The following is a 57671-nucleotide window of genomic DNA, read 5'->3' on the forward strand; positions in this document are numbered from 1 at the left end:
ATCTGGTGTGGGCAAAGCCCACAAATATTTTCCTGTTTGGCTACTTGAACACAATGGCGAAAGTCTATTAAAAAGTTTTGCAGCTTAAATTTTTCAAACTATTTACTTTTAGGCACAAACAGCTTAGACATATCGACATTTTCAAATTTTAAAAGTTTTTCTTTAATATCAACACCGCCCGCATAGCCTGTCAAACTTCCGTCCGTACCTACTACCCTGTGGCACGGAACAATGATTGAAATAGGATTATGTCCCACTGCGCCACCCACAGACTGTGCAGACATCTTCTCTACTCCCCTGTTTTCAGCCATAAGTTTAGCTATTTCACCGTATGTCATTATTTTACCGTACGGTATAGTCAAAAGTATTTTCCAAACTTCATTACGAAACGAAGTTGACGATAAAAACAAAGGCGGCGTAAAATCGGGATTTTTGCCGCTAAAATAAATATCAAGCCATTTAGCTGTCTGCTCAAAAACAGGCAGGCTTTTTTGTTTATATTCTCCGTTAAGTGTAGAACCAAAATATTTTTGTCCTTCAAACCACAAGCCTATCAGCTCGTTACCGTTACTCGCCAAAGTGATTTTGCCGAGCGGTGAACTGTAATAATTTATGTACTGCATAATTTCTCCCCAAGCCGACAAGTAGGATTTTATTCCCTATTTGTCGGCTATTTGCTTATTTTTTCTATAAATGTAAGTATTCGCCTTTCGTAGCCTTTTTTATCAATATAATGCGACTCGGCGTGTTCTGACTCTCTTACTATAAAAAGCTCCTTATATGCCTTACAGTGGGAATAATTTTTCATAGTCATCCAAAGCGGTACAAATTCGTCATTTTCTCCGTGGATAAATAAAACAGGAATATCCGATTTTGCAATTTCCGCAGCGGTATTAACATCTTTATATCCGTATCCGGCACGAATTTTTGACATAATATTTGTAAGATAAATGATAGGGAATCTCGGAAGATGATAATCTCTTTTCAGTACATACTCAAAAATTTCGTCTACGCTTGTAAATCCGCAGTCTGCAATAATGCCACGCACATTTTTTGGCATAATACTGCTCGCCATAAGTACAGTTGCTCCGCCCATTGATATACCGTGCAAAAATATTTTTATATTACTGCCGAAACGATTTACAGTATATTTCACCCAATTGCGCAGATCTAATCTGTCAAGCACTCCAAAGCCTACATATTTGCCCTCACTTTGCCCGTGTGCCCTGTTATCCACAAGAAGTACATTATACCCGTTTAAATAATAAGTACGAGCAAGGCTTGCGAAATCCTTTTTACCACTGCCTGTAAAGCCGTGAACACAAATAATAATTTTATCGGAAAATTTTTCGTTTTCAAGCAAAGCGCCGTATAATCGCAGTCCGTCAAAAGACTTTATATAAACATTAATATATGGCATATTTTCAAGCCATAATCTGCCTGTTTTTGCAATCGGATAATGCCTGTACCAGCTTGCTACGGCATCAATGTCCTTTTGACAACTGCTCTTTTTTTGCCTGTAAATAATCATTTTAAACAGATATTCAGACACAAGCACACTGCAAACCACGAGAAGTACAACAAACAACAATATTCCCACTAAAATCTCAAACACGGCTATTCCCCATTTCATAAGGCAAGGTTTTTACTGCTCTTAATAGTATATCCGTACCTGAAAGATTTTAGTATAAAATTAAAAGGATGTACCGAAAAAGTACATCCTTTATTGTTATCAAAGTGCGCTGTTGAAGATTTCTTCTGCGTTGCTCATCATTTTTCTTACTGTGCTTTGTCCGCATTTTGCAGAAATAAAGTCCAAAGCCTCTGTAAATGTGCGTGGGTCATTATGGGTCAATGAATGTGCATCACTGCCGATAACATCAATATATCCGCCTTTTATAAGCTTTATAAGCTTAAGTTTTGAGAAAAACGACGCTTTTTTGGTATAAGAATTTGTGTTGGTCTGGATAATTACACCCATATCCTTAAGCTCACCGATAATAGACGGATCGTTGATTAAAGCAGGGTATCTTTCAACATGAGTAAGAACAGGAATCATATTGTAATTCTCTGTAAGTTTTACAAAATACTCCATAGTGTGACTTGAAAACTGCGATGTGTAAGCAAACTCGGTAAGTATGTAATTGGAGTTGCCGTAACAAGCGCAGGAAAAGTCATCTCCGTTAAACATATATCGAGTGACATAAACTTCCGCACCAACAACAACTTTCATACCGTCAGGAATATGCGGCATAAGGTTATCAATCGCATGCTGTCTTTGTGCGGCAAAATCCTCTGCACTGATTTCATTTGTATAAAAATGAGGAGTAAGACAAACATTTGTTACGCCTTGTTTTTTTAGTTCATTTAATATAACAAGGCTTTTTTCTACGCTTGGCGCTCCGTCATCAATTCCAGGAAGTATATGCGAGTGCATATCGTACAACTGCATTTTACTCCTCCATTCTGTTAGATATTAAAGTGCCTCACATACGAGGTCGCCCATCTGCTCACAAGTAACCTTGTTTGTACCCTCTTCATAAATATCCGGTGTACGGTTATTCTCAAGAACTTTGGTAACTGCTGCCTCAATAGCGTCTGCTGCCTTTGGCTGATCAAGTGAATAACGGAGCATCATTGCAACAGAAAGAATTGTTGCAAGCGGGTTTGCGATACCAAGACCTGCAATGTCAGGAGCCGAACCGTGGATTGGCTCGTAAAGACCGCTCTTGCTCTCTGAAAGGCTTGCAGATGCGAGCATACCGATTGAACCGCTGATCATTGACGCCTCATCAGAAAGAATATCGCCAAAGATATTTGAAGTAACAATAACATCAAACTGACCAGGATTTCTTACAAGCTGCATAGCACAGTTGTCAACATACATATAGTTAAGCTCAACTTCGGGATATTCCTTAGAAATTCTTGTTACTGTTTCTCTCCAAAGTCTTGATGACTCAAGTACATTTGCCTTGTCTACACTTGTGAGCTTTTTGTTTCTCTTCATAGCAAGGTCAAAAGCTACTCTTGCAATTCTCTCTACTTCCGGTACGGAATACTGTTCTGTATCCCATGCGGCAGGCTGACCGTCAACCTCTGTTCTGCCTCTCTTACCAAAGTAAATACCGCCGGTGAGTTCACGAACAATCATAATATCGAGCGAACCGCCGATAATTTCATCTTTAATCGGTGATGCTTTCTTAAGAGGTTCAAAAATAACAGCAGGACGAAGGTTTGCAAAAAGTCCGAGTGCTCCTCTGATTCCGAGAAGACCTGCTTCGGGACGATTATTACCCGGCTGATTATCCCACTTAGGACCGCCTACTGCGCCTAAAAGCACACTGTCTGCTGCCTTACATTTAGCAACTGTTTCATCAGGGAGCGGAACTCCTGTTGCATCAATAGCACAACCGCCGAGGAGTGCCTCGTCATATTCTACTGTAAAATTAAACTTTTCGCTTGCTTTGTCGAGTACCTTAACAGCCTGGTTTACGATTTCAGGACCGATACCGTCACCTTTTAACAAAACGATTTTGTAGTCTGCCATATTAATATCTCCTTTGAGTTAATATATTTGTCAGTATAGGCATAAATAAATGATTTTATTACACCTTTATATTACATTATTGCACAATCTTTCACAAAAGATTGTAAACTGCGCTACAATTCGTACTATTTTAAAAATTAATCTTCAATATCCTTTTTTTCGGGAATTACCGAGAATACCTCCATAATCTTATCTCTCTGCCAAAGCTGCGGTGTAATTCTTACGGAGTAGCCGAAACCGTTGTCCATAACCCATTCAAAAGGCTTTGCCTGTGGCATTCCGTACACTGCAAGCAAGGTCATTATAACGCCGCCGTGTGTGACAATAACGCTTTCTGTTGTGCCTGTTTTGATAAGTCCCTCAACAATGCTTTCAAACATTTTGCAGATTCTGCGTGTGAAATCGGCATTGCTCTCACCTCTCGGAGGTTTTACCGAGGGGTCACCCGCAAGCCATTTTTGGAAATCTTCATCTTCGTTTAAATCATTTGCGGTTTTTCCCTCCCATTCGCCAAAATTACATTCCGAAAGATTGGCGATGACAAGCGGATTTTGCTCCGGATAAAGAATTTTGCAAGTCTGTGTACAACGCTTTAACGGACTTGTAAACACTGCCTGTGCACCCGGATAACGATATTCGTAATCAAGTTTTCTAAGTTCTGTTTTTCCTTTATCCGAAAGCGGAACATCAGTAGTGCCTATGTACTTGCCCGATAAAGTTTCGTCTATACTTCCGTGGCGAAGAAAGTGAATAATATAAGATTTCATAATTGTAACTCCTATGGTATTTACAAATTGTAATTAATATATTATACTGTTCGTATAAAAGAGGTGCTTTCAATGAACAGTGATTTTCCTATGATAATTTCAATGCTGCGAAGAGAACGCAGATTAAGCCAAAAGCAGGTAGCGGCGGACTTGGGTATTTCCCAGGCGCTGCTCTCTCATTACGAAAAAGGAATAAGAGAATGTGGACTTGATTTTCTCGTAAAAACCGCCGAATATTACGATGTGTCTTGTGATTATTTGCTTGGCAGAACACCGAACAGAAACGGTCAGCAGGCACAGCCTGTCAATATACCCGATGCGGAGATTCCGACAGTTGAGCCGGGCAGCAATATGGTCGCTATGATTAACAAAAAAGTTGTAATGAATACAAGTGCCGTTATTTTCGATATACTCGATAAACTCGGAAACAAAAAGCTGACAAACGCTGTAAGCAACTATCTTATGAATGCCCAGTATCAGGCATTTCGTTCGGTATATTCGTGTGAAGAAAGCAACCCGCAGGATTTATTTACGCTGAACAAAAGCAAGTACAGAAGTCTTTGCAGCGCAGCTATGACGCTCGACCTTGCTATGATTGACGCTATAATCGAAAGTAAGACCGAAAATACATCAATTGCTCTTTCACCCGATTTGCTTTCAAGATATTTTGAAAAAGGTACTGCTTCACTTTTTACATTGGTAAGGAATGCGGAAAAAAGCGTAAAAAGCAAGTTTAAATAAACGGATCTTAGTAAAAAGTCGGATAATTATGGTTTAGCAAATTGATTTGTAATATAAATTTTAAATTCTTAAATCAAAATGGCTGAGTCAATATACAATTGATTCAGCCATTATTTTTAGCTTTAATATCAGGAAGTTGCTTGAGTTGTAGTCTGCTGTCTGCCCTTACTTACAATAATTATAATGTTAGAACCGCTTTCAAGAGTATCGCCTGCAACATGATTTTTGTAGCCGATAACTCTGTTTTCCGCTACTGTATCACTGTACTGATATTCAGCTGTAGCAAGAAGTCCCGCATCTGCAAGCGACTGCGCAGCCTCATCAATTTTATTACCCTGAATTGCAGGAAGTTCACGCATCTGAGCACCAAGACTGACTGTTACAGAAACTGTAATACCGTCTTCCTGCTCTACTTTTGAACCTGCCGGAGGATACTGTTCCATTACAACACCGTCGGCATATTTATCGCTGTAAGCATCATTGTAATTTCTGTAAACCACAACGCTGTCATCGGAAGCCGCAGCCTTTACAACATCTTCGTACTTCATTCCGACATAGTTAGGAACAACAGGACCTGTCCATTCCGTGCTTGATGTAGACGCTGCAGTGGCATCAGTATTACCCGAGAATAATCCTGCAAGCGGATTCTGCATAAGCCAAAATACACCGGCAATACCAAGTACAAGAACTGTAATTGCAACAGAAATAGTAACAATGGAAGTATGCGACATACCGTTATTACGGCGTGACTGCTCCTTTGTAATATTCATACTTGCTGTTCTCGAAATTTCGTCCTGAATAGCCTTTGCGGTATGTGCAACGGAAAGTTGAGAACGAAGCTCGTCAAAATCTGTAATTCTGTTCTCACGCTGAACCTGTAAACCGTTTGCAAGAGCAGATACAACATGAGGAGGCAAACTCTTTACAGTAGATGTGCTCATAAGAAGTCTGCTGTCTTTTAAACGCTCAACCGCACTCTTTGGAAGATGACCTGTAAGTGCATAGAAAAGTGTAGAACAAAGTCCGTAAATATCCGTAATATCATCAAGCGGAAAATTATCTTCATACTGTTCGGGTGCTGCTGCGCCTGAAAACAATTGAGATTTAAGCGCTGTACCACGCTTACGCTCATTTTCCGTAGCATAGCCTGACATTCTGATTTTACCCGAAGCAGTAATAAACAGATTTTTAGGTGCTACCGCATAATGACCGACACCACGCTTATGAAGAGCCTCAAGTGCCGAAATTACGGGCATAAAGAGCGGTCTTGCAATATCCCAGTCAAGATGACCGTTGCTACGCTCAATATATTCTTCAAAAGGAATAAGGTCCTCTTTTTCTTCAATAGCATATGCTGTATTGTTTTCTTCAAAAACATCAACAATATTTGTAAGTGCCGAAAGATCCTTTAATTCTGAAATAATGCGAAAATATGAAATAAACTCATCTCTAAGTTTATTAAAAGCAAGTCTGTCATCGTAATTAACTTTTAATTCAGTCTGTCCTTCATCTCTTGAAAAAAGACCGATCGGTAAAAATTCAGATACAATTACAACATCGCCCGTCTGTTTGTCAAAAGCAATATAGCGTGTTGATTCACCGTTAGTTTCAAGTCCGGTACCTGTTACATATCTGCCTGCAAGCTCTGTGCCGAAAGGCAGAAAAGGTGCCGACTGAACTTCTGAATTATCAAAATGGCAGTTCGGGCAGATTACACTACCGTTAAGTTCCTGCATACAACCCATACATAATGACATAAAAATTCAACTCCAAATAGAATAACACAAAACGAAATGATACAAATATATTATATCATAAGGTTATAATTCTTTTCAAGACTAATGAGTGTCATTATAGTTACAATTTTGTTATTACAACCGTTTATATAACAATGACATCTCTTTATAAAACTAAGTGGTGGAGATAATGGGGCTTGAACCCATGACCTTCTGACTGCCAGTCAGACACTCTCCCAACTGAGCTATACCCCCATATTGGTGTTTAAAAATTACCGCATACTATATAATGTTTTTGTAAATTAAATTTAATTTATGAACTGATTAATAATAATTATTGCATTTCCGTAATTTATTTTTACATTTGCTCTGTCAGAAATAAAAATATTTGAAATGCCCATTGCTTCTTCCGCAGTTAAAATAAGATTCTCCGCCGAATACTCGGCACCTATGTAAGATACATTCACACTGTCACAGGCAAAAGGAAAGACTGAAAAAGTTTTTCCTTTATTTCCGTCAAAATTATATTCGCCCATTTTCAAAAAGCGAATAATCTCTTTGTCGGAAACGATTATTCCGCTTGCACCCTTTTTATCAAGATACATAAGAACAGAAATATTTGCAAAGGTATGATCAAATCTTCCGCCTGTTGCGGCAAGGATAACAAAATCATCATATCCACGGGACAGTGCAACCTCTATGCAATGCAAAAGGTCTGTATCATCTTTATGTGAATTGAGTTTGATTACTTCGCAATCATCGGGTAAATTACCGCTGTACGAATCAAAATCACCGACTATAAGGTTAGGCTTTGCACCTGCTTTTTTTGCATATTCATAGCCCTTATCGGCACAAATAAGATAATTGCAGTCCTTAACCTGTTCCGATATAAAATCTATATCCGCTTCAGGCGAGCCCGCAATTATCGTACAACGCATTTTAATTCCCCTTTACTTTTTTAACTGCCACTTTTTAATATCTTTTACCTCATTGTACATAGCGACATAACTGTTGTGACGGGTTTTCTCAATATCTCCGTCAGCAAGTGCCTGCAAAACTCTGCAGCCTTTTTCGCAAGTATGAGAACACGAAGTAAACATACATTCTCCGAGATACTCTTTAAATTCGGGAAAGCAATATTGAAGTTCGTCTTTATCAATAATTTCGTATCTCTGCAAATCAACGGTTGAAAATCCGGGTGTGTCTGCGATATAACAGCCGTCAAGATTAAACAGTTCAACTGCTCTTGTAGTATGTCTGCCTCGTCCGAGTTTATCGCTTATTTCACCTGTTGCAAGGCTTAGGTTAGGAAAAAGCATATTTAACAAGGTTGACTTACCCACACCGCTGTTGCCTGTAAAAGCAGAAGTTTTGCCCATAAGTAAGGCCTTTAATCTCTCTGCTTCATCTGATTTTAGCGGAGAAGTACAAAAAACTTCAAATCCCGCATTTTTGTAAATATCGGCAACCTTTTCACCGCTTTCAATATCATCTTTTGAAATAACAATTACAGGCTGCATATTGCTGTTAATCGCAGCGGCGGTCATTTTATCTATAACCGCATAATTCGGACTTGGCGAAACTGTCGAACAAACGATTACGAGAATATCAATATTAGCAAGCGGCGGTCGCTTTAATTTATTTTTTCTCGGCAGGATTTCGTCAAGAGAGGCAAAGCCCTCTTTCTGAACAGAAATTTTCACCCTGTCGCCAACAAGAGGAGAATTTCCGCTCTTGCGGAAACTTCCTCTTGCTTTACATTCATATATTTGATTGTCGCACTCGACATAGTAAAAACCGCCGAGCACTTTCATCAATAATCCTTCGTTACTGCTCATATCAATTAATGCAATGCCTCAGAAGGTTCGGTTGCATCTGTTGGCTGAACCGGTGTGTATGGCGGCTCTGTAACAGGCGGCTCTGTATATGCAGGCTGTGTTTCAACAGGTGCGGTTGTAGGTACAGCATACTCGTGAGTAGCTGTTTGTGTTACAACAAGTGTTGAATAATCAATTGAATATTCACGGTAAACCTGACCGTCAAGCTGTACCACAATGTTTGAAGTACCGGAACCAGTAAATTCAAGAGTACAGGTCTTATTGTACTGCGGCACAAGTGTTTTTGAATACTTAGTATCAACAACACCGTCTACAATTACAGTCATCTCAACCGATTCAGTAGCATTTGTAGGTAAATCTACATATACATTTACTGTAGCCACATCACCCTTGCCCGAACTTACAGTAAGGGTTACAACAGTACCTTTATCTACCTTACCGTACTGCAACGGTGACTGTGAAAGAACTGTGTCTTTTGCCTCTTTACTTTCATCATCGTAAACTGTTTCTACAGTAAGACCTGCATCAACAAGTTTTGTTTTAGCCTCTGAAAGTAAAAGTCCGGATACAGACGGAATAGTTACCTTTTCATCTCTCTCGCCGTTTGCAATGTAAATATAAACGGTAGAACCGATATTTGTCTGAACACCTGCCTTAGGGAATACTTCTGCAACATATCCCTTAGGAGTTTTAGTGTTTTCAACATAGATTATCTTTGGAACAAGGCTCTTTTCCTCAATAATTGCAGATGCGTCTTTTTCGGAATAATTAAGAACATAAGGAACCGAAGCATTTGTATCTGTTCCGTTTACTTTAAGAGTAATCTGTGAGCCTGATTTTACAAGTTTTGAATCAGCGGCAGGCTCCTGTTCAAGAATTACACCAAGCTCTTTTGAAGCGTCATACTTGCTCTCCACAACAAAGTTAAAATTGTCTTTGTTGTCGGCATTGGCCTCTGCCAAAGTTTTACCGACAAAATTCGGTATTTCAACATCTTTAGCCTGTGAAGTCGAACATCCTCTGAAAATTGCAAGACCTACAAATACGGCAACCACAACTACGGCAGAAATTACAATACCCTTGATTGCGTAATAAGACGGCTTGTGTTCAATCTTCTTTTCCTCATCTGCGGTTTCGATTTCAGGTTCGGGAGTTTCCTCCGGTTTTGCAACAGCCTTATCAAACTTTGTACTGTTTGTTTTTGTATCTTTAAGTGAAGTAACAAACTTTGTAGGCTGATTATCAACAAATTTTGAATAATCAAATACAATAGACGGATTAAGTCTGAAACGCTCCATATCGTTGAGCATTTCAGCGGCAGAATTATATCTGTCGGCAGGATTCTTTTCCATAGCCTTCATTGTAATCTGCTCAAGTCCGATAGGAATAGTGGGATTAAGCTCTCTCGGGCGCTTAGGAGTTGACTGTAACTGCATAAGAGCTACTGAAACTGCACTGTCTGCGTCAAAAGGAAGTTTACCTGTGAGCATTTCATAAAGCATAACACCGACCGAGTATATGTCAGACTTGCCGTCTGTTGCCTCACCTCTCGCCTGCTCCGGTGAAATGTAATGAACCGAACCAATTGCGTGTTCTGTCATTGTGCGTGTAGCTTTGTCGGAAAAACGGGCAATACCAAAGTCTGTAACCTTGATTGTGCCGTCTTGTAAAAGCATAATATTCTGCGGCTTTATGTCACGGTGGACAATGCCGTGCTCGTGCGCATGCTGTAAAGCCTTAAGAACCTGACTTGTGAGATACAAAGCCTCTTTCCACTCAATGATACCCTGCTGATCAAAGTATTCTTTAAGTGTAATGCCGTCAATGTATTCCATTACAATATACTGAATCATATCACCGAAGCTGACATCATACACCTTAACAATATTAGGGTGTGAAAGTGTTGCGATAGCCTTTGATTCATTTTTAAAACGACGGATAAATTCCTCGTTATTGAGGTATTCATCTTTTAAAATCTTAATGGCAACTTCACGGTCATCAAGAGTATCGGTACAGCGATATACATTAGCCATACCGCCAACGCCGATAAGCTCATGAATTTCATAACGGCCATCAAGTCTTTTGCCGATATATTTATCCAATTTATTTCACTCTCCGTTTCTCAATAAATAACCGTGGCGGTAATATTATCGGTTCCGCCGCCTTCCTTTGCCTTGTCAACAAGCTTATTAATAAGATCCTCGCCCCTGTTTTCGTGGCAAATTTTAACCATATCGCCTGTTGTAATGCAATTGGAAAGTCCGTCTGTGCATATTAAAAGAACATCACCGTAAATAAAGTTTGCCTCTATATAGTCAAGCCTTACGGACGGTTTTATTCCGAGTGCTCTTGTTATAAAATTCTTATTGGGATGATTCTGTGCCTGTTCATAGGTAAGCTCACCTCTGCGCACCATTTCCTGTACAACAGAGTGATCCTCAGTAAGCTGTTTGATTTTGCCGCCCCTTATTGCATAGGTACGGCTGTCGCCAACATGGACAATATGAACCGTGGTATCCTTTACAAAAACAAACTCGCAGGTTGTACCCATTCCCGTAAGTTCGGGATCTTTCAAAGAAAGTTCATATATTTTCATATTTGCGTTTACAACAATTTCAGCTATAAGCTCGCCGATTTGTTCTTTGGTCATATCGTCCTTGTATAAATCGGTTATTTTGGAGCTTATGTATTCCACAGCTGTTGCACTCGCTATGTTGCCGCCGTTGGCACCTCCCATTCCGTCACAGACTACTGCCCAAGCACAGCTGGGAGAAATAACTCCGAAGCGGCAATCGTCCTGATTTTGTGAACGAACTAAGCCAATGTCACTTTTGCTAAAGACTTCCAAGTTATTTTCCTCCTTCGTTAGTATGATTTCGTCTGAGCTGACCGCAGGAAGCGTTAATGTCACTTCCAAGGGTTCTCCTGACTGTCGCCGCAATATGTTTTCGACCAAGTATATTTACAAAGGCCTGTTGCCTTTCCATACTGCTCTTTTTGTATCCTGTTCCGTCAACGGTGTTTACCGGAATGAGATTTACATGACAGTTCATATCGGCAAGTCTGTCCGCAAGCTCGTAAGCGTCTCTGTCAAAATCATTTACACCGCTTATCATAGAGTATTCAAAAGTAACCCGTCTGCCTGTAATATCAAAATAATCTTTACAAGCCTTTAAGAGTTCATCCATAGAATATCGCTTAGCAATAGGCATAGTCTTTTGCCTTACGGTATCGTTAGGAGCGTGTAATGACACGGAAAGCGTAATGCCGAAGTGCAGCTTTGCAAGCTCATAAATTTTAGGTACAATACCGCAAGTGGAAATTGTGATGTGGCGCATACCGATATTAAGACCGTTGTCATCGGATACAAGTCTTAAGAACTTTACCACATTATCAAAATTGTCGAGCGGTTCGCCCATTCCCATAAGGACAATATTCGATATTCTGATATTCAAATCTTTTTGTGCGGATTCAATCTGATTGAGCATTTCGGACGGAGTCAAACTCCTCGAAAAACCGCTTTTGCCGGTTGCACAAAAAGTACAGCCCATTTTGCAGCCCACTTGTGTGGAAATGCAAATTGAGTATCCGTGTTTATAATTCATAACAACGGACTCTACACATTCACCGTCATTGAACGAAAAAAGATACTTTACTGTCTTATCATACCTTGAAATTAGTTTTTTTTCAATATTTGCAACAGAAATGTAACAACTTCTTTTTAAAAAGTCCTTGATTTTCAAAGGAATATTCAGCATTTCATCAAAAGAAGTGACATTTTTGTTAAGCCATTGATATATTTGCTTTGCTCTGAACTTTTCAAAACCGTTCTCGGTTACAAAGTCGGTAAGCTCATTTAGGTCAAGAGATTTAATATCAATTAAGCTCAAAAGATTACCTCCTTGTAAGTACGGCTATGTAAAAACCGTCGCCGTCAAAAGTGTGCGGCATAAGTGTTATTTCATACGGTTTTTCGTCAAATGCTCTTTTAAGTTCAGGAGGCAGTTCAAGTTCAACTCCCTCAAAATCATTGTGTTCGGCAAGAAATTTTGCTGTATTTTTATTGTTTTCCTGCGGATTCAGCGTACAGGTCGAATATACAAGTTTTCCGCCTTTTTTTAGATATTTTGCGCTTTCGCAAAGTATTTTATACTGAATATCAGCAAGGTCTGTATCTATAAGGTCATCTTTATAGCGAATTTCGGGCTTTCTTGAAAGCACTCCGAGTCCGCTGCACGGCACATCGCAAAGTATTCTGTCAGCCATAGGCAACGGATTTTCGTCTGACGAACCATCACGCAGGCAGGTTTCTACAATATCTATGCCAAGCCTTTTTGCACCTTTTTCAATAAGTTTCAGCTTATGCTCGTACATATCGCAGGCAATAATTTTGCCGCTGTTGTGCATATATTCGGCTGTGGTAAAGGTTTTTCCTCCAGGGGCAGAGCAAATGTCAAGCACGGTCTGTCCTTTTTCGGCAGAAAGAAAGTATGCGCAAAGCTGGGACGACAAATCTTGAATATGCAGTAAACCGCCTTTGTAGGCTTTCAATCTTTCGATTGAACCCGTATCGGCTATTTTTACCGCATTACTCGGAAAATCAACTTTTTCAGCCTTTACCTTATCATCGGCAAGCGCACTTATAAGTTCGTCTGTATTTGTTTTCAGCGTATTAACTCTTGCGTAAATATTCGGTCTGCCGCTAAGATTTTCTAAAATCCCCCTTGCGTTATCCTCGCCGTAGGAATTTATCCATAATTTAACAAGCATTTGCGGGCAGGAATATTTTACCGAGTAATACTCCGCCTTATTTTTTATATCGGGATATTTTACTTTGCAGTTATCCCTTGCAAAACTGCGCAAAATTGCATTTATAAAACCGGAGGATTTTTGCAGTTTTTGCTGTTTGGCAAGTTTTACACTTTCGTTAACAGCGGCACTTTCGGGAATTTTATCCATAAAAGCCATTTGCAAAAGTCCGAGGCGGAGAATAATTTTTGTCTTTAACTCAATTTTCCTTAGCGGAATTTTAGAGTATTGTTTAATGATGTAATCAAGAGTGATTTTACGCTCAAGCACACCGTAAACAAGCGCAGATGTAAAAGCCGCATCAAGCGGCGAAAGCTCACTTTCCTTTACTGCGTTATTGAGTGCTATATTGGAATATGCTCCGTCCTGTTCAATTTTTAATAATACTTTAAATGCAGTTTTGCGTGAATTAGCCATTTAAAAATCTCTTTTCTTATCTTCTTCTGTTATTCGCTATTATAAGCAATCTTAAAAGCTGTAAAATTGCCGTAAGAGCAGATGCAACATAGGTCATAGCGGCTGCCTGCAAAGTGCGTTTCGCACCCGTGTATTCTTCACCGTAAAGCAAATTTCCGTTTTTGATAGTTTCAAGCGCTCTTTTAGAAGCGTTAAACTCAACAGGAAGAGTTGCAATTGTAAAAAGTACGGAAAATCCGAATAAAACTATACCGATATACAACATAACAAAACCGATTTTTGCGGAAAAACAAAGTCCCAATATAATCAAAAACCAACTTAATTTTGAACCGATATTCGCCATCGGAAGGATTGCCGAACGAATTTTATTCGGTAAATAATTCTGTGCGTGCTGAACAGCGTGACCTGCCTCATGACAAGCAACGCCTACGGCTGCTACGGTATTTGCATTATAAACACTGTCTGAAAGTCTGATTACATTAGTTCTCGGGTCAAAGTGGTCAGTAAGATTTCCCGCTACCCTTTCAATACGCACTCCGTAGACGCCGTTTTGTCTTAAAACAAATTCGGCAGCTTGTGCGCCTGTCATATTTCTAGAATTTCTCATTTGAGAATATTTTGAAAAAGTTGATGAAACATTAATTTGACATATAAGTGAAATAATTACGCAAGGAAGAATAAACACAACATATGTCCAGTCAAAGCCATAAAACATAAAAATTCTCCTTTATATACCTATATCAGTTAAAGCTGTCACCGATATTTAATTTATGACCTGCAAGAAAAGCCGCTGACGGCATACGCTTTTTGCCCTCAGGCTGCAACTCTATAATTTCGACCGAACCGCTGCCGCAAGCAACAATCAACGGCTTTATGCTGATTATCGTGCCCGCTTTTCCGCTTTTTTCGCATACTTTTGTAGAATAAATTTTCAGTTTTTTTCCGTTAAGTTCGGCAGTCGCAATCGGCCAGGGATTAAGTCCACGGACTTTATTGTGCACTTCGTTGGCTGATTTTGTAAAATCAATCGGGCAAAACGACTTATCAATCTTTGATGTATGCGTAGCCTTGCTTTCATCCTGTTTTACAGGCTTAATTTCTCCGTTCTCAAGCATTTCAAGAGTTTTAATAATTAACTCTCCGCCGAGTATACTAAGTCTGTCAAAAAGCTCTCCGGATGTTTCATTTTCGCCGATTTTTGTTTCAATTACTGTCAATATATCGCCTGTGTCAAGTCCCTCTGCCATTTGCATAGCTGTCACACCTGTTACTTTGTCGCCGTTAAGAACCGACTGCTGAATAGGTGCCGCGCCTCTGTATTTCGGCAAAAGGGAGCCGTGGATATTGATACAGCCGTACTTTGCGCTTTCAAGCACTGCCTTCGGTAAAAGTTTACCGTAGGCCGCAACTACGATTACATCGGGATTATATTTTTTTATTATTTCAAGAGGTTCTTCCGATTTAAAGGTTGTCGGCTGATATACGGGAATGTTAAGTTCCTGCGCACATACCTTTACATCAGGAGGAGTAAGCACCATTTTTCTGCCCTTTGGCTTGTCAGGTTGTGTAAACACAGCCTGCACCGTATGCTTGCTTTCGTATAATTTTTTGAGTGCAGGCACCGCAAAATCAGGAGTGCCCATATAAATTATATTCATAATTAACCCTCAAATCAGCCAAACATTTCTTCGTATTCTTCAGGAGTAAGCATCTTGCTTGCTTTCTGTTTAAAAAGAATACCGTCAAGATGGTCAAGCTCATGACAAAAAGCTCTTGCAAGCAATTCTTCACCGTCAATCGTAAATTCATTGCCGTGTCTGTCAAAAGCCTTTACTTTAACATAGTTAGGACGCTTTGTAATACCCCATTCGCCCGGACAAGAAAGACAGCCCTCAAGGCCCTCCTGCTCGCCGCTTGATTCAATTATAACAGGGTTTACAAGCTCGATAACCTGATTTTGTTCTTTACTTACATCAATAACAACAACTCTGCGGATAATGCCAACCTGCGGTGCGGCAAGACCTACTCCGCCAGAGTCGTGCAAGGTTTCTGTCATATCATCTATAAGCTGTGCGAGTCTGTCATCAAATTTAACAACCTCACGGCAGTGCTTTGTGAGAACGCTGTCGCCCTCTTTTACAATTTGCCTAATAGCCATATTCACACTTCCTTAACATACAAGAGCGTTCATATCGGCATAAGCCGTAACGCCCGAAAATTCCTTACTCTTGCCAAACTCACAAAGAATCTTTGAAAGCAGGGCACGAAACTCGGAATTGTTTTTACATTTTATAATAATTTTAAATCTGTATTTATTACTTATTTTTACCACCAATGCAGGTGTAGGCCCTAATATTCGCAACGGCATATTCGGATAATTTTTCTTTGCCTCTTCTGTAAAGAGTTCAAGGAACTTTACCGCACCTTTAAAGGCAGCTTCTCTGTTCTGCGATACAAAACCTACAAGGCATATATCGGCAAACGGCGGATACAGCATTGCCTTGCGTACCTTTATTTCGTTCGAATAAAAGGTATCGTAATCCTGTCTTGATGCCATTGAAATTATCAGATTTTCAGGTGTGAATGTCTGAATAACAGCCATACCCTTGTCATTGCCTCTGCCGCTTCTTCCGACTACCTGTGTGAGCAGTGAAAAAGAACGCTCATAACTGCGGTAATCATCGGCATAAAGCATATGGTCGGCATTAAGCACACCAACCAAAGTCACATTTGGAAAATCAAGTCCCTTTGCAACCATCTGTGTACCCACAAGAATATCATATTCACCGTCAGCAAAAGCTGAAATCATTTTTTCATACGAAGATTTCGATGAAGTGGCATCGGTATCCATTCTTAAAATCCTTGCCTCGGGAAAAATATCGGAAATATCTTTTTCCGCTCTCTGTGTGCCCGTTCCGCCAAAAGTAAGTCTGTGACTGTGACATACGGGACATTCATCTGTGTAAGGCACAGAATAGCCGCAATAATGGCACATTAATCGGTTATTTGCACTGTGGTAAGTAAGAGAAATTGAGCAATTCGGGCAAGTCACAGCCTCTCCGCACGCTCTGCAAGTAACAAAAGTATTGTAACCACGGCGGTTAAGCAAAAGTATCGACTGCTTTTTATGCTCAATATTATACGCAATATTTTGCAGGAGAACATCAGAAAAGCCGCTTGTGTTGCCGTTTTTCAGTTCTTCCCCCATATCCGCAACAACAACCTCCGGCAGCACGGCTTTACCGTATCGTGCAGAAAGCGTATTAAGCGAATATCTACCTGTCTGTGCATAGTAATAGGTTTCTATACTCGGTGTAGCCGAGCTAAGTACAAGCAAAGCATTGTTGTATGAGCAACGGAACTTAGCAATCTCTCTTGCATGGTAGCGTGGAGAGCTTTCGGACTTGTAGCTGTATTCCTGCTCTTCGTCCATAATAATCAGTCCGACCTTATCAAAAGGCGCAAACACAGCACTGCGTGTACCTATTACAATTTGTGCAAGACCTTGTTTTACTCTTTTGTACTCATCAAGTCTTTCACCGAGTGAAAGTGCACTGTGAAAAACCGCAATCTTATCGCCAAACCTTTTGGCAAACTGCGATACAAACTGCGGAGTAAGCGAGATTTCAGGTACCATAACAATAATGCCCTTACCGTCATCAATTACTTTTTCAATCAGTTTGATAAATACACTTGTCTTTCCCGAACCCGTAACTCCGTAAAGCAAACTTACGCTCGGAAAAGGCGAATCATATTCATTGTAAAGAGAATCGCAAGCAGACTGCTGTTCTTCGGAAAGCACAATTTCTTTTAAAGAGCTGTCTTTTTGTCGATTTTCAATTCTGAATACTTCTTCATCAAAAAAGTATATCAGTCCTTTTTTACAAAGCGCATCCACAACGGCGGCGGTAACTCCTGTAAAATAGCAAACCTCTTTTACCGAAATTGCACCTGCCATTTCAATAAGTTCAAACACATTTTTCTGCTTTTCGGTAAGTTTTACTCCCGATATATCAACTTCGGGAGTAACCGCCGCCATTTTCATTACGGCGTCATTAACCTTGCGAAAAATCTCGTCCGACTTATACAACACCCCTTTTTGAACAAGGAGTTCAAAAGGTTCTGTTGTACTGTAACCGAAAGCATCAAGTAATACTTCGCTTTTTACTGCTTTTCGCTTAGAAAAAAGGTAATTATAAACTCGTTTTTCCTCGTCCGTAAGTTCGTCAAAGGAAAACTCGCTTTCATCTTTTGCACCGTACATAGTAGTAACTTTGTAGTTAATACCTGCCGGCAACATTGTTTTTACAGCCTCATAAAAGGTGCAAAAGTAATGAGATTTCATAAAAGCGGCTGTTTTAAGCATTTCATCGTTTAAAACAGGCTCATCATCAAGTACGGAAATAACAGACTTCAAGCCTTTGCTTTCACCCTGATGAACAGCGGTTATTATCCCCTGCCTTTTACGATTTCCTCTACCGAAAGGCACAAGAACCCGTGTTCCCGCTACCGCCTTGTCAAGCATAGAATCGGGAATCACATAGTCAAATGCCTTGTCAAAGGAATACGCTGCTTTTTCAACAGCAATCTCAGCTATTTGGGAGCTCATCATCGTCAGGCTCTAAAATGCCTATTTCGTGATTTTTGATTTCATCAATAGCAATGAGAACAGGCTTGTCGTCTGTAACCTCACCGCTTTTTTCCTGCTCTGCTGTAATCTCTCTTGCTCTCTTTGCAACACCTACAACGAGTGCATACTTACTTTGCTTACCTGCGAATAATTCGTCAACATTAACCTTATGCATAATTAATCTCCTATCATTATCATAATATATTTTCCGAAAAAATCGGTTATTTACTCTCTTTTTCTAAAATATCAAGAACTTCGTTTACCGCTGTGTCGAGGTCATCGTTCACAACATTGTACTTATATCTGTTCTTAAATGACATCTCATGCTCCGCCTCTGCAAGTCGCTTAGCGATGGTTTTTTCATCTTCGGTTCCTCTGCGGTGAAGTCTGCGTGAAAGCGAATCTATAGAAGTAGGAAGAATAAAAATACTTAACACATCAGGATATTTTTCAAGAATTTGAAGTCCTCCCTGAACCTCAATTTCAAGGAATACATCATAGCCCTGATTGAGTAAATCTTCTACCTGTTTTTTAGGTGTGCCGTAGTAATTGTCACAATACTTTGCGTACTCAAGAAAACCGTTTTCTTCTATAAGTTTTTCAAACTGTTCCTTAGTAACAAAATTATAATGCACTCCGTCAATTTCACCTTTTCGAGGTTTTCTTGTGGTATTTGATACCGAAAGGCGAATATTGGGATTGCGCTTTAAAAGCTCTGCCATAATTGTGCCCTTGCCTACACCGGAAGAACCTGTGTAAAGCACGAGCTTACCCTTAGACTTACTGTTCATCCTTTTGTTCCTCGCTTTCAACTGTTCTGTTATGAATAGCCTCTGCGGAGATGGCGGACAACACAATGTGGTCGTCTTCCGTTACAAGTACCGCCTTGCACTTTCTTCCGCAAGTGGCGTCAACAAGCATTCCTTTTGATTTTGCATCCTGCACAATTCTCTTTACGGGTGCCGCATCGGGTGCAACAACGGCAATAAGTTTATCAGAATTTACAAGATTACCAAATCCGATATTGATAAGTTTCATAATTTCTCCTTACTCAATATTCTGAATCTGCTCACGCATTTTTTCAATTTCGCTCTTGATTTTTACAACCTTATGGGCAATTTCGGCGTCCTGAACCTTTGAACCGATTGTGTTCGCCTCTCGGTTCATTTCCTGAATAATAAAGTCTATTTCTCTGCCGATCGGAGTCTGTGATTCCATTATCTTTGAAAGCTGTGCAAAGTGACTTCTAAGTCTTACGGTTTCTTCGGCAACAGCTACTTTATCGGCAAAAACAGCTACTTCGGTAAGCACTCTCTGCTCGTCAATATTGATATTGTAATCCTGCAAAGTGCGGTTAATTCTGTCAAGCAAACGCTCTTCGTATTCTTTTACCGTTTGCGGTGAACGCTCGTCAATCTCATCAACGGTAGCAAGTATAACTTCCGCTCTGCCAAGAATATCGGCTTTCATTTTTTCGCCCTCTGCCTCACGCATTGCAATAAATCCGTCTATCGCAGTATTAGCCGCCTCAAGAACATCTGCCGTAATCTCTTCTTCGTCCTCCTGCGCCTTTGACACTGTGTAAACATCGGGGAATCTTGAAATTGCCGTAACTGTAACATCGTTTTCAATTCCATAGGTTTCGGCAATTTCTTTCATTGCATTAATATAACCCGAAACAAGAGAATGATTAATTTTTACCTCGGCAGGTGTGTCTTCTGCAGCGCCTACTGTAACAAACATATCAATCTTACCGCGGGATACTCTTGAATTTACAAGAGCCTTGAGTTTATCGTCAAGAAAACCGTAGCCCTTTGGAGTTCTGCAGGAAAATTCAAAAAAACGATGATTTACGCTTTTTATCTCAACACTGATTTCTCTGCCGTGCAAAACAGTGCGACATCTGCCAAAGCCTGTCATTGATTTTATCATTGGTAAACTTCCTTTCATATTATAAATTCTTATATTTCTTATAAATTCTTATAAATTCTTATATTTCAAAACTTAATTTATAAAATCTGTTTTTATTTAAATACATTATACCACACTATAATTCATATAGCAAAGAGATTGTTACAAAACTGTAATAACTTTTTTAGTTTACATCAGATATAAGTATATGATATACTAATAAGGATGTAGTATTTTATTAAAAAGGAATGATTTTATGTCAGGACATAACAAATGGAGTACCATTAAACAGAAAAAAGGTAAAAACGATGCTGCAAGAGCTAAGGTTTTTACCAAGATAGGCAGAGAGCTTATCGTTGCTATCCGTGAGGGCGGCAGTGCTGATCCGAGCGTAAACTCAAAGCTTAAGGATTGTATTGCTAAAGCAAAGGCTAACAATGTTCCTAACGACAACATTGAGCGTATTATCAAAAAGGCTGCCAGCGGCGGCGACGGTGCAAACTATGAGGCAGTTACATACGAAGGATACGGTCCTAACGGTGTTGCGGTAATCGTTGAGGCTCTTACAGACAACCGTAACAGAACAGCAGGTGAAGTAAGACATTACTTTGATAAGTTCGGCGGTAATATGGGTACTCAGGGTTGCGTAAGCTTTATGTTTACAAAGAAAGGCGTACTTGTAATTGAGCGTGAAGACCTTGATAAGGACGAAGACACTGTTATGAGCGACGCACTTGAGTACGGCGCATCTGATTTTGAGGCTGACGAAGATGTATTTACAATTTACACCGAGCCTGAAGATTTCAGCGCAGTAAGAGATGACCTTGAAAAAGCAGGTTATACATTCGTTTCTGCCGAACTCGAAATGGTACCGAGCACATACACAAAGATTGATGACGAGGATGCTAAAACAAAGATGCAGAAAATGCTTGATATGTTTGAGGACAACGATGACATTCAGAATGTTTGGCACAACTGGGAAATGGAAGACTGATTTATCTTCCCTGTGCTATCAAAACTAAATCCTTATTATCAACAGAGCCGTCGAGGTTATAATCGGCGGCTTTTTTGTATGCTCCAAAAATCTCTTTCTCACCTGTCAATGTTTTCATAAGCAATTTATAATCATTTGAGCTAACCGTTCCCGTACCTGTTACATCACCGAGTACAACAACAGTGTAGCTTGTTTCTTTTGTGGCTACAACTGCACCTGTTCTCAATTTACCGCTCAAATTATTTCCGTTTTTATCGGTTACAGAAGTTATCGGCGGACAATTCTTTTTAAGCTGTGCTGCTGTTGTTCCGCTTTTTATATTGCAAATAAAGCCGTCATCAGTAAAAATATAATCGGAGAAATTCGCATTTGAATTACCGTCATTTTTATCTGTGGAATTATTTGATTGCGGTTTGGTATCTGAATTTGTATTAAAATCAATATTTTTAAAATCGGAATTACCGATAATCGTTGCAGTAGAATAATCATCTGTAATTGCAACGACTTTTCCGCACGCATATAGAATTTTTCCGGTATTTCGGTTTATTTCATACTTTGTAATGCTGCTGTTATTAAGAGAAGTGCGATATACAGAACCCGATCTGTAGTAATAAATACTCTCATTACTTACAGAAAACGGATTTGTACAATTATACATATTTGTATATTCTTTATTTTCGTTTAACGAATAAATATATCCTCTGCTGTCAGACAAAAATCCCGCACCGCTGTTATAAAAATCCGAGCAATCACGCACTCTCGTGCAATATTCGGCTTTGTTTTCATCAAGTCTGTATACGGAACCGTCATAAAGAAAAACATATGCACTGCCGTTATTAGTTGTAATGGCATTCACATTCTTCTCGCTGAATCTGTAATCAGACAAATGCTTTCCGTTAAAATCATATGCCGAAACATAACAATACACTTCGTCCGTTTTCATAACATAAAGCCTGTTATTGCAAATTGAAATATCGGTATAATTAAAGTCATCTAAAACATCGGAATTTACATAACTTACTCTGCCGTCAAAACAATTAATACGCACTATACGGTACTTAAAATCATTTGTCATATATACTGCACAAACGGTATCTTTATCAATGAAAGGTACTCCTACAAATCCACCATCAACGGTAAAGCTGTATGACTTTATTGTAGGTACAAAACTTTGAGTATAAACAGTTTTTCCGTTGCACGCAAAAGCAAACGCACCGTTATCATCGGCATCAAAATAAACTTCTTCACAATTTGAAAAGATATTAAAATTGTATTTTTCAACCGCAATTGCAGACATATTTGCGACAAAAAACATTATAACAATAGTCAAAACAGCATAAATAAACTTTTTAATACCCTTTCCCTCCTTGTGAAATAAAATAACTTATCCCTAAAACAACGATAGGCAACACCGCAAAAAGCAGTGTTGCCTATTATATTTGTTATTTAATTTTAAGCCTGATCCGGTGTAGCTACAAGCGAGCCGTCATCGTTCATTCTGTAATATCCCATACCGTTCATAACAAGCGTATTGTTTCCGTCAAACGCATACGGAATATCAATTGTTGCTTCTGAATCTGCATAGTATGTTACTGTTATTTTTTCATTATCGTAGGTATAAACACCCTCATATGTGATTGAACCGTACATATCGGCGATAAAAGTACCGTCAGCATTAAATGTATAAGTAATATCATAAGAAGGAATGTTCCAATTACCTGTTAATTTATCGCTCTTTTTAAATGTGTCAGGAACTTTAAGTTCAGGTTTTTTAACAGTTGCGCTCTTGAAAATATAAGGTTTTTCAACACCGTCTACTGTAAGCTTAAATGTTCTTCCGGTGAAGATATTACCTGAAATTGTGTATGAACCCGAGAAAACATTAGTTGAGTTTACATAATCAGTACCGTTTTCGCTTGTTGTTGTATAAGTTGATTTTTGAGTAATTGTACCGACAGAAACTGTAATGTTGCCATCTTTATCAAGTGTGTAATATGTAATACCGTCGCCAGCCTCATCATAAGTAGCGCCGTTACTGTCCTCTACAAGTACCCATGTACCAACAATACTTGAATTGAAGAATGAAGTAAATACGAAAAATGCAGCAATAAAAGCTAAAACTATTACGCCCGCAATAATAATCGGGGTCTGAATTGTTTTCTTTTTCGCAGGAGTTGAATCGGCTGTAAATACCGCTGTAGGACCGTCCTCTCCGGCAATTACATTTATTGTGCCTTTAACTTTAGCAGGGGTTTCTGCAGCATCATTATTTGTTTCTGCCGAAGTCTGAGTGTTCTCTGTTTCGGCAAAAAAATCTTTATTCTCTTCCAAAAGAATGCCTCCTAAAATAATATATCTAAATTATCATACTACATTTTTAAAAATAAATCAACAACTTCACTTAGGTTTCACTTAAAATACATATAAAGTTGGCATTTTAAAGTGCCGTTATACAATTTTCTGCGCTTATCGGCTTTTCTTCCAAAGATTTTTTCAAAGTCATCGTCAGGAGTAATTATTGTGTAACTTTTACCTTGTGTTCTTTTAAATTTTTCACCCATTACCTTGTAAAGTTCTTCTGCTGATTTTACATCAAGCAATCTTTCTCCGTAAGGCGGATTAGTTATCACTGTCATAAAACCTTCGTTAAGCTCAAAATCCTTTATATCACGCTTAGCAAATGTAATTCTGTCAGCAACACCTGCAAGTTTTGCGTTCTTTTTTGCTACTTCAAGTGCAAGTTCGTCAATGTCATATCCCTCGGCACGGAAATCGCAATCACGCTTTTCATTTGCTTTTGCAATTTCTCTTTGCTCTTTCCATACATCTGACGGAACGCAATTCCATTTTTCAGCTGCAAAATAACGATTGATTCCCGGTGCTATTTTCATTGCTTTTAAAGCCGCCTCTATAAGAATAGTACCGCTGCCGCACATAGGGTCAACAACAAAATGATTACCTCTTACCCTTGACAAATCAGCCATTGCAGCGGCAAGAGTTTCTTTTATCGGTGCTTCGTTTGATTCGGCACGGTATCCACGCTTGTGAAGTCCTGCGCCCGAAGTATCAAGCATAACGCTGACCTTATCATTCATAATAAGGAACTGAATTTGGTGCAGCGGGCCGCTTTCCTCAAGCCAAGGCAGCATATATTTTTCGGAAAGTCTTGTTACAACAGCCTTTTTGATAATTTTCTGACAATCAGGAACACTCATCAGTTTTGAGCTAAGGCATCTTCCTTTTACAGGAAAAGCGTCATTAACACCTATAAAATCTTCCCAAGCGACTGATTTGACACCTTCAAACAATTCTTCAAAACTTACCGCCTCAAACTCTGCAAGCAAAATCTGTATTCTTTCGGCATATCTTGAATTGATATTTGCCTTTGCCATATCTGAAAAATCGCCCTCAAAGGTTACCTTTCCGTTATGAGCCTCAACATTTTTTAAACCTAAAAATTTAAATTCATTTGCACACAGTCCCTCAAGACCGAAAATACAAGGTGCGGAAAACTTAAGCACCGAATTCACTCCTTATTCCTTAAAAAAGGGTATCGGAATAACCGATACCCTTATCAGTATTTTTAATTTATATTAGCATACAAAATCAATTAAAATCCTGCACGCTTAATTACAGGCCTTAGACAGTTGGCTCCAAAAGACCGTAATCACCGTTTTCACGCTTATAAACCACATTGATTTCATCAGTGTCGGCATTCTTGAACATAAAGAAGTTATGGTTTACCATATTCATCTCAAGAATAGCCTCGTCAACGGTAATAGGTTTAATAATAATATGCTTTTTACGCATGATCTTGTAGTCATCGTCTTCAGCCTCGTTAATTTCCGGACTTAGACTTACGAAATCATCAATGCTACCGCTCTTAATCTTCTTTTCGAGCTTAGTCTTGTTTTTACGAATCTGACGGCCGAGAATGTCAACAACTTTATCAAGTGCGTCATTCATTTCAGGCATTGTGCTCTCAGCACGAAGAACAAGACCGTTATCTCTGATTGTAACTTCAACAGTCTGACGGTTCTTTTCGAGGGTGACAACTATGTTTACTGTGGCATTCTCAGAAAAAAGTTTTCCGAATTTATCAAGCTTTTTTTCTGCTCTTTCTTTAAAGTTATCTCTGAGTGTTACCTTTCTTGCTGTGTAAGTATATTTCATAATTGTGCCTCCCTTTTCAGGTAATTTATTTTCTGCCGTTGCCGTTGCCTCTGCGGCTGTAGCTGCGGCTTTCACCACCACGCTTGAGGTCAGAAATTTTGTCTTCGCTTGTCTGTTTAAACTTAGACATCATATCCTCAAAGCTTGTGGGGGTATTCTTTTTTGAAGCCTGCCACTCATAATTTCCCGGTGACTTAACGGGTGGTGCAGGTTTGTACGGCTGTCTTGGTGTACCCTGGCGGCGGTTGTTTCTGTCGCCTCTTTCAGGTCTGTCACCTCTGTCGTTATTTCTTGGCTTACGCTCCTGCGGAACTGCCTGTTTCATAGAAAGGCTGATTTTGCCGTTATTGAGGGCAAGAACCTTTACCTTTACAGTCTGTCCTACCTTAACATAATCACCAATTTCATTAATATAGGTATGTGCTACCTCTGAAATATGTACCATACCTGTCTGTGAATCGGGTAAATCGACAAATGCACCAAACTTTGTTATACCCGAAACCTTACCTTCTAAAATCATACCGACTTCAATTGCCATAAAAATTATTTACCCCTTAATTTATATTCTACCCTTTGACTTTACAAGAGCTATTCGCCCGAAACATTATAGAAAATTCTTTCGCCTTCGCTAACATAACCCATTTCGTTTTTGGCTATTTTCTCAATGTATTCTTTAAGCTGGTCGCCTGTGTAGCCTTTAACTTTATCCAAATATCTGGTCTGGATTTCAACCACATTAATCTGCTTATTAATCTCATCAAGTTCAGCTCTTTTGTCGGCTATCTGAATATTTTGATTAACTATAGTGATAACTGCGTAAAAAGCAAATCCGATAATTGCGAGATATAAAAGTACATATCTTCCTCGTTTTTTCTTTTTAGGTTCAATTTCCTTTATAGTTGTATTTTCGGCTTTACTTTCAGGATTAATCTGCGGTTTTTTCTTTTCCTTTTTCATTACTCGCCTTAACCTTTTTTCTTACCGATAAACCTATTCGTTTATTTCTAAATGTATCTATTTTCTTACTCATATTATACAATATATTGTTGCTGCTTTTCAATAGTTTTTTTGTAATTTTTTTAAATTTTGTTTTAATTTTTTGGATTATAACATTAATCGCATTTATTATTGGGCAATATATCCTTGAAATGAGTTTTCCGAGTGAAAACCTGTATGCCAAAAAGCCGCACAAAGCACCGAATACAATATAAATTCTGACATATCCGTACAGCATTGCAAGTGAATATAAAAACAGCGCAACACTTGCGATAAGCATAAAAATTATATCGGCAATAATAACTGCGGTTTTGGTACTTAAAAACGCTACTCTTATAAACTTAAATATGCCGTACAACATTCCAAGCCCTACACCGAATAAAAGCGAATATAAAAAAGCTTGAGATTGAATATAAAAATCAATTTCCATAGCTCACCTATTTAAAAAGTTTAGAAAGTCTTGAGCGGGAATTATCATTGCCTATATACTGCATAGCATTTATTTTTCCGTCAATTGACACTTCACCCGATTCAAGATTCAATTTGTCAATATGCAGTCGTTCTCCCTTAATAATCAATCTGCCGCACGAGGTAAGTACAGACACCGTTTCTTCGTTAAAACCGCTTACATCTTCCGCACCCGTAAGCATAAGTTTACCTCGTGCATCAAGCATAAGAGTATGATTTTTTCCTTTTGGAATTTCACTCATAAAAATACCTCCGTATAAATGCTACTTAATTTATACGGAGATTAAAGCAAAAATATTACATTTTCAATTAAACTACAGCCTCATACATTGTATCGGCTTCCTCTTTACGGACAACTTCCTTTACGGCTGTAACCTTTACTTTGACACTTCTTGAACCGAGAGTAATTTCGATTACATCTCCGACTTTTACATCGTATGACGCTCTCGCTTCTTTACCGTTCACGCTTACTTTACCTGCGTCGCAAGCCTCGTTAGCAATAGTTCTGCGTTTAATAAGTCTTGAAACTTTTAAATATTTATCAAGTCGCATTGTTTCACCTCCGACAAAAAAAGGAGCCGACAAACGCCGACTCCGAAAAATCAATTACTGATTTACAGTATCCTTAAATACCTTGCCTGCCTTGAAAGCCGGAACCTTAGATGCTGCGATTTCGATTGGATTACCTGTTCTTGGGTCGCTGCCTGTTCTTGCCTTTCTCTGGCGCTGCTCAAATGTACCGAAGCCTGCAATCTGTACCTTCTCGTCTTTGGCAACAGAGTCGATAATTGTATCAATAACTGCTGTAACTGCCTTTTCTGCATCTTTCTTAGTAAGACCGCTCTGCTCAGCAACAGCTGAAATAAGTTCTGTTTTGTTCATATCAATGGACCTCCAAATTATTCTTTTATTTTTACTTCATCCCAAAGGGAATCAAGCTCTGACAAAGTTGCGCTTTTCATATCAATTCCACGCTCTTTTGCAAGCGCTTCAACTTTTGAAAAACGACCTATAAACTTGTCGCACGCATCGTAAAGAGCGTGTTCACTGTCAATCTTTAACAGTCTTGCAACATTTACCGCAGAGAAAAGAACATCTCCGAGCTCTTCATACTGATTATCGGTATCACCCTTTGAGACAGCCTCTTTTAGTTCATCGCATTCTTCATAAAGTTTAGCGAGTGCATCTTCCGCATTGCTCCAGTCAAAACCGACCTTTGCGGCTTTCTGCTGAACCTTTGAACTTCTCATAAGTGAAGGCAAAGCCTTAGAAACGCTTTCCATTGCCTGTGTTTGAGTTTTCTGCTCTTTGGTCTGCATCTTTATAGCGTCCCAATTTTTGAGCACCTGTTCGGTAGTATCGGCATTTACATTGCCAAATACATGCGGATGACGGATAATAAGTTTTTTGCAAACGCCGTCACATACATCGTCAATATTAAATGTACCTTTTTCGCTTTCAATTTCAGAATGAAGAGCGACCTGTAAGAGCACATCTCCGAGTTCTTCCTTTAAAAGGTCATTATCCTCTGTATCAATAGCCTCAACAGCCTCATAGGTTTCTTCAATGAAGTTTGAACGGATAGATTTGTGAGTCTGTTCTCTGTCCCACGGACAGCCGCCCGGAGCACGGAGAATTTTTACAATTTTAACTAAATCTTCAAATTTGTATTCCGACTTTTCTTTAAAATCCATTTCAATCTTCCTCTCAGGCAAAAGCTTTACTATGCAATATGTCGCAAGTAGTAAAAATTCGCAATCATAATTAATATTTTACCCAATAAGATGGAATTTTGCAAGTAGTTTTGCAATTTTTTCCCCTTTTGGCAAAAATTCTATTACTGTGGCAGTAAAAGTACGCAATATTAACAAAACAAAGATGTAAACGATGATTGCAGCAATAATTGCGCAGATTGTCGCAACTCTGTGCGGAGCAACCATAAGTACGCCTGCATTTACAAGATAAGCAGTCAATCCGCTTGCTACTGCGCCGATTAAAGGCTTGATTGCAGTAGTATAGAAGTTTATTCTTATTTTTGAATGTTTAATAAGCAGATAAATGCCTACAACACAAGACAAGAAGTAACCGATAAGCGAGCCTGCCGTTGCGCCCTGAATATTGATGGAAGGAATACTTACAAACATCCATGTAATACCGATTTTTACAACCATACCGAACGCATACAACTTCATAGGAAGATCTGTTCTGCCTATGCCCTGCAGCATACTGCAAATAGGTGTTTCAATAGCCGCAAAAATAGTTGTAAGTCCCATAAGCATAAGTACATTACCACCGATAGCGGCAATAGACTCACTTGTATAAATAAATGACATAATCGGATGTGCAAGGACACAAAGACCTATACCCATCGGAAGAGTAAATATCATTGTCATACCGAATACAGTTTCCATTGAAGTTTTAAGGACTTTCTTGTCGCCCTTTGTCCATGCACTTGTAACATTAGGCATGGCACTTGAACCGAATACCTGTGTAACCGCAGTTACAAGCTGCATAAGTTTAAGTGCTGCCGCATAACAACCCCAAAGTTTAGTGTGAATTGTAATAGGGTCGTTTACAATTGATTCGGTAAAACCGTATTTGCCGTACTGGTCAATAAGTGCCTGTGGATTAGTTACCGCAAGTTCTTTGAGTACACGCTGAATAATAATCTGGTCAATAAGCGAACCCATACTCATTATGAAAGCACCCATTGCTGTGGGCACGGCAGTTTTTACCATAAGTATAAAAGTTTCTCTCTTTGTGCGTGCATCAAGAGAATTTTCGTAATATTCTTCGGGTATTCCGTCACCGCCGATTTTAAAGCGGAGCAATAAGAATACAAAAGCCATAAAGCTGCCCGAAGAAATACCGCAGATAGCACCTGCTACGGAAAACGCAAGAATTGTATTCATTGCGTCATACTGCGATTCAAAAGTAAACCAAAGGAACTCTCCTGTAGCATTATATTGGTCCATACCGAATTTCATAACGAGGTATGCAAAAGTAAGACCAAGAATAAGTTTTACGCCTGACTCGATTATTTCAGAGATTGCAGTCGGGAACATATTTCTCTGTCCCTCAAAATAGCCTCTGTAAATAGAAACAAGACAGCCGAAAAGAATAGTCGGAGCAAGGCAAAGCATTGCATAAATCGAATACGGAGAATCAATTATTCTTACATAAATAAAACTGCCTGCAATCATTATCATAAATGACACAATGCCGACTATTGAAAAAAACGGAATTGATACCTTATGTATCAGCTTGACATCCTTGTATCTTTTTTGAGCTATACTCTCTGATACAAGTCTGGAAATTGCAATAGGAAGTCCTCCTGTAGCAACTGTAAATATAACAACAAAAATTTCGTATGCGTTGCTGAAAAGACCCGAACCCATTGTAGCGTATTCTTCGCCAAACATAGAGTAAATGTTTGTAAGAAGTACCTGGTCAAGAAGTCCGATGATTTTTACAACAACCATACTCAGCGTAAGTATTGCCGCACCTTTTAAAAAGGAATGAGAAATATTTTCCTCCGCATTACTTATCGCATTGTATTTTTTAGACAAATTAAATCACCCATTACCAAATTATCAAAATAAAATCAAATATTAAAGCTGTGCTTTATCTTCATCAAGCTTTGCGCCGCAGCTGTTGCAGAACTTTGAATTTTCAGGAACATCACTTCCGCATTCAGGGCAATAAGTAACACTTTTTGTTGCTGAAATGCTATCGTTGATAAGATCAAGATTTTCTTTAAGTTCTGTAATTTCAGCGGATTTTTCTTTGATTTTGTCTGACAAATCAGTACCGTGTACCACACTTTTATAAGTGAGCGCACCAAGTTCTTTAAGTTTGGTGTTAATTTCCGCTCTGATTTCAGCCGCAACAATTTTTTGCTTTGAATTGTCATAAACATCAGACGCTTTTTTAGAAACAACAGACGCCGCTGCCTTTGCATTTACAATAACATCGTCTAAAATACCGTCGAATTTTCCCATATCAGTCATACCTTTCTATATAATATATCTGTGCTATTATAGCATTATTGCACGGGATTAGCAACAAATTTATTGTGTATAAAATGCCGAAATTGCATTTTTTCTTTTTATCATTTCCTCAAATCTGTCAATATATTCATACGGATACTTAAAGTTAAATATGCGTTCGAGATAGTCGGGATTATTTCTCTTGAGTTTGGTAACAGCACCCGAACCGCAGCCGAGAATTGTATGGGTTTCGTCCATAACATAAACATTGTAAAGACTTTCATAGCCTTTTTTAGACCAACCGACATTTTCAAGGTTGCCTGCCATTCTGCTCTGTCTGTACAGATAATACGGAATGTAATTCTTTTTCAAAAGTTCATTTTGATTATATTCGAGCATTTTTCTTGTGGTTTCTGCGCCCTCTCTGTCAATCGTAACACCTTTTTCGGTAAGTGTGGAACTGCGTTTCATACTAAGAGTGTGCACTGTAATACATTCGGCGTCAAGTGCAAGAATACCGTCAACCGACTTTTTAAAACTTTCGTAAGTATCTGTCGGCAAACCTGCGATAAGGTCGGTATTTATATTTGTAAAACCGCATTTTCTTGCAAGAGCAAAAGCGTCAAAAAACTGCTGTACAGTATGTTTTCTGCCTATCTCACGCAGAACATCGTCATTTAATGTCTGTGGATTTATGCTTATTCTGTCAACATTATTTTCTTTTAAAGCCTTTAACTTTTCGGCAGTAATTGTATCGGGTCTGCCTGCCTCAACCGTAAATTCTCTGCAAGCTGACATATTGAAATTACCGTTTACAGTACCGATTACCTTGGAAAGCTGTTCTGCCGAAAGAGTAGTCGGTGTGCCGCCGCCAAAATACACGGTTTCAAGTCTTAGTCCGAGTTTATTGGCGATTTCGGCTGTAAGTTTAATCTCCTCGCAAAGTAAATCGGCATACGGGTCTACAAGTTTTTTTGCTCTTTCTATAGATGACATTACAAACGAACAATAACTGCATCTTGACGGGCAAAAAGGAACTCCCACATATAAACTGAAAGAATCGGGCTTGGAAAGCTCAATGATTTTTCTTTCGTTTTCCTCCGTCATTACGGCAAGGTCGAGTTTTTCGGGACTTACATAGTAGTCGTTTGCAAATATTTCTTTAGCCTTTTCAAAGCCCTGCTCATTTGAAACATTCCTAAAAAGTTTTATAGGACGAACACCCGTAAGCAAACCCCAAGGTTGATTTATGCCTGTAAATTCACACAAAAGTTTATAAAGCATCTGTGCAAGCGAAAGTTCCTTTTCATTATCTTCGCCTGTATTTTCAGTATTCAGAGATTTATTGAAATCTCCTGCCTTTACCTCAACTGTCAGTTTATCCGACATTTCGGTATATATATACGGCTCTTCCTTACGCTCGCATTCACGCACAACCGTTATTTTTTCATTAGGAAAAAACAATCTTGCCACATTTTCAAGTTCATAGTGAAAGCCATGATTAATTACATATAAATTCATATCAAACCCTGCTCATTAAAGGATTATATTTTTTCTCGTGGTCGAGAGTAGATGTCGGGCCGTGACCCGGGATTACGATATAGTCACCCTCAAGCTGCTTTAGCTTTTTAATAGAGTTTACCATATCATTGTTATTGCCTGTCGGTAAATCGGTTCTGCCGTATGATTCGCAAAACAGTGTATCACCGCAAATCAAAAGTTTATCTGTTATATAGCATCCGCAGCCCTTTGTATGCCCGGGTGTGCTGATATACTTCACCTTAGTTTCGCCGATCATAAAGGTATCGCCGTCCTCAAGATAAACGTCTGCTTTAAACGGCTCAAGGCTTATATTATGAAAAGCGGTAAGATTAAGTGTTGAATCGGAAAGAAACTCTGCATTTGCTTTACCCGTTATAATCATTGCACCAAACATATCCGCAAGCTGTTTTGCGAATGTTATGTGGTCATAATGACCGTGAGTAAGCAAAACGTAGGTGAGTTTTCCACCGTCTGCATTTATCTGTTCAATAAGTTTATCTGACTTTGCACCGGGGTCCACAACTGCGTTACAGCCTGTTTCCTTGTCAACAAGATATACGCAATTTGTAGCCAAATCGGTAACATTAAAAATTTTATAATCTATCATTTTCATTACCTGCTTGTATTGTTAATATTTTAAATCACGGGTGTCAATATCAATGGTAACAGGGCCGTCATTAAGCAAAGATACTTTCATATCGGCACCGAATATTCCCTTTTCTGCCTTACGAACACCGTTGTCGAGCATCTTTTTACAAAAATATTCATATAAAGGCTCTGCAATATCGGGCTTGGCGGCTTTCATAAAATTTGGTCGTCTGCCGTGCGAACAATCTGCATAAAGCGTAAAATTTGAAATAACAAGCACTTCACCGTCAATATCCGCAAGCGACAGATTCATTTTATCGTTTTCATCGGTAAATACCCGCAAAGTTGCAATCTTTGACGAAAGTGCGTCTGCCTCTTTTTCGGTATCACCCTCCGCAACACCGAGCAGAATTAAAAATCCGTTGTCAATCTTACCGACTGTATTGCCGTCAACCTTTACTTCCGCAAAAGTAACTCTTTGTAATATTGCTTTCATATTATAACCTCTTAATCTCAATAATTCCGCTGATGTCAGAAAGTTTTGAAATTACACCTTTAAGGTGATTTTTACCTGTAACATCAATAGTAGCGGTTACCATAGCTTTGCCGTCGCCGACTTCTCTTGAATTAAGAGAATGAATAAAGATGTGCATATTTGAAAGTTTGATTGTTACATCTGCAAGAAGTCCTGTTCTGTCGGTAGCAATAATCTGCAATGTACTGCGGAATGCCTCTCCTGCCTTGTCTTCCCAATAACAGCTTACCCATCTTTCAGGTTCTTCGCAGTCATTAAGATTCTTAGGAACATTTGTACATTCCCTCTTATGGATTGATACTCCGTAACCTCTCGTAATATAACCTATAATCTCATCGCCCGGCAAAGGATTACAACAATTTGAGAACTTAACCAGAACATCGTCTGTGCCCTCAATTACAACACCCGAAGATGCCTTTGGCTTTTTACGGGGAGCTTGCGGAACTTCGATTTTTTCTATATCTGCGGCATAGGTTTTCTGGTATTCTTCCTTAATTCTCGGCATAACTTTCCAAAGCTGAATACCGCCGTAACCGATTGCGGCATAAACATCGTCGAGAGTTACATACTGCTTTTTCATAAGCATTTTTTCAATAAACTCAACAAACTCTTCATCGGAAAGATTAATGCCGTTGCGCTTAAATTCTTTTTCAAGCATCTGCTTACCTTCGGCAATGTTTTCGTCACGCTTTTCGTGCTTATACCACTGACGAATTTTTGACTTTGCAGAAGCAGTCTTACAAATATCTATCCATGCTTTATTAGGATGCTCTTCTTTTTGAGTAATAATCTCGCAGATTTCACCCGTTTTTAATTTATAGTCAATCGGCACGATTTTTCCGTTTACTTTAGCGCCGACCATTCGGTGTCCTACCTGTGTGTGAATAATATAGGCGAGGTCAATAGGGGTTGAACCGTTCGGTATAACCATTACATCGCCCTTTGGTGTAAATACATAAACATCGTTTTCTTCAAAGTCATTTCTGATATTCTTTGCAATATCCGTTACATCTTCGGCTTCAAGCTGATCGAGAATCATATTTTTGACTTTCTCGATGTTTTCGGCAAGGCGGGTACTTTCGCCTTTTCCGCCCGCACCCATACCGAGTTTATACTTCCAGTGCGCTGCGATACCGTATTCAGCGGTGTAGTGCATTTCCCATGTTCTTATCTGAACTTCAAAAGGAATGGCTCTTTTGTCAAGTACGGTTGTGTGCAATGACTGATACATATTCGGCTTAGGCATAGAAATATAATCTTTAAAACGGTTCGGAATAGGTTTAAAAATATCGTGAACTACGCCGAGTACATTATAACAATCCGATACGGTATCTACAATTACACGCACTGCAAAGACATCAAAAATTTGGTCAATTGTTTTGCCCTGCATAAATGTTTTGCGGTAAATACTGTAAACACTCTTTACTCTGCCGCTTATGTAAACATTTTTTATTATATTATTTGTTTTTTCAAGAATTTGATTTTTTATAGATTCAATAAACTTGTCACGGTCGTTTTCCGAAAGGCTGATAGCATCTTCAATCTCCTTGTAACCAATCGGGTCAAGGTACTGCAAAGACAAATCCTCAAGCTCGTCTTTTATGGTTTTGATACCGAGGCGGTGCGCAATAGGAGCATATACCTGCATATTTTCGTGAGCCTTATCTCTTCTGCTCTGCTCAGGCATACAGCTTATTGTACGCATATTATGCAAACGGTCGGCAAGTTTAATAATAATTACTCTGATGTCGTTTGCCATTGCAATAAGCATTTTTCTGATGTTTTCTGCCTGTCTTTGCTCTCTTGAAGAAAAAGCGATTTTTGAAATCTTGGTAACACCGTCAATCAGCCTTGCAACATCCGCACCGAAAAGTTTTTCAACTTCCTCAAGCGTTGTAGGAGTATCCTCAACAACATCGTGAAGAAGTGCGGCGCAGATTGCGTCTGTATCCATACCGAGTTCGGCAAGAATACAGGCAACGGAAGTCGGGTGCAGAATATAAGGAATGCCCGACACTCTTCTTTGGTCGCCATGAGCCTTTTCGGCAAACTTGTATGCTTTTGTAATTTTGTCAATATCATATGTACTGTTTGACTGGCCAAGCAACTTTACAAGCTCGTTGAAATCCTGATAATGTGCTATTCCTGAATATTTACTCATTACTGCATCCCCCTCAATTTTATAACCGTATCGGCTGAATTAAGATCAACCTTTTGCGACACTTCGGAAACTCTGATTTGTGCGCTGTTTATTCCTTCAATCACCTCAATAAGCGACAGTTCGCTCATTGCGTCAAGAATAATCCTGATTTTTCCGATAGACAATTTATAATCAAGTTTATGTACAAGCGTTTCGATAGGATAGGCATAGCCTCCCGATTTTCTTAAGAATACATATAGTATTGCAAAATCTTCACGAGTAGGCAAAAGATCGGTTATTTGCGCATTTGTAAGATTTAAACCGAGTTTAAAATCTTCGTAGTTCCTCTGACTTTGCAAGAAGTCTTTGGTATCAAGCACTGACGGTTTTATTTCCTTTAATATTACGGAAACATTGCGTTGACCGTTAAATTCGTTTATATCGAGCGTAACCGCAAGGTCAAGTACATCTCCTACTTTATAAGGAAATTCCTGTTGCGTGGTAAAGAAATTCATAACCGATACTGTCGAATTATTGCGTTTAAACTGCAGCCTTAAATGCTTATTTTGTGACAGCGGAGTAATCTGTGAAAGAGTCATTTTATACAACCCGACAAGCGGTGTAGGATTACCCGCACCGTAAGGAGCAAGATACGCAAGCGGTTCAACAAGCTGAACGCTTATTAAAGCAGGATTTAACCTGCAGTCAATATTACACGCATTAAACGGCATATTTTCCTGCTTAAGGGCATATTCGTTAATTCTTTGGCGGAACAATTCAATATTTTTGCTTTTTAGTGAAAGTCCTGCCGCCATAGGGTGACCGCCGCAATGTGTAAGTAAATCCGAGCAGGCAAAAACCGCATCACAAAGGGAAAATCCCTCAACACTTCTGCCCGAGCCCTTTGCCTCTTCTCCGTCACGGGAAATAATAACAGTAGGCTTACCGAAAAATTCTTTGACCTTTGCCGCCACGATTCCGATAACGCCCTGATGCCAACCCTCGCCGTCGATAACAAGCACACGGTCATTTGTAATATGAGGATTTGCTTTGACCATTTCGTCAATCTTCATTAATATATTTTTTTCGATTTCCTTACGCTCGTTGTTATCTTCATTAAGCTGTTTTGCAATACTCATTGCCTCGTTTTCATCATCGGTCAGCAGCAGTGAAACCGATTTTCCCGAAAAGCCGAGCCTGCCGACCGCATTTATTCTCGGAACAAGTGTAAACGATACATTGCCCGAAGTAATCTTTTTGCCGGCAATTCCTGCGGTTTCAATAAGAGCATTAATACCTGCTCTGTCGCTTTCCTGAATATTAACAAGTCCACGCTTGACAAACACTCTGTTTTCGCTTTTTAATTCCACAATATCTCCGACTGTTCCTATACAGAGCAGGTCAGAGTAATTGTCAAGCAGGGACGATACATCGCAGTTTTCGCCCTCAAGCGCCATAACCAATTTAAAGGCTACACCGACACCCGAAAGCATTTTGTACTTACTCGGGCAGTCGGATTGATGCATATCGATTACCGCAACAGCATTGGGTATTTTTCCCGTCGGTTGGTGGTGATCAGTAATTACAGTGTCAATACCGAGAGAGTTTGCGTAATCAATTTCTTCCACAGCGGCTATTCCGTTATCGACAGTAACAATCAACTTTACTCCCTTTTCAGCGAGAATATCAATTGCGCCTTTATTCATTCCGTAACCTTCTGTTTCTCTTGACGGAATATAGTACATAGCGTTTGCACCGACCGTTTCAAGATAAGAGTACAAAAGTGCCGTAGAAGTGACGCCGTCAGCATCGTAATCTCCGTAAACGCATATAAGCTCATCATTGTCAATTGCAGATAAAATTCTGTCAGCACCTTTTTTCATATCTTTAATTTCAAAAGGTGATGCAATAACGCTGTCGTTCTGCAAAAAATTCTCGATTTCCTCTCTTTTTGTAATGCCTCTGATCTGCAACAACATTGCAAGTATTGGAGGTAATCCGTATTCTGTTTGTATTCTTTTTGCTTCATCCTTGTTGATTTCGGATACTATCCAATTCTTCAAAATGCCATTCTCCTTAATTACCTTTTAACTGCCGCTTACAAAATTTCACTCTCTTTAAGCATTGATTCGGCATGTGCAAGTGCTGCGTCTGTAATATTTACGCCACCTATTATTCTTGCAAGCTCATGCTTTCTGCCGTCAAAGTCAAGCAGCTTTACCTGCGTAAATGTTCTGCCGTCCTCGACCTGTTTGCTTATAAGATAATGAGCGTCGGCAAGCGCCGCAAGCTGTGCCTGATGTGTTACGCAGAGCACCTGACTGCTTTTTGAAACTTCTTTGAGTTTTAATCCGACCTTTTGAGCGGCTGAACCCGAAATACCTGTATCGACCTCATCAAAAATCAAAGTATCTATATCTTCTGTGCTTGCAAGCACTGTCTTTATTGCAAGCATCATTCTTGAAAGCTCACCGCCCGAGGCAATCTTTGCCACCGGTCTTGGCGGTTCGCCGGGGTTTGCGGAAATAAGAAATTCTACCTTGTCTGTTCCTTTTTCGTAAAAGTCTGTATTTTCAAATTGAGTTACTATCTGAACATTCGGCATATTTAAAAAGCTCATTTCTTCACGCACTCGTTCAGAAAATACTTTTGCCGTCTTTTTTCGTATTGAACTTAATTTTTGTGCGGAAACCCTTGCATTGTATTCGGATTCTTTATAGTCAGCCTCAAGCTGATCTCTGTTCTTATCATAGCTTAAAAGTTCTTCAAGTCTTGTCTGCATTTTTTCGGCAAGTGCAGGTAATTCATTACATTCGCAGCCGTACTTTCTTGTAAGACGATTTAACAAATCAAGTCTTTCATCAATTTCTTCAAGCCTTTGAGGATCGCTTTCAACCGAATCGGCGGCATCGGAAATCGACTCTATACAATCTCTCAGATTATAATAAACATCCGTGATGCTCTCGGAAATACTTTCATAATCCGCATTGAGTGACGCCGCTCTCTGAATATAATTCATCGCACTTTCAACAGCCTCAATACCGCCTGCGGTTCTTTCATCTCCGTCAAGAAGTTCTCTCGAATCATTAAGCAGAGTAAAAATCTTTTCGGAATTCATCAGAATAATGCGTTCGTTTTCAAGCTGTTCTATCTCATCGGGCTGAACATCGGCATTGAAAAGCTCTGTTGTCTGATAGGTAAGCAAATCAATTTCGTGCAATCTTGCAGACTCATCTGAGTTAGCCTCGTTAAGTTGCTTTTTCAGTGCCTTATACTTTTTATATTTTTCTCGGTAATCTTCAAGCTCGTTTTTTAATTCGCCAAAGCTGTCGATATAATCTATATGTGTATCAGGCGAAAAAAGTTCGTAACTTTCGTGCTGACCGTGAATATTAATAAGATTTTTCGCAACCTCTTTTAATACAGTAACACTCGCAGGTCTTGCGTTGATTTTACAACTGCTTTTTCCCGTTGCGGAAATCGTACGCTGCAATATTAAAGTATCGTCATCTTCATTGTTGTATCCAAGTTCCGCAAGCTTTGCTTTTACGGTATCGTTTACATCATCAAACTGTGCGGTTACAAGCGCTGTTTTTGCGCCGGTGCGCACAAGTTCTTTTGAAGTACGCTGTCCCATAATAGCGTTGATTGAATCTATAATAATACTTTTACCTGCACCGGTTTCACCTGTAAGTACATTAAGTCCCTGCGAAAAGTCAATTGAAGTCTTTTCGATAACCGCTATATTTTCTATATATAAAGTTGTAAGCATATAACATCATCCCTGTTCAGAGCAGCTTTTTAAGCTCCTCGGTAAGATTAACTGCGTCATTTACGGTACGGCAAGCAACAAAAATAGTATCGTCGCCTGCAATAGTTCCTACAATTTCCGAGTGGTCAAGTGAATCAAGCGAAGTACAAACCGCCTGTGCCATACCTACCATAGTTCTTATAACAACAATGTTTTGAGCCGCATCTATAGAATTTACGGCTGTGGAAAACATTGACTTAAGACTTGATTTTTTTTCATTTTGATTTTTTGCGGGTGACATATAACGGTATTTTCCGTCTGAATCAAGTGCCTTTACAAGGCGAAGGTCTTTTATATCTCTTGAAATTGTCGCCTGCGTAGCCTTGTAACCGTCACGCTTAAGGCAATTAAGAAGATCGTCTTGAGTTTCTATAGACTGTTCTGAAATAAGCTCAAGTATTCTTGCGTGTCGTCCTGATTTCATTACATTTCCCTCTCTTTCAGCTTTTCGTTAAGCAGCTTAAAGAAATTACGCTTTCTCAACGAAATAAGCTCAAGACAAAGCTCTGATTTTTTGATTTTGACTGTGTCTTCCGAAAGAATATCAACATTTTTTTCGCCGTCAACAGTAAGTAAGCAACAGCAATCGGCAGGAATTTGAACCGTAACCGCAAGACTTGCACTGCCGTCAAACAAGACCGAGCGTGAATGTAATGAATGGGGACAGACAGGAGTGGCAATAATGCAGTCCGTCTGCGGTGCAACTATAGGACCGCCTGCCGAAAGAGAATAAGCCGTTGAACCTGTAGGGGTAGCAAAAAGCAAACCGTCGGCTCTGTATTTTGCAATCCATTCATCATCCAGATACAAATTAATATCAATTATTTTTGAAAACTGACCTCTTGCAATTACAGCGTCATTTACCGCAAGATAATGCTTTGTTTCACCGTCTTTGTTTACCTCGACATCAAGAAGTATTCTTTTTTCTGTTGTATATTCTTTATTTACAAGCTTTTTTAATCTGCCGATATCATCGGGTTCAAGGTCTGCAGCAAAGCCGAGCCTGCCAACATTTACGCCTATAAGCGGAACATTATTTACCGCAGCATATTTTGCGGCATGAATAATAGTACCGTCACCGCCCGCCGTTACCGCTGCGTCACAACAGCCGAAAAGCTCGTCAATGGTATCGACATAACTTATATTTATTCCTTTATAAAAAGGTTTACATTCGCTGAGCATAACTACATCAGCGTTTTCTCCAAGAAAAAGTATTGCTATCTCTTTTGCACAGGAAATTGCTTTTTCCTTGCTGAGATTAACCACTACAGCTATTTTCATAACTGCCCTTCCTTTCTTGTACAGGCAATAATATCTTATTGCTTATTTATCAAGCTGACTATGAGAATTTTTGACAAGTTCTTCAGGAGTAATCTCTGTATATGACTTGGGGTCATCACTCTTTCTCAAGTGAATGAGATACTCTATATTGCCCTCCGGACCTTTGATCGGTGAATAATCAAGATTTAAAACATCAAAGCCGTTTTCAAGGCAGAAATTAAAAATATTCCGTACAACTTCAATATGCACGGCAGGATCACGCACAACGCCCTTTTTGCCTACCTTTTCTCTGCCTGCCTCAAACTGCGGCTTAATAAGGCAAACAGCCTGTGCGTTTTCAGCCATAAGTTGCCTTGCCACAGGTAAAATAAGCTTGAGAGAAATAAAAGAAACATCAACCGAGAAAAAGTCAATTTCATCAGGCACTTGCTCCCTTGTAACCTTTCTCATATTTGTGCGTTCAAGGTTTACAACCCTTTCATCGTTTCTGAGTTTCCAAGCAAGCTGACCGTAACCTACATCAATGGAATAAACTTTCTTTGCGCCGTTTTGCAGCATACAGTCGGTAAATCCGCCTGTCGAAGCACCTATATCCATAGTGATTTTTCCGTTTAAGTCAAAATCAAAATTATTTATAGCTTTTTCAAGTTTCAGTCCGCCACGGCTTACATATTTTTGAGTTGAACCACGCACTTCAATTTTGCAGTTTTCATCATAGCTCTGACCGCATTTGTCGGCTTTCTGGTTATCCACATATACCTGACCTGCCATAATTACAGCTTTTGCCTTTTCACGGCTGTCAGTAAATCCGTTTTCATATACGAGTATATCAAGTCTTTTTTTCATTATCTGTTTCCAATCCTGTCAAGGTCTTCCAAGACTACATCAGCCATCCCCTCTGCATCGAGTTTGAGCATATGCAAAGCCTCGGATACCGACATCTGTTTTACAAATTTATCGCCAATGGTTTTTATATGATAACAGCCGTTAAACTGTCTTGCAAGCAAAGCATCACCGAAATTTCTGGCAACACTGCCTGTTTTTATTCCCTCTTCAAAAAACCACACCGTATTAAATTCGGTTGCAAAATCAAATGCCGACGGGTCAATCGGTTTGATTTTACAAAGTTTTAAAATACAAACTTCTATGCCTTTTTCCGCAAGCATTTCTTTTGCTTTGCAGGCATAAGAGAATAATCTGCCGTAAGTGATAATCAGCTTGCCGAAATCTTTGTTGCCGTAAACATCATAAGTAATGCTTTCTTCGCCAAAATCATCGGGCTTATAAAGTTCACCGCCACGAGGGTATCTTACGGCGGCAACATTGTTGCAAACATAAATTGCGGAATTAAGCGCACATTTCAGTCCGTCAAAATATGTCGGAGAAAAAATTGTGACATTCGGAATTGAATTAAGCATAGATACATCAAATACGCCCTGATGTGTTTCGCCGTCATCACCGACAATTCCCGCTCTGTCAATAGCAAGCACAATGTGCAGTCCGCTCATTGCCGCATCGTGTATAATCTGGTCATATGACCTCTGTAAAAATGTCGAATAAACCGCAAATACAGGACGCATACCCTTTGAGGCAAGTCCGCACGCAAAAGTCACGGCGTGTTCTTCCGCAATTCCGACATCAAAAAATCTTTCTTTATTATAGATAGAAAATTTCTCAAGTCCCGTTCCCTTTGCCATTGCGGCGGTAATAGCACAGATTTTTTTATCTTTTTCCGCAAGTTCACAAAGTGTGTTACCGAATTCAGCAGAAAATCCTTTATGAGAAGATATAGGTTCGCCCGAATCAATATCGAATTTGCCGATTCCGTGGAAAGTGCCCGGATTTTCTTCGGCAGGTAAATATCCCTTGCCTTTCTTAGTAACAACATGCAAAAGTACGGGTGAATTGATTTTCTTTGCGGCTGAAAGTGCATTTTCGAGTTCCGGTATATCGTGACCGTCAATAGGACCGATATATGTAAAGCCAAAGCAATCAAACAAAGTGTTTTTGTACACAAGATTTTTAATTTTTGACTTACTTCTTCTTAAAAATGCGCTTATCGGTCTGCCGAACAGAGGAATTTTAGAAAGCACCTTTTCCGTATTTTTCTTTACTCTTATATACCACGGCTGTATTCTTACTGTGGTAAGATATCTCGGAAAAGCACCGACATTTTTAGAAATTGACATTTTATTGTCATTAAGAATAACAATAAAATTCTTTTTGAATCGTCCGGCATTGTTCATTGCCTCAAAAGCAAGTCCGCCCGTAAATGAGCCGTCACCGATTACGGCAACCGTATGGCTCTGATCTCCGCTTAACATCTTTGCTCTTGCAATACCGTATGCCGCAGAAATAGATGTACTGCTGTGGCCTGTATTAAAATCATCATACTTGCTTTCACTGCGTTTAGGGAAACCCGAAATGCCGCCTTTTTGGCGCAATGTATAAAAATCGTCAAATCTTCCCGTAAGCAATTTATGAGTATAACTCTGATGTCCCACATCCCATACAATGCTGTCTTTGGGCAAATTAAAAGTTCTGTGGAGTGCCACGGTAAGTTCCACAACGCCTAAATTCGGAGAAAGGTGACCGCCGTTGAGCGATACGGTTTCAATCAATTTTTCTCGTATTTCACTGCATAATTTCGCCAAATCTTTTTCATCAAGTCTTTTTACATCGGCAGGCGATTTTATTTTTGACAGTAACTCATAGTCACCCATTTTCTCCCTCCTTATCCTTTTTCATTTTCACTATAAATTATTTTTTACGGCTTGCAAGGTAATCCGCAAAATCGCACAAAGCCGTTGTATCACCGTCAAAAGCATTAAGAGCCGTTTTTGCCTTATCTGTAAGTTCAGCAACAAGTTCTCTGCACTTTTCTATACCGAGAAGCGACACATATGTTGACTTAGCGTTTTCGTTGTCACTGCCTACAGGTTTTCCGAGTTCTTCGTCAGTGGAAGTAACATCAAGAATATCGTCCTGGATCTGGAAAGCAATACCTATACACTCGCCGTATTCAGATGCTGATTTTATAAGTTTATCATCAGCATTCGCAGAAATACATCCAAGCTCACAAGCCGCCTTTATAAGACAAGCTGTTTTTTTATAATCCATTTCTCTCAACACTTCAATCGGTGCTGATTTATTTTCATTAATAAGGTCAATAACCTGACCGCCGACCATACCTCTTGCACCGCAATAAGCCGCAAGGGTATTTACAGCTTTACAACACGCAGCAGCCGAGCTTTGGCTGATTGCCTTGTCGCTTGTCATAATTTCAAAAGCGAGCGACTGCAATGCATCTCCCGCAAGCAAAGCAATATCTTCACCGTACACCTTATGATTTGACGGTTTGCCTCTGCGCATATCGTCATTATCCATACAAGGCAGATCATCGTGAATAAGCGAATATGTGTGTATCATCTCAACCGCACAAGCAAAAGATACAGCAGCCTCGGTCTTGCCATTGCAAAGTTCGTTAAAACTGAATACAAGATTAGGTCTTACTCTTTTTCCGCCTGCCTCAAGGCTGTATTTCATAGACTTGATAAGTTCTTTTTCTCTGCAATTTAAGTCAGGCAAATAATCATAAAGAGCCTGTTCGGTTTGTTTTATATAATCAGTCATTATTCATCACCGTCTGTAGTACAAATATTATTTAACTTTGTATTAATATCTTCAATTTTGCCTTTGCTTTCCGAAAGTTCCTGCATACAAAAAGCAAGTAATTCGCAAGCCTCTGTGTAGCAATCAACACTTTCTTTGAGCGGAAGTTGTGAATTTTCAAGTTTAGCCACAACCTCGTCAAGTTTAGCGTCAGCTTGTTCAAAAGTTAATTTTTTATTCATTATTCAAGATCCTCTGCATATTCAAGTAATCTGTTCATTCTGTGGTTTGCGCCGCTGCGGCTTATCGGCACAGAAAGGTTTTGTCCCAAATCTCTCAGCGACATTTCGGGATTTTCAAGTCTTAACACGGCTATTTCTCTTAAATCGTCGGGCAAAGACTCTATTCCCTTTTTGTCTTTGATTTTTTGTATCGCCGCAAGCTGCTTTGCGGAAGCAGACGCAATTTTGGTTATATTGGCAACCTCACTGTTTATGCGCCTGTTAATGTTATTGCGCACCTGTTTTACAGCCTTTGTACCCATAATTTCCATAGCACAATTTGTTGCGCCTATGTATGTAAGCAAATCACAAATTTGCTCACTGCCTTTAAAATAGACAACATAACTGCCGTTGCGCACAACTGTTTTCGGCGTAAAATCACATTCGGGTATTTCCGAAAGAATTTTACACAAATCGACCGAAAGATTTTTATGCGGCACACAAAACTCGGCGTGGTAACTTTTCATTGGGTCAGACACCGAACCGCAGCCCTCAAAAGCTCCTCGTAAAAAAGCCGCCACAAGTTCGTCACTGCTTATATTGGCTCTGTTTACTCTTAGCGATATATCATTGTCGTGATGACCGTAATCATCAAAAATTCTTAAACAGTCATCGGCATTTATAAGTGAAATTTTAGAAAGGTGATGCTCTGTGGTTCTGACACGCAAAGTGGTTTCTTTTTCGATAATCGGCATATAAAGTTCTTCAAGCAAATCCGTCACTTTTTTAGAAACATCACTGTTTTCGGTTGTAAGAACAATTTTATCTTTTTTAAATACCTTAGAGAAAATAAGTAGGCCGTAAAGCTCTGCCTTTTTTTGTTCGGTATCTACAGCATTAACAGAGCAAAGCTCCTTTTTAACTTCGGAGGAAAACGACACTATTTACACCTCGTTATTTTTTTACATCTCTGTGCTGTACAATGCACTTGTAACCTTTTTCCATAAAATAGTTATCAAGCAATTCCGCAATTGTAACACTGCGGTGTTTGCCGCCTGTACAGCCTATGCCGACTACAAGCTCGCTTTTGCCTTCTTTAAGATACAAAGGCAATGAATAGTCAAGCCAGTCAATAAGTCTTTTTACAAATTCCTGTGTTTCTTCACTGTCAAGCACATAGTCCTGAATACATTTTTCAAGTCCCGTATGTTCCTTAAGTTCCGCAATATAAAACGGATTCGGCAAACAACGAACATCTATAATCAAATCAGATTCAAGCGGAATACCGTACTTAAATCCAAAAGACATAAAAGTAATCATAATACTGTTGGAGCTGTTCTCAAGAAACATCGAAATAATGCGTTCTCTAAGCTGTTTAATTGACATAAATGTCGTATCAATACTGTAATCGGCAAGTGTTTTTACGGGAACAAGCAATCTTTGCTCTTCCTTTACGGCGGCGGCAACAGAGCCGTCCTTAAGTCTTTCGGTAAGCGGATGTCTTCTTCTTGTTTCTTTATAGCGCACAATAAGGCTGTCGACTTTTGCGTCAATATAAAGAATACTTACGCCCTCGTTATTTTTCTTGAAGTTTTCAAGGTCGTCGTACATAACCTCATAATCACCGTTGCCTCTGACATCAACCACAACCGCAACTCTTTTCATTGCTTTGTCCGAAGAATCTTTGCAAAGTTTGTATAATGTCTGCAAAAGTGAGGTGGGGATATTGTCAACGCAGTAGTATCCTATATCCTCCATAATGTGCAGCGCACTTGTTTTGCCTGCACCCGACATACCCGAAATAATTACAAATTCCATAATATCAACTTCCTCTATTACGCCTTAATTATTGCATAAATAATTATTTTCAAAGCATTATCAATTCACATTCAAGATCATAACCTGTTTCTTTTTTAACAGTTGTCTGAATTTGAGAAATAAGCTCTTTTACATCTTTAGCAGTGGCATTGCTTTTATTAATAATAAAGCCTGCGTGTTTTTCCGATACTTCGGCACCGCCGACACCCTTACCTTTAAATCCGCACTGTTCTATCAAAGCACCTGCGTAATTTCCCTCGGGTCGCTTGAAAACACTGCCCGCACTCGGAAATTCAAGCGGCTGTTTATCAATTCGTCTGCTCATAAAATCGTCCATTCTGTGACGAATATCATCGGGATTATCACTCTTAAGTTTGAGTGTAATGCCTGTGATTATGCAGTTATTTTTACGGTAAGCACTTGTGCGATAGCCGAATTCAAGATTTTCTTTATCAATTCTGCCTATAGAGCCGTCATCTGTAATATGATTTACCGACACGACAACATCTTTCATTTCTCCGCCGTAAGCGCCCGCATTCATAAATGCCGCACCGCCTACAGAGCCCGGAATTCCCCACGCAAACTCAAGTCCGGAAAGACTGTTGTTAAGCGCAAATTTACAAAGAGCAGCAAGTGTAGCGCCTGCGCCGCAATAAACGGTTTCGCTGTCTATCATTCTTATCTCTTTGAAATCGCCGTCAAGTTTAATAACAGCGCAATCCATGCCATTATCGTCTACAAGTATATTACTGCCGTTACCGAGCAAGAAATATTTTGTATCAGTAAGTTTACATTCTCTTACAAATTTGCAAAGCTTACTTAGACTGTCAACCTTTATGTAAACTGCCGCATTGCCGCCGATTTTAAAACTTGTGTGTTTTTTCATCGGCTCGTTAAGCTTTGTTTCACAAGCAAGACTGTCTGCAAATTTATATATATTTTCAATATTATTCATCGAATTACTCCAGTTAATAATAAATATTTTTCTCCTTAAAGTATGCTTTCAGGGTTTCTTCGTTCGCATTAACAATAAGCTCCTGCGGAAAATCTATATCTTCAAGCATTTTAAGAGTTTCGGTGCCTCTGCCAAGGGTATGGGTATAGTGCGAATCGGTATTCACGCAAATTCTTGCTTTGTATTTTTTACAAAGTTTTGCAATCTGCGTACAATTTGAGGCGCAACTCTTTTTATATCTGAATGCGGAATCGTTAATTTCAATAAGTTTGCCCTCTTTTGCAAGCTGAGGGATAACTCTTTCGTAGTCATATTTAAAGTATTCACTGCCACTGTGACCAATGACATTTACATTAGGATTTTTTGCAAGACCGAGGTAAGCCTGTGTACATTTTTCAACAGTTGCCTCGCCCTCAATAGTTAAAGTGTGAAGTGAAGCTACCACCCATTCAAGATTATCCTGCAGCTGCGGCTCAACGTCAAGATTACCGTTGTAATCGCATATATTAGCCTCTATTCCGTGCAGCACTCTTACTCCCTTTATGTATGCGGGTAAAATAGCAAGGGATTCAAAATAGAACGGACCCGGTGCTCCCGGCATAGTTCTTGCATGGTCAGTGATTGCAATGGCAAAAAGTCCGAGATCGTGCGCCTCCTGTGCCATTTCCGTTATAGTGGCATAAGCGTGTGTAGACGCTATTGAATGTGTATGCATATCGGCAACTAATTTCACTTGCTCACCCCGTTATTACTCCCACTTGTCAACGATGACTTTCTCTGTCTGCGACATATCAAAATCCATACCGAGTGCGCTCAAAAGCTCCTGTGCGGCATTATAACCGAGCTTTTTCTGACGGTTGTTCATGGCCGCAACCTCAATAATAACGGCAAGGTTTCTGCCCGGCTTTACAGGTATGGTCAAGGTCGGCACTTCAACGCCCAAAATATCCATATACTGATTATCAAGTCCCATTCTGTCGTAAACCTTGGTGTTGTCCCAAATTTCAAGATTGATAACAATATCTATTTTTTCCGTAAGTTTTACCGAACCCATACCGAAAAGCTGTCTTGCATTAATAATACCGATACCTCTAAGTTCAATAAAATGTCGGATATTTTCAGGTGACTGTCCCATAAGCGTGTGAGTGGAGGTTTTTCGGATTTCCACTGCGTCATCGGCAACAAGACGGTGTCCACGCTTAATAAGTTCAATAGCGGTTTCGCTCTTACCTACACCGCTGTCACCGAGCAGCAGACAACCCTCACCGTAAACTTCCACAAGAACACCGTGTCTTGTAATTCGAGGCGCAAGTTCTTTGTTGAGATATTGGAAAAGTGCCGCTGTAACCTGTGATGTTGTTTCTGCCGAGCGCAAAATTGACACCTTATGTGTTTTTGCACTTTCCATCATAGCTATAGGTGGTTCAATATTTCTTGAAATGATAATCGCAGGCGGGCCAAAGCTCAATATTGAGTCAATAACCATTTTTTGAGCCTCCGAGCCGAAACGAGAGAGATACGAAAACTCTGTTGTACCAAAAAGAAGCAGTCGGCTGCTGTCGAAAAAGTCAAAATATCCTGTAAGCTCAAGTCCCGGACGATTTACTTCAAATGTTGAAACTTTGATTTCTTCAAAATTTTCAGCAATATAAACCTTTTGCAAATCTAAATCTTCAGTCATTTTTGATAATGCAACCGAAAAATCACTAGCCATAAATCCACCGCCGTTCAATAATTAAAATATATGCTCGTGAAAGGCTTTGTATCAGTAATAATGATATTGAACCGAGATTTTAAAAAATCCGCTTTAAAAATAATTTTTTGACTATGCTGTCCGCAACTTATGTTTACTCATTGCACAGTCTTATGTTTACAAAGTTATATTAAAGTATTTTATTCTCAATTTAATTACATTATCACAAATTACTTTGGTAAATATATTCAAAAGTTTTGCCCAAAGTATATAGCCTTTCCATTCTATACATCAATTATTATACAACAAAACGCTTATAGTATAAAGTCTTTTTATGAATTATTTTTCATTTTTTTATCATAATTTCAACTTTTTCGCCTGTAACTCCGTTATTTTTACTAATATGAGGTAAATATAGCAATGATTTCTTAGATTTATTAAGGTTGTTGTTCATTTTTAATAGAGTTGATGAAATGTCGGTATCTTTTTTCTCTAAAATCATTATTTGTTCAGTACATTTTTCAAGCGTTTTCGGTTCATCAAGCAATTTTAAAATGTCGTTACTGCATACCGCTGTATATACCGACGGCGATACCGCATAATTATTCTTTATATACTGTAATGCAGAGTAGTATTTTTCGCTCTCTGTATTTTCCGCAAAAGCAATAAGCTCAAGTTTCGAGAGTACAACCTCGGGGTTGTGCTCGTTTTTTAAAGTTTTGAGCGCTTTTTCAAGGCTTTCTTCTTCGATTTTGACAGTTTCACTTTTTTCTTCATCAGAAATATAAATAAATTTGTAATCGCTTTTATCAACTATAATGCACTCAATAATAACAGCTTTATCAATCCTTTTACTGTTGTCGCAACCGCACAAAAATACACTGCTTAAAACAAGCATTAATGCCAAAACTTTTTTAATCACCCTGTTTGCCTCCTTTCAATCTGAACAAAGCATAAATCGGTAATACAACTGCGTATATGGCACACATAACTGCAAAAATAATATCATTCTGCACAAGCTCCTTTGCTTTCGGAAAAACCTCGGTACATATATACATTACAAAAATCAACGATGTAAATATAAAGGTATTTTTTCCTCTTTTCTTTACACCTGTACTCTCATTTATACAGCATAAAAGCAGTGAAACAATTATAAACGAGCAAAAAGAAATACAAATCATATAAAGAAAATCAAAACTCGTCATTTGTCCGAAGGAGGCATTTTGGGCAAGTATAAAATACGGAAACTCCCTGCCGTCTGCATAATCAGCAAGAACTGTATTCATAAAAAACACAAGCACAGCACTGCTTACAAAGGCAATTACAAGAAACCATACAAAAGCGGATTTACTTTGACTGAAACTTCCCGATATTACAGAAAAAATTACAGGCAACACACAAACAGGCAGCAAAGAAAAAAGTGCGGCAAAAAAATCATCTGTACTGTTACTGCGATAAAGATTGCTTAATTCTACATCAGAAATATTGCCAAGCAGAAATATTATTATAAAAATTGCCGTAACAACCGAACCGATAAGAGCACATCTTGATGCGGTAAACACACCTTTGTACGCACTGTATGCGCATACAAAAAGTATTCCGACAGCAAGTACAAACCTGTTTGCATTCGAGTTCAGCGCAGTAATAAGAATATCAACATACATTGAAAGAAATCGCACGCTTGCAAATACAAACAATATGCAATAAAGAGAAGAAAATGCAATTTTTGTCAATGAGATTTTATTTAAAAACACATTAAACACATCACAGCCTGTTGACTTATGGAGAATGTAAGACGGCAGCATAAGCACTGCGAGTACAACCGCCATAAATAAAATTTCAAGAACAACCGCCCACAAAGGAAGTGTGCCGAGATAATTATATTTTACTCCCAAAAATATAAAAACAAAAACGGCAAACAGCCCTGCATATACCTGGGTTATCTTACCCTTCATCAGAGTCACTCTCCTTTGTTTGTGCAAACTTTTGAACTCTTATTGTATGTCGGGATAATCTTTTCCAATCCGCACGCACAAAAACATCTCTCATTCTTCTTACAGAAAAAGGAGCAAGCGAAGACATATACGGAACACCGACAGAAGTTTTTGCACATATATTTGCAAGCACAAAGCAACTCATAAGAACAATTCCCCACATTCCAAAAATCCCTCCGACTGCCACAAAAGCAAATCTAAGCACTGTAATAGGTGCATAAAGCGACGAAGTAACATAACTGCTGATTGCCGCAACTGCAACTATCATAAGGGTAGATGAGGCAATAAACCCTGCATTTACCGCACTTTCACCAATTACAAGCGCACCCACAATGCTGACGGCGTGACCGAGCGGTTTTGGAATCCGCAATCCCGCCTCTCTCATAATTTCATAAACAAACATAATTATCAGCACTTCAAGCGCAACAGGCAAAGGAGTATCCGCAAGTGCCGTTGACGCTTTTAAAAGCAAGCCTTTCGGAAAATACTCGGGATGAAATTGAGCAAATGCAGTATAAATACCCGGTACAAATATTGCCGTGAAAAATGAAATATACTTTAGTATTCTGATAAAGGTTGCATAATACGGGCGGTTTGAATAATCGTCCACACTCTGAAATTCCTCCACAAAAATATGCGGAATAATAATTGCGGTCGGAGTACCGTCAACCAAAATCGCTACTCTTCCCTCCATAAGTTTTCCGCATACAGTATCGGGGCGTTCGGAAATGCCTACTCCCGAAAATATAGACTTTGTGCCCTTATCCTCAAGATATTCAGATAAATAACCCGATGCAAGCACCATTTCAAGGTCACTTGACTGCAGTCTTTTTCTTATTTTATCAAGGATAATTTTAGACACCGAATTTTGCAGATAGCAAATACAGAGTTGAGTTTTTGAAGTTGTACCGACTGTTGCGGTTTCAAATACAAGGTCAGGACTTTTTATTCTTCGTCTGATAAGCGTCATATTAATTCTCAAAGGTTCGGTAAAGCCTTCCTTTGAACCACGCTGTACCACTTCGCTCTCGGGTTCGGTAACTCCTCTGAAAGAAAAACCCTGCACACCGATTGCAAGCATTTTACTGCATCCGTCAACAGCAATTACAGCAAAACCTGAAGTTAAAAACATTATTGCCTCATCAAAGCTCTCAAATTCCACAATTTCACTTGCAGAGAGAACCGAAAGTCGAATTTCATCTAGAATTTGTGTACCGTCTGCATTTTTAAAATCAAAATCAAAAATCGGATTAATTATAGAAAGTGCGATTACTTCTTTGCTGCACATTCCCTCTATTGTAATTACTGCGGATGTGGTTTTATTATCTGAATTTAATATCATATCTCTCACAGTAAAATCGGCGGAATTTGCGAAAGCCGATTTAAGGGAAGATAAATTTTCTTTTAATGAATTATACATTCTATCACCAATATTAGGCTTTACAAAGTTATCTCAATTATTCCGAAATTTGTATATATTTACATTTATTGCAAACATTAGTAATGGTGATAAAATGATTATTTCAATTATAAGAACTCTGCTTTTGTATGCATTTGTTATTCTTGCAATTCGGCTTATGGGCAAAAGGCAAATAAGCGATATGCAGCCGAGCGAACTTGTAGTAACTCTGATTGTATCCGATATTGCGGCAATTCCTATGTCAAATACTTCACAACCATTGCTTTCGGGCATAATTCCCGTACTCGTTCTTATTGCCTGTGAAATAATAGCAAGTATAATAATGCTGAAAAGCAGAAAATTCCGAGGTCTTATCTGCGGTTCGCCCATAACCGTAATAGAGGACGGAAAACTGATGCAAAACGAAATGAAACGGCTTAGAATGTCAACCGAAGATTTATGTATTCAGCTAAGGCAACAGGATATTTTTTCACTCGACGAGGTACAATATTGTATCGTAGAAACCAACGGAAAAATAAGCGTTTTGCAAAAGCCCGAAAAGCGCACGGTAACACTTGAAAACCTCGATATTAAAATTCCCGACACAAAACTTGAAACCGTGGTAATCAGCGACGGACAGCTTTTACAAAATTCACTCAGACTTTGCAAAAACAGCAAAGAAACCGTAGATAAAATTCTTTACAAAGAAAATGTCGCCATAGACGATATATTTATTATGACGCTTGACGGAGCAGGAAATTATAAAATAATTACAAAGGAAATTTAATATGAAAAGAATATATATATCATTGGCTTTTTTTATTTTATCAATAGCAACAGGCATTTTTGAAATGTTCTATGTAACAAATAGAATTGACGAACTTAACGAAGAAATTGTATCTGCCGACAACCTTGTTAAAAGTGAGAATTATGACGGTGCAAAAGATGTGCTTGCAGCTGCAGAATCAAAATGGCAAAAGAATCTAAGCATTTTTGATATTCTTCTTATTCACGATTATGTTGATGAAATCAGTGTAAACCTATCTGCAATGCGGTCATATGTCGCTACACAGAGCAACGACAATTACCTTGCCGAAAGTGCGGGCATAAAAAAACAGCTCACCTCCGTAAAGGACAGTGAGCTTGTTAAAATTGAAAATATTTTATAATTAATTGTGTTTTCTTACTCTTGTATTAATAACTTCAATAAGCCAGAAAATTACAAATACAAAGGCATTTACAATTACTACACTTGCTCCCGTCGGAGTATCCATTGTGTAAGATGCATACATTCCAACGAAGAAACAAATAAGCGAAAGTACACCCGAACAAATAATTACCGCTTTAAATTTTTTGCACACTCTCATTGAAGAAAGTGCAGGGAAAATGATAAGAGCCGAAATTAAAAGTGTACCCATAATTCTCATACCGATTACGATTGTAAGTGCTGTGAGCAAGGCAATTACAGTATTATAAACACCTGTTTTAAGTCCTGTAGCCTTTGAAAATGTTTCATCGAATGTAACCGCAAAAATCTTATTGTAAAACAAAACAAAAATCACAATTACTATCAAAGCAAGAACGGCACACATTACAGCATCAGCGTTTGTTGTGGCAAGAATACTGCCGAACAAATAAGAATTAAGGTCGGTATTTACTCCCGAAATACTTACACAGACAACACCGATTGCAAGCGCTGTACTTGAAATAATGGCGATAGCCGCATCTCCACGGATTTTACTTTTTTCCGAAAGTCTTAAAAGTAAAAATGCGGCAATGATTATAACCGGAACCGCAACCTGTAACGGAGCAAGATTTAACGATGCGGCAATTGCGAGCGCACCAAAGCCTACATGGGAAAGGCCGTCACCGATCATAGAATATCGTTTCAGCACAAGAGTTACGCCAAGCAAAGCGGCGCAAAGCGAAACAAGAGTACCGACAATAAAAGCTCTTACAATAAAACCGTACGAAAACATTTCAGCAATAGTTTCAAACATCTTACCGCCTCCTTTACGCTAAATTATGAATATGGTGATGCCTGCAATCATCGCAAGGGCAATCGGTAATCAAAAACTTCTTGCCTACATCGGAATGAAGATACTGATGCGTACTGCCGAAAAAGTAATTATCTTTAGAAAGATGAAGAATTTTTGTTGCGTTGTTTACTGCGGCGGTAATATCGTGTGATACCATAATTACCGTTATTCCCTCTTTATACAGATTCTTTACAAGGTTATACATATCCGCACTTGCAACAGGGTCAAGTCCCGTAACAGGTTCATCAAGAATCAAAAGTTTTGTTGTTGCACACAATGCTCTTGCAAGCAATGCCCTTTGTTGCTGACCACCCGAAAGTTCACGAAAACAGTTTTTACGAATATCGGTAATTCCTGTAAGTTCCATATTTTTTTCAGCGGTTTTTTTCTGTTCTTTTGAATAAAACAAGGTATGTTTTTTATTCAGACAGCCGGATAACACAACTTCTTCAACCGAAGCAGGAAAATCCTTTTGCAAAACAGTCTTTTGCGGAAGATAACCGATTTCATTTTGAGTTAATCCGTCACCGAATGTAATCTTACCCGATAAAGGCGGAATAAGTCCAAGTAAGCATTTCATAAGTGTTGTCTTACCTGAACCGTTTTCTCCAACTATGCAAACATATTCATTCGGCTTTATCTGAAAAGTAAGATTCGAAATTACACTTTTGCCGTCATAACCAATAGTTACCTTATTAAAATCAATTAATGACATTAAGATAAAGCCTCCTTTAATGCACTGCAATTTTGTTTCATAACAGAAATATAATCTTCTCCGTTATTAAATTCATCTTTTGTAATATTATGGCACGACGAAAACTGCAAAATTTCAGCTCCGGTATCATCACCGATCAGCTGTGCAATTTTGCCGTTTGACATTTCAAGGTGAAACACAACAGGAATATTATTATCTCTTACATAATCAATAAGTCTTGTCACTACTTCAAGACTCGGTTCGGTTTCACTGCTGCAGCCCGGGAACGCACATTCGTAGTTAAGTCCGTAATCGGTCATAAAATACAAAAACGGAAATCTGTCGCCGAATACAACAGTGTCACGCTTTTTATTATTAACAACATCGGTAAATTCTTTGTCAAGTTCATCAAGACTTAAAAGATACTGATTTGTATTGTTTTCATATTCAGATTTATTTTTATTATCCTTTTCCGTAACAACATCCGATATTTTCTTTACAAACTGCTCGGCATTTCTGACAGAAGTCCATATATGTTCATCTGCCTCATCACCGTCAGTATGGTCAGGATTTTTTTCATTAAGAAGTGACACATAATCGGTCATCTTCAAAACAGTAATATTTTTATTTTCAAGCGAGTCAAGCACATTTTCAACCCACTCGTCACTTTCACCGCCGTTATAGATAAATATATCACATTCTTCTATGGCAACAATGTCGGACGGTGACGGTTCGTAATGATGCGGTTCGTTACCGGGTGAAAGCAATAACTTTACATCTGCTTTATCGCCGACAATATTTCTTGCAAAATCGTAATACGGAAAAATAGAAGTTACTATACTTAATTTTTCGGATTGTCTGCTGTTTTGTTCATTGCTTGAACAACCGTAAAGTAATAAAGAACATATTGATATGATTACCAATAAAAACGAAAAGATTTTTTTCATATAACACCCCTGATTACAGTAAAGATTACCCCATAATAGTTTTACCATAAAATATACAATAATATGCTTTCACATATAAATTCAGGGCTGCGAAATTTATTCATATCGCAGCCCATAATTATTAAATAAAATTTAAAGCAAACGCATTATTTCTTTTTGCTGTTCTTTTTCTTTCTCTGCCAGAGTACCCAAAGAGGACCTGCAATACAGATAGAAGAATAACAACCTGAAATGATACCGATAATCATCGGAAGTGCGAAAGCCTGTACCGAAGAGATATTATATACTAAGGCAACAATATATACAATCAAGATTGCTGAAAGAGTTGTTACAGAAGTAATAATTGTTCTCTTAAGCGACTTTGTAGCACTGAGATTAAATACCATACCTGCATCTGTTTTTCTGCCAAGTGCTTTTCGTTCCTCACGAACACGGTCGTAAATAACGATTGTATCGTTAAGTGAGTAACCGAGAATCATAAGAACTACGGCAATGAAGTTGGAATCAATCGGCATACGGAAGATTACATACATAAAGTAAATCATAATAACATCGTGGAAAAGTGCTATAAGAGCTGTAACACCGGCTGAAAGACCGCCGATTTTCTTAAATCTGAGTGTTACATAAATAACCATAAGTATACTTGCGATTGCAACAGCTGTAAGACACTTTAAGAGGAAGTTAAAGCCCATTGAAGCGTCAATAGAACCCGACTCAAGAATTTTAAAGCCTGCATCAGGATACTGTTTATTGAGATCTTCAAGAAGTGTCGACTGAATGTTAGTATCAATAGCCTTGTTTCCGGAGAACTGAACAGCAACATTATGACTGGAATTACCAACCATATCTGTTGAATAAGAAGTAGTAATTCTTGCCTCTGTATGTGACTGAATAAAATCAGTAAGTTCGGATTCGGAAATATCTGTGGAATAACTGTATTTTACTGACGCACCGCCCGAAAACTGTATGTCAAGTGTAGTACCGAAAATGAAGTTACAAATGATACCGATTACAATAATTGCGATGGAAATGCCAAAGAAAATTTTGCTGTGACCTGTAAAGTCAATAATCTTTCTGCCGCCGTTGAATTTTTCACTTACTTCTTCAACAGAAAGCTGACCATTAACCTTAGCGGATTTTGTGCTTTCATTAGCCATTCTTAACACCTCCGTACAAGCCTTTTTTGCGGAATACCTTAAAGCCTGAAATACTTCTGAGCATTACACGGGTAAGGAATACGCCCATAATAAAGTTAGCAATTACACCAACAAGGAGTGTGTAACCGAATGAGTAGATTGTACCGGTTGTTGATTCGCCAAAGATGATTGAGAGAATGTTTGAAGGACCGAATACAAGCATAAGAATAACAGATACTATAATAACTGT

Annotated in this window: 62 protein-coding genes and 1 tRNA gene (1 of these 63 running past the window's edge); 4 read left to right on the forward strand and 59 right to left on the reverse strand. The window is 38.9% G+C overall.

Annotated elements, in window-relative coordinates; genetic code table 11:
- Positions 1 to 98: 98 nt before the first annotated feature.
- The 5 genes from AAAY30_RS00005 to AAAY30_RS00025 all read right to left on the reverse strand — a co-directional run bounded on the left by AAAY30_RS00005 (position 99) and on the right by AAAY30_RS00025 (position 4314).
- Positions 99 to 623, reverse strand: a complete 525-nt coding sequence (locus tag AAAY30_RS00005) for a methylated-DNA--[protein]-cysteine S-methyltransferase (protein ID WP_303248129.1) — start codon at positions 621 to 623, stop codon at positions 99 to 101.
- A 47-nt stretch (positions 624 to 670) separates the two neighbouring features.
- Complete coding sequence (locus AAAY30_RS00010; RefSeq protein WP_499215656.1) at positions 671 to 1633, reverse strand: alpha/beta hydrolase; 963 nt, start codon at positions 1631 to 1633, stop codon at positions 671 to 673.
- Between the two features lie 99 nt (positions 1634 to 1732).
- On the reverse strand, positions 1733 to 2452 hold the full coding sequence (locus AAAY30_RS00015; RefSeq protein WP_295026950.1) for a CpsB/CapC family capsule biosynthesis tyrosine phosphatase: 720 nt from the start codon (positions 2450 to 2452) through the stop codon (positions 1733 to 1735).
- 24 nt (positions 2453 to 2476) lie between these two features.
- The gene (gene leuB / locus AAAY30_RS00020) at positions 2477 to 3547 is read right to left on the reverse strand and encodes a 3-isopropylmalate dehydrogenase (protein ID WP_186934634.1); all 1071 of its coding nucleotides are present in this window, start codon (positions 3545 to 3547) and stop codon (positions 2477 to 2479) included.
- Positions 3548 to 3684: 137 nt separating this feature from the next.
- On the reverse strand, positions 3685 to 4314 hold the full coding sequence (locus AAAY30_RS00025; RefSeq protein WP_186934633.1) for a histidine phosphatase family protein: 630 nt from the start codon (positions 4312 to 4314) through the stop codon (positions 3685 to 3687).
- 72 nt (positions 4315 to 4386) lie between these two features.
- On the opposite strand from AAAY30_RS00025, the gene AAAY30_RS00030 reads away from it, so the two are divergent.
- Positions 4387 to 5055, forward strand: a complete 669-nt coding sequence (locus tag AAAY30_RS00030) for a helix-turn-helix domain-containing protein (protein ID WP_178586146.1) — start codon at positions 4387 to 4389, stop codon at positions 5053 to 5055.
- A 128-nt stretch (positions 5056 to 5183) separates the two neighbouring features.
- Here the strand turns inward: AAAY30_RS00030 and AAAY30_RS00035 are convergent, their stop codons facing one another.
- From AAAY30_RS00035 to AAAY30_RS00110, 16 genes are all read right to left on the reverse strand, one after another.
- A complete protein-coding gene (locus AAAY30_RS00035; protein ID WP_337613181.1) occupies positions 5184 to 6812 on the reverse strand; it encodes a PASTA domain-containing protein in 1629 nt (542 codons plus the stop codon).
- 158 nt (positions 6813 to 6970) lie between these two features.
- Positions 6971 to 7046 (reverse strand) — tRNA-Ala (locus AAAY30_RS00040).
- Between the two features lie 53 nt (positions 7047 to 7099).
- Positions 7100 to 7729, reverse strand: a complete 630-nt coding sequence (locus AAAY30_RS00045; protein ID WP_022235473.1) for a thiamine diphosphokinase — start codon at positions 7727 to 7729, stop codon at positions 7100 to 7102.
- A gap of 12 nt (positions 7730 to 7741) precedes the next feature.
- Positions 7742 to 8629, reverse strand: coding sequence for a ribosome small subunit-dependent GTPase A (gene rsgA, locus AAAY30_RS00050; protein WP_186934631.1), 888 nt, complete (start codon positions 8627 to 8629; stop codon positions 7742 to 7744).
- Positions 8630 to 8634: 5 nt separating this feature from the next.
- The gene (gene pknB, locus AAAY30_RS00055; protein ID WP_499215655.1) at positions 8635 to 10731 is read right to left on the reverse strand and encodes a Stk1 family PASTA domain-containing Ser/Thr kinase; all 2097 of its coding nucleotides are present in this window, start codon (positions 10729 to 10731) and stop codon (positions 8635 to 8637) included.
- A 20-nt stretch (positions 10732 to 10751) separates the two neighbouring features.
- A complete protein-coding gene (locus AAAY30_RS00060) occupies positions 10752 to 11477 on the reverse strand; it encodes a Stp1/IreP family PP2C-type Ser/Thr phosphatase (protein WP_022235470.1) in 726 nt (241 codons plus the stop codon).
- A gap of 1 nt (position 11478) precedes the next feature.
- Complete coding sequence (gene rlmN, locus AAAY30_RS00065; RefSeq protein ID WP_302190593.1) at positions 11479 to 12519, reverse strand: dual-specificity RNA methyltransferase RlmN; 1041 nt, start codon at positions 12517 to 12519, stop codon at positions 11479 to 11481.
- Positions 12520 to 12523: 4 nt separating this feature from the next.
- Entirely contained in the window at positions 12524 to 13855 is a 1332-nt protein-coding gene (gene rsmB / locus AAAY30_RS00070; RefSeq protein ID WP_295056538.1) for a 16S rRNA (cytosine(967)-C(5))-methyltransferase RsmB, read from the reverse strand.
- A gap of 16 nt (positions 13856 to 13871) precedes the next feature.
- Entirely contained in the window at positions 13872 to 14570 is a 699-nt protein-coding gene (locus tag AAAY30_RS00075) for a zinc metallopeptidase (RefSeq protein ID WP_295053280.1), read from the reverse strand.
- Positions 14571 to 14595: 25 nt separating this feature from the next.
- Positions 14596 to 15513, reverse strand: coding sequence for a methionyl-tRNA formyltransferase (gene fmt / locus AAAY30_RS00080; RefSeq protein ID WP_294662235.1), 918 nt, complete (start codon positions 15511 to 15513; stop codon positions 14596 to 14598).
- A gap of 14 nt (positions 15514 to 15527) precedes the next feature.
- Positions 15528 to 16013, reverse strand: coding sequence for a peptide deformylase (gene def / locus AAAY30_RS00085; RefSeq protein WP_022235465.1), 486 nt, complete (start codon positions 16011 to 16013; stop codon positions 15528 to 15530).
- Positions 16014 to 16025: 12 nt separating this feature from the next.
- Complete coding sequence (gene priA / locus AAAY30_RS00090) at positions 16026 to 18464, reverse strand: primosomal protein N' (protein ID WP_302198880.1); 2439 nt, start codon at positions 18462 to 18464, stop codon at positions 16026 to 16028.
- Positions 18445 to 18660, reverse strand: coding sequence for a DNA-directed RNA polymerase subunit omega (rpoZ, locus tag AAAY30_RS00095; protein WP_249376102.1), 216 nt, complete (start codon positions 18658 to 18660; stop codon positions 18445 to 18447). Before rpoZ ends, priA begins: the two co-directional genes overlap by 20 nt.
- A gap of 46 nt (positions 18661 to 18706) precedes the next feature.
- A complete protein-coding gene (gene gmk / locus AAAY30_RS00100; protein ID WP_022235462.1) occupies positions 18707 to 19276 on the reverse strand; it encodes a guanylate kinase in 570 nt (189 codons plus the stop codon).
- Positions 19266 to 19523 carry a DUF370 domain-containing protein gene (locus AAAY30_RS00105; protein ID WP_022235461.1) on the reverse strand — a complete coding sequence of 86 codons (258 nt, stop codon included), beginning with the start codon at positions 19521 to 19523 and terminating at the stop codon, positions 19266 to 19268. The genes gmk and AAAY30_RS00105 overlap by 11 nt, the downstream gene beginning before the upstream one ends.
- A 9-nt stretch (positions 19524 to 19532) precedes the next feature.
- Positions 19533 to 20417, reverse strand: coding sequence for a YicC/YloC family endoribonuclease (locus tag AAAY30_RS00110; protein WP_295026968.1), 885 nt, complete (start codon positions 20415 to 20417; stop codon positions 19533 to 19535).
- Positions 20418 to 20652: 235 nt separating this feature from the next.
- On the opposite strand from AAAY30_RS00110, the gene AAAY30_RS00115 reads away from it, so the two are divergent.
- Positions 20653 to 21390, forward strand: a complete 738-nt coding sequence (locus tag AAAY30_RS00115; protein WP_178586810.1) for a YebC/PmpR family DNA-binding transcriptional regulator — start codon at positions 20653 to 20655, stop codon at positions 21388 to 21390.
- Position 21391: 1 nt separating this feature from the next.
- Here AAAY30_RS00115 and AAAY30_RS00120 read toward each other — a convergent pair whose 3' ends face one another.
- The 33 genes from AAAY30_RS00120 to AAAY30_RS00280 all read right to left on the reverse strand — a co-directional run bounded on the left by AAAY30_RS00120 (position 21392) and on the right by AAAY30_RS00280 (position 52626).
- Positions 21392 to 22687 (reverse strand): dockerin type I repeat-containing protein, encoded by a 1296-nt coding sequence (locus AAAY30_RS00120; RefSeq protein WP_295026970.1) that lies wholly within the window; start codon positions 22685 to 22687, stop codon positions 21392 to 21394.
- Between the two features lie 155 nt (positions 22688 to 22842).
- Entirely contained in the window at positions 22843 to 23721 is an 879-nt protein-coding gene (locus tag AAAY30_RS00125; protein ID WP_302601399.1) for a DUF5640 domain-containing protein, read from the reverse strand.
- 77 nt (positions 23722 to 23798) lie between these two features.
- The gene (locus AAAY30_RS00130; RefSeq protein WP_022235456.1) at positions 23799 to 24911 is read right to left on the reverse strand and encodes a THUMP domain-containing class I SAM-dependent RNA methyltransferase; all 1113 of its coding nucleotides are present in this window, start codon (positions 24909 to 24911) and stop codon (positions 23799 to 23801) included.
- A gap of 118 nt (positions 24912 to 25029) precedes the next feature.
- Positions 25030 to 25563 carry a ribosome hibernation-promoting factor, HPF/YfiA family gene (gene hpf, locus AAAY30_RS00135; RefSeq protein ID WP_022235455.1) on the reverse strand — a complete coding sequence of 178 codons (534 nt, stop codon included), beginning with the start codon at positions 25561 to 25563 and terminating at the stop codon, positions 25030 to 25032.
- 25 nt (positions 25564 to 25588) lie between these two features.
- The gene (locus AAAY30_RS00140) at positions 25589 to 26101 is read right to left on the reverse strand and encodes a S1 RNA-binding domain-containing protein (RefSeq protein WP_022235454.1); all 513 of its coding nucleotides are present in this window, start codon (positions 26099 to 26101) and stop codon (positions 25589 to 25591) included.
- Between the two features lie 50 nt (positions 26102 to 26151).
- On the reverse strand, positions 26152 to 26520 hold the full coding sequence (locus AAAY30_RS00145; RefSeq protein ID WP_022235453.1) for an FtsB family cell division protein: 369 nt from the start codon (positions 26518 to 26520) through the stop codon (positions 26152 to 26154).
- Positions 26489 to 26989 carry a spore cortex biosynthesis protein YabQ gene (gene yabQ, locus AAAY30_RS00150; RefSeq protein ID WP_301965209.1) on the reverse strand — a complete coding sequence of 167 codons (501 nt, stop codon included), beginning with the start codon at positions 26987 to 26989 and terminating at the stop codon, positions 26489 to 26491. The genes AAAY30_RS00145 and yabQ overlap by 32 nt, the downstream gene beginning before the upstream one ends.
- A gap of 7 nt (positions 26990 to 26996) precedes the next feature.
- Positions 26997 to 27269 carry a sporulation protein YabP gene (gene yabP / locus AAAY30_RS00155; protein ID WP_022235451.1) on the reverse strand — a complete coding sequence of 91 codons (273 nt, stop codon included), beginning with the start codon at positions 27267 to 27269 and terminating at the stop codon, positions 26997 to 26999.
- A 67-nt stretch (positions 27270 to 27336) separates the two neighbouring features.
- Positions 27337 to 27579 (reverse strand): RNA-binding S4 domain-containing protein, encoded by a 243-nt coding sequence (locus tag AAAY30_RS00160; protein WP_186934620.1) that lies wholly within the window; start codon positions 27577 to 27579, stop codon positions 27337 to 27339.
- A 54-nt stretch (positions 27580 to 27633) separates the two neighbouring features.
- Positions 27634 to 27909 carry a non-specific DNA-binding protein Hbs gene (locus AAAY30_RS00165; RefSeq protein ID WP_022235449.1) on the reverse strand — a complete coding sequence of 92 codons (276 nt, stop codon included), beginning with the start codon at positions 27907 to 27909 and terminating at the stop codon, positions 27634 to 27636.
- A gap of 17 nt (positions 27910 to 27926) precedes the next feature.
- Complete coding sequence (mazG, locus tag AAAY30_RS00170; protein WP_195410066.1) at positions 27927 to 28721, reverse strand: nucleoside triphosphate pyrophosphohydrolase; 795 nt, start codon at positions 28719 to 28721, stop codon at positions 27927 to 27929.
- Between the two features lie 78 nt (positions 28722 to 28799).
- Positions 28800 to 30596 carry a putative polysaccharide biosynthesis protein gene (locus AAAY30_RS00175; protein WP_303248138.1) on the reverse strand — a complete coding sequence of 599 codons (1797 nt, stop codon included), beginning with the start codon at positions 30594 to 30596 and terminating at the stop codon, positions 28800 to 28802.
- 42 nt (positions 30597 to 30638) lie between these two features.
- Positions 30639 to 31028 (reverse strand): zinc ribbon domain-containing protein, encoded by a 390-nt coding sequence (locus AAAY30_RS00180; RefSeq protein ID WP_178586454.1) that lies wholly within the window; start codon positions 31026 to 31028, stop codon positions 30639 to 30641.
- Positions 31029 to 31097: 69 nt separating this feature from the next.
- The gene (gene hemZ / locus AAAY30_RS00185; RefSeq protein WP_370743486.1) at positions 31098 to 32537 is read right to left on the reverse strand and encodes a coproporphyrinogen dehydrogenase HemZ; all 1440 of its coding nucleotides are present in this window, start codon (positions 32535 to 32537) and stop codon (positions 31098 to 31100) included.
- A gap of 1 nt (position 32538) precedes the next feature.
- On the reverse strand, positions 32539 to 33165 hold the full coding sequence (locus AAAY30_RS00190; protein ID WP_499215654.1) for an MBL fold metallo-hydrolase: 627 nt from the start codon (positions 33163 to 33165) through the stop codon (positions 32539 to 32541).
- A gap of 21 nt (positions 33166 to 33186) precedes the next feature.
- Positions 33187 to 33642, reverse strand: coding sequence for a D-aminoacyl-tRNA deacylase (gene dtd / locus AAAY30_RS00195; RefSeq protein ID WP_022235443.1), 456 nt, complete (start codon positions 33640 to 33642; stop codon positions 33187 to 33189).
- 1 nt (position 33643) lies between these two features.
- Positions 33644 to 35842: a RelA/SpoT family protein gene (locus AAAY30_RS00200; protein ID WP_252559908.1), complete on the reverse strand. Its 2199-nt coding sequence runs from the start codon at positions 35840 to 35842 to the stop codon at positions 33644 to 33646.
- Entirely contained in the window at positions 35842 to 37884 is a 2043-nt protein-coding gene (gene recJ / locus AAAY30_RS00205; protein WP_486967585.1) for a single-stranded-DNA-specific exonuclease RecJ, read from the reverse strand. The genes AAAY30_RS00200 and recJ overlap by 1 nt, the downstream gene beginning before the upstream one ends.
- Positions 37885 to 37919: 35 nt before the next feature.
- Complete coding sequence (gene recN / locus AAAY30_RS00210; protein ID WP_252559910.1) at positions 37920 to 39593, reverse strand: DNA repair protein RecN; 1674 nt, start codon at positions 39591 to 39593, stop codon at positions 37920 to 37922.
- 16 nt (positions 39594 to 39609) lie between these two features.
- A complete protein-coding gene (gene argR / locus AAAY30_RS00215; protein ID WP_022235439.1) occupies positions 39610 to 40056 on the reverse strand; it encodes an arginine repressor in 447 nt (148 codons plus the stop codon).
- Positions 40056 to 40913, reverse strand: a complete 858-nt coding sequence (locus AAAY30_RS00220) for an NAD(+)/NADH kinase (RefSeq protein WP_022235438.1) — start codon at positions 40911 to 40913, stop codon at positions 40056 to 40058. The genes argR and AAAY30_RS00220 overlap by 1 nt, the downstream gene beginning before the upstream one ends.
- Before the next feature lie 42 nt (positions 40914 to 40955).
- A complete protein-coding gene (locus AAAY30_RS00225) occupies positions 40956 to 41759 on the reverse strand; it encodes a TlyA family RNA methyltransferase (RefSeq protein ID WP_022235437.1) in 804 nt (267 codons plus the stop codon).
- Complete coding sequence (gene dxs / locus AAAY30_RS00230; RefSeq protein WP_499215653.1) at positions 41759 to 43636, reverse strand: 1-deoxy-D-xylulose-5-phosphate synthase; 1878 nt, start codon at positions 43634 to 43636, stop codon at positions 41759 to 41761. Before dxs ends, AAAY30_RS00225 begins: the two co-directional genes overlap by 1 nt.
- Before the next feature lie 37 nt (positions 43637 to 43673).
- The gene (locus tag AAAY30_RS00235) at positions 43674 to 44546 is read right to left on the reverse strand and encodes a polyprenyl synthetase family protein (RefSeq protein ID WP_302483994.1); all 873 of its coding nucleotides are present in this window, start codon (positions 44544 to 44546) and stop codon (positions 43674 to 43676) included.
- Positions 44546 to 44767 (reverse strand): exodeoxyribonuclease VII small subunit, encoded by a 222-nt coding sequence (xseB, locus tag AAAY30_RS00240; protein ID WP_186934612.1) that lies wholly within the window; start codon positions 44765 to 44767, stop codon positions 44546 to 44548. Before xseB ends, AAAY30_RS00235 begins: the two co-directional genes overlap by 1 nt.
- Positions 44767 to 45687 carry a DNA-binding protein WhiA gene (gene whiA / locus AAAY30_RS00245; RefSeq protein ID WP_186934611.1) on the reverse strand — a complete coding sequence of 307 codons (921 nt, stop codon included), beginning with the start codon at positions 45685 to 45687 and terminating at the stop codon, positions 44767 to 44769. The genes xseB and whiA overlap by 1 nt, the downstream gene beginning before the upstream one ends.
- A 13-nt stretch (positions 45688 to 45700) precedes the next feature.
- Complete coding sequence (gene rapZ, locus AAAY30_RS00250) at positions 45701 to 46564, reverse strand: RNase adapter RapZ (RefSeq protein ID WP_022235432.1); 864 nt, start codon at positions 46562 to 46564, stop codon at positions 45701 to 45703.
- Between the two features lie 49 nt (positions 46565 to 46613).
- Entirely contained in the window at positions 46614 to 47519 is a 906-nt protein-coding gene (murB, locus tag AAAY30_RS00255) for a UDP-N-acetylmuramate dehydrogenase (RefSeq protein ID WP_294655307.1), read from the reverse strand.
- 13 nt (positions 47520 to 47532) lie between these two features.
- A complete protein-coding gene (locus AAAY30_RS00260) occupies positions 47533 to 48252 on the reverse strand; it encodes a phosphatase (protein ID WP_295026997.1) in 720 nt (239 codons plus the stop codon).
- 15 nt (positions 48253 to 48267) lie between these two features.
- Positions 48268 to 49233 carry an HPr(Ser) kinase/phosphatase gene (gene hprK, locus AAAY30_RS00265; RefSeq protein WP_252559927.1) on the reverse strand — a complete coding sequence of 322 codons (966 nt, stop codon included), beginning with the start codon at positions 49231 to 49233 and terminating at the stop codon, positions 48268 to 48270.
- A 325-nt stretch (positions 49234 to 49558) separates the two neighbouring features.
- Positions 49559 to 50134: a Ger(x)C family spore germination protein gene (locus AAAY30_RS00270; protein WP_499215652.1), complete on the reverse strand. Its 576-nt coding sequence runs from the start codon at positions 50132 to 50134 to the stop codon at positions 49559 to 49561.
- Entirely contained in the window at positions 50127 to 51167 is a 1041-nt protein-coding gene (locus tag AAAY30_RS00275) for a GerAB/ArcD/ProY family transporter (protein ID WP_499215651.1), read from the reverse strand. The genes AAAY30_RS00270 and AAAY30_RS00275 overlap by 8 nt, the downstream gene beginning before the upstream one ends.
- Positions 51157 to 52626 (reverse strand): spore germination protein, encoded by a 1470-nt coding sequence (locus AAAY30_RS00280; RefSeq protein WP_186934606.1) that lies wholly within the window; start codon positions 52624 to 52626, stop codon positions 51157 to 51159. The genes AAAY30_RS00275 and AAAY30_RS00280 overlap by 11 nt, the downstream gene beginning before the upstream one ends.
- Positions 52627 to 52720: 94 nt before the next feature.
- Here AAAY30_RS00280 and AAAY30_RS00285 point away from each other — a divergent pair, with 94 nt between their 5' ends.
- Together AAAY30_RS00285 and AAAY30_RS00290 are read left to right on the forward strand one after the other, a co-directional pair.
- Positions 52721 to 53392, forward strand: a complete 672-nt coding sequence (locus AAAY30_RS00285; RefSeq protein WP_499215650.1) for a DUF421 domain-containing protein — start codon at positions 52721 to 52723, stop codon at positions 53390 to 53392.
- A 1-nt stretch (position 53393) separates the two neighbouring features.
- Positions 53394 to 53774: a DUF4363 family protein gene (locus AAAY30_RS00290; protein ID WP_022235424.1), complete on the forward strand. Its 381-nt coding sequence runs from the start codon at positions 53394 to 53396 to the stop codon at positions 53772 to 53774.
- On the opposite strand, the gene AAAY30_RS00295 is transcribed toward AAAY30_RS00290, so the two are convergent.
- The 5 genes from AAAY30_RS00295 to secD form a co-directional block, all read right to left on the reverse strand.
- Positions 53775 to 54605: a metal ABC transporter permease gene (locus AAAY30_RS00295; RefSeq protein ID WP_022235423.1), complete on the reverse strand. Its 831-nt coding sequence runs from the start codon at positions 54603 to 54605 to the stop codon at positions 53775 to 53777. It abuts the gene before it with no gap.
- 13 nt (positions 54606 to 54618) lie between these two features.
- Positions 54619 to 55359 carry a metal ABC transporter ATP-binding protein gene (locus AAAY30_RS00300; protein WP_022235422.1) on the reverse strand — a complete coding sequence of 247 codons (741 nt, stop codon included), beginning with the start codon at positions 55357 to 55359 and terminating at the stop codon, positions 54619 to 54621.
- Positions 55359 to 56285 (reverse strand): metal ABC transporter substrate-binding protein, encoded by a 927-nt coding sequence (locus tag AAAY30_RS00305; protein ID WP_337781676.1) that lies wholly within the window; start codon positions 56283 to 56285, stop codon positions 55359 to 55361. The genes AAAY30_RS00300 and AAAY30_RS00305 overlap by 1 nt, the downstream gene beginning before the upstream one ends.
- Before the next feature lie 146 nt (positions 56286 to 56431).
- Positions 56432 to 57442, reverse strand: a complete 1011-nt coding sequence (gene secF / locus AAAY30_RS00310; protein WP_337781677.1) for a protein translocase subunit SecF — start codon at positions 57440 to 57442, stop codon at positions 56432 to 56434.
- Positions 57435 to 57671, reverse strand: partial view of a protein translocase subunit SecD gene (gene secD, locus AAAY30_RS00315; protein WP_252559933.1) — the 3' end only. Its footprint extends 1161 nt past the window's final position; the window shows 237 of its 1398 coding nt (coding positions 1162-1398); the start codon falls outside the window, past its right edge; it ends in the stop codon at positions 57435 to 57437. The genes secF and secD overlap by 8 nt, the downstream gene beginning before the upstream one ends.

Origin of the sequence: Ruminococcoides bili, from assembly GCF_040093295.1 — a bacterium.
Classification (GTDB): Bacteria; Bacillota; Clostridia; order Oscillospirales; family Acutalibacteraceae; genus Ruminococcoides; species Ruminococcoides intestinale_A.

What these genes read in the sequence shown, in the direction of transcription:
- AAAY30_RS00025 (WP_186934633.1), bottom strand. Translation starts at nt 4,314, where the DNA reads ATGAAATCTTATATTATTCACTTTCTTCGCCACGGAAGTATAGACGAA.
- AAAY30_RS00145 (WP_022235453.1), bottom strand. Translation starts at nt 26,520, where the DNA reads ATGAAAAAGGAAAAGAAAAAACCGCAGATTAATCCTGAAAGTAAAGCC.
- AAAY30_RS00010 (WP_499215656.1), bottom strand. Translation starts at nt 1,633, where the DNA reads ATGAAATGGGGAATAGCCGTGTTTGAGATTTTAGTGGGAATATTGTTG.
- mazG (WP_195410066.1), bottom strand. Translation starts at nt 28,721, where the DNA reads ATGGATTTTAAAGAAAAGTCGGAATACAAATTTGAAGATTTAGTTAAA.
- rsmB (WP_295056538.1), bottom strand. Translation starts at nt 13,855, where the DNA reads ATGGCTAATTCACGCAAAACTGCATTTAAAGTATTATTAAAAATTGAA.
- xseB (WP_186934612.1), bottom strand. Translation starts at nt 44,767, where the DNA reads ATGAATAAAAAATTAACTTTTGAACAAGCTGACGCTAAACTTGACGAG.
- AAAY30_RS00075 (WP_295053280.1), bottom strand. Translation starts at nt 14,570, where the DNA reads ATGTTTTATGGCTTTGACTGGACATATGTTGTGTTTATTCTTCCTTGC.
- rsgA (WP_186934631.1), bottom strand. Translation starts at nt 8,629, where the DNA reads ATGAGCAGTAACGAAGGATTATTGATGAAAGTGCTCGGCGGTTTTTAC.
- AAAY30_RS00190 (WP_499215654.1), bottom strand. Translation starts at nt 33,165, where the DNA reads ATGATAGATTATAAAATTTTTAATGTTACCGATTTGGCTACAAATTGC.
- AAAY30_RS00285 (WP_499215650.1), top strand. Translation starts at nt 52,721, where the DNA reads ATGATTATTTCAATTATAAGAACTCTGCTTTTGTATGCATTTGTTATT.
- rpoZ (WP_249376102.1), bottom strand. Translation starts at nt 18,660, where the DNA reads ATGCATAAGGTTAATGTTGACGAATTATTCGCAGGTAAGCAAAGTAAG.
- AAAY30_RS00200 (WP_252559908.1), bottom strand. Translation starts at nt 35,842, where the DNA reads ATGAGTAAATATTCAGGAATAGCACATTATCAGGATTTCAACGAGCTT.
- AAAY30_RS00295 (WP_022235423.1), bottom strand. Translation starts at nt 54,605, where the DNA reads ATGTTTGAAACTATTGCTGAAATGTTTTCGTACGGTTTTATTGTAAGA.
- hemZ (WP_370743486.1), bottom strand. Translation starts at nt 32,537, where the DNA reads ATGAATTTATATGTAATTAATCATGGCTTTCACTATGAACTTGAAAAT.
- AAAY30_RS00015 (WP_295026950.1), bottom strand. Translation starts at nt 2,452, where the DNA reads ATGCAGTTGTACGATATGCACTCGCATATACTTCCTGGAATTGATGAC.
- rapZ (WP_022235432.1), bottom strand. Translation starts at nt 46,564, where the DNA reads ATGGAATTTGTAATTATTTCGGGTATGTCGGGTGCAGGCAAAACAAGT.
- AAAY30_RS00280 (WP_186934606.1), bottom strand. Translation starts at nt 52,626, where the DNA reads ATGTATAATTCATTAAAAGAAAATTTATCTTCCCTTAAATCGGCTTTC.
- AAAY30_RS00300 (WP_022235422.1), bottom strand. Translation starts at nt 55,359, where the DNA reads ATGTCATTAATTGATTTTAATAAGGTAACTATTGGTTATGACGGCAAA.
- hprK (WP_252559927.1), bottom strand. Translation starts at nt 49,233, where the DNA reads ATGGCTAGTGATTTTTCGGTTGCATTATCAAAAATGACTGAAGATTTA.
- dtd (WP_022235443.1), bottom strand. Translation starts at nt 33,642, where the DNA reads ATGAAAGCAATATTACAAAGAGTTACTTTTGCGGAAGTAAAGGTTGAC.
- AAAY30_RS00305 (WP_337781676.1), bottom strand. Translation starts at nt 56,285, where the DNA reads ATGAAAAAAATCTTTTCGTTTTTATTGGTAATCATATCAATATGTTCT.
- murB (WP_294655307.1), bottom strand. Translation starts at nt 47,519, where the DNA reads ATGAATAATATTGAAAATATATATAAATTTGCAGACAGTCTTGCTTGT.
- yabP (WP_022235451.1), bottom strand. Translation starts at nt 27,269, where the DNA reads ATGAGTGAAATTCCAAAAGGAAAAAATCATACTCTTATGCTTGATGCA.
- dxs (WP_499215653.1), bottom strand. Translation starts at nt 43,636, where the DNA reads ATGGGTGACTATGAGTTACTGTCAAAAATAAAATCGCCTGCCGATGTA.
- AAAY30_RS00140 (WP_022235454.1), bottom strand. Translation starts at nt 26,101, where the DNA reads ATGGCAATTGAAGTCGGTATGATTTTAGAAGGTAAGGTTTCGGGTATA.
- secF (WP_337781677.1), bottom strand. Translation starts at nt 57,442, where the DNA reads ATGGCTAATGAAAGCACAAAATCCGCTAAGGTTAATGGTCAGCTTTCT.
- AAAY30_RS00220 (WP_022235438.1), bottom strand. Translation starts at nt 40,913, where the DNA reads ATGAAAATAGCTGTAGTGGTTAATCTCAGCAAGGAAAAAGCAATTTCC.
- yabQ (WP_301965209.1), bottom strand. Translation starts at nt 26,989, where the DNA reads ATGGAAATTGATTTTTATATTCAATCTCAAGCTTTTTTATATTCGCTT.
- AAAY30_RS00005 (WP_303248129.1), bottom strand. Translation starts at nt 623, where the DNA reads ATGCAGTACATAAATTATTACAGTTCACCGCTCGGCAAAATCACTTTG.
- recN (WP_252559910.1), bottom strand. Translation starts at nt 39,593, where the DNA reads ATGCTTACAACTTTATATATAGAAAATATAGCGGTTATCGAAAAGACT.
- AAAY30_RS00115 (WP_178586810.1), top strand. Translation starts at nt 20,653, where the DNA reads ATGTCAGGACATAACAAATGGAGTACCATTAAACAGAAAAAAGGTAAA.
- AAAY30_RS00165 (WP_022235449.1), bottom strand. Translation starts at nt 27,909, where the DNA reads ATGAACAAAACAGAACTTATTTCAGCTGTTGCTGAGCAGAGCGGTCTT.
- priA (WP_302198880.1), bottom strand. Translation starts at nt 18,464, where the DNA reads ATGAGCTCCCAAATAGCTGAGATTGCTGTTGAAAAAGCAGCGTATTCC.
- gmk (WP_022235462.1), bottom strand. Translation starts at nt 19,276, where the DNA reads ATGAACAGTAAGTCTAAGGGTAAGCTCGTGCTTTACACAGGTTCTTCC.
- AAAY30_RS00105 (WP_022235461.1), bottom strand. Translation starts at nt 19,523, where the DNA reads ATGAAACTTATCAATATCGGATTTGGTAATCTTGTAAATTCTGATAAA.
- AAAY30_RS00030 (WP_178586146.1), top strand. Translation starts at nt 4,387, where the DNA reads ATGAACAGTGATTTTCCTATGATAATTTCAATGCTGCGAAGAGAACGC.
- AAAY30_RS00120 (WP_295026970.1), bottom strand. Translation starts at nt 22,687, where the DNA reads ATGTCTGCAATTGCGGTTGAAAAATACAATTTTAATATCTTTTCAAAT.
- AAAY30_RS00225 (WP_022235437.1), bottom strand. Translation starts at nt 41,759, where the DNA reads ATGAAAAAAAGACTTGATATACTCGTATATGAAAACGGATTTACTGAC.
- AAAY30_RS00110 (WP_295026968.1), bottom strand. Translation starts at nt 20,417, where the DNA reads ATGATAAAATCAATGACAGGCTTTGGCAGATGTCGCACTGTTTTGCAC.
- AAAY30_RS00180 (WP_178586454.1), bottom strand. Translation starts at nt 31,028, where the DNA reads ATGGGAAAATTCGACGGTATTTTAGACGATGTTATTGTAAATGCAAAG.
- AAAY30_RS00235 (WP_302483994.1), bottom strand. Translation starts at nt 44,546, where the DNA reads ATGACTGATTATATAAAACAAACCGAACAGGCTCTTTATGATTATTTG.
- leuB (WP_186934634.1), bottom strand. Translation starts at nt 3,547, where the DNA reads ATGGCAGACTACAAAATCGTTTTGTTAAAAGGTGACGGTATCGGTCCT.
- AAAY30_RS00275 (WP_499215651.1), bottom strand. Translation starts at nt 51,167, where the DNA reads ATGAAGGGTAAGATAACCCAGGTATATGCAGGGCTGTTTGCCGTTTTT.
- AAAY30_RS00160 (WP_186934620.1), bottom strand. Translation starts at nt 27,579, where the DNA reads ATGCGACTTGATAAATATTTAAAAGTTTCAAGACTTATTAAACGCAGA.
- AAAY30_RS00045 (WP_022235473.1), bottom strand. Translation starts at nt 7,729, where the DNA reads ATGCGTTGTACGATAATTGCGGGCTCGCCTGAAGCGGATATAGATTTT.
- fmt (WP_294662235.1), bottom strand. Translation starts at nt 15,513, where the DNA reads ATGAATATAATTTATATGGGCACTCCTGATTTTGCGGTGCCTGCACTC.
- AAAY30_RS00035 (WP_337613181.1), bottom strand. Translation starts at nt 6,812, where the DNA reads ATGTCATTATGTATGGGTTGTATGCAGGAACTTAACGGTAGTGTAATC.
- def (WP_022235465.1), bottom strand. Translation starts at nt 16,013, where the DNA reads ATGGCTATTAGGCAAATTGTAAAAGAGGGCGACAGCGTTCTCACAAAG.
- hpf (WP_022235455.1), bottom strand. Translation starts at nt 25,563, where the DNA reads ATGAAATATACTTACACAGCAAGAAAGGTAACACTCAGAGATAACTTT.
- AAAY30_RS00290 (WP_022235424.1), top strand. Translation starts at nt 53,394, where the DNA reads ATGAAAAGAATATATATATCATTGGCTTTTTTTATTTTATCAATAGCA.
- argR (WP_022235439.1), bottom strand. Translation starts at nt 40,056, where the DNA reads ATGAAATCAGGACGACACGCAAGAATACTTGAGCTTATTTCAGAACAG.